Source organism: Bifidobacterium margollesii, from assembly GCF_002860355.1.
GTDB classification, from domain to species: Bacteria; Actinomycetota; Actinomycetes; order Actinomycetales; family Bifidobacteriaceae; genus Galliscardovia; species Galliscardovia margollesii.
Window position 1 is genome coordinate 1 of the sequence record NZ_NMWU01000007.1, and the last position, 57,671, is coordinate 57,671.

General features: G+C 60.6%; 52 protein-coding genes and 1 pseudogene. 28 read left to right on the plus strand and 25 right to left on the minus strand.

Going from position 1 to position 57,671, the window contains the following annotated elements; genetic code table 11:
* Nucleotides 1–466 (minus strand): helix-turn-helix domain-containing protein (locus tag Uis1B_RS02335; RefSeq protein WP_133124805.1); only part of this gene is annotated, 466 nt, incomplete at its 3' end.
* 164 nt (nucleotides 467–630) lie between these two features.
* Between Uis1B_RS02335 and Uis1B_RS02340 the strand changes: the two genes are divergently transcribed.
* The 5 genes from Uis1B_RS02340 (at nucleotide 631) to Uis1B_RS02360 (ending at nucleotide 6,584) form a co-directional block, all read left to right on the plus strand.
* Complete coding sequence (locus tag Uis1B_RS02340) at nucleotides 631–1,620, plus strand: hypothetical protein (RefSeq protein ID WP_133124806.1); 990 nt, start codon at nucleotides 631–633, stop codon at nucleotides 1,618–1,620.
* Nucleotides 1,621–1,822: 202 nt separating this feature from the next.
* The gene (locus Uis1B_RS02345) at nucleotides 1,823–2,914 is read left to right on the plus strand and encodes a glycosyltransferase (RefSeq protein ID WP_279324925.1); all 1,092 of its coding nucleotides are present in this window, start codon (nucleotides 1,823–1,825) and stop codon (nucleotides 2,912–2,914) included.
* Nucleotides 2,915–2,959: 45 nt separating this feature from the next.
* On the plus strand, nucleotides 2,960–4,396 hold the full coding sequence (locus Uis1B_RS02350; protein WP_101615204.1) for a lipopolysaccharide biosynthesis protein: 1,437 nt from the start codon (nucleotides 2,960–2,962) through the stop codon (nucleotides 4,394–4,396).
* 107 nt (nucleotides 4,397–4,503) lie between these two features.
* Complete coding sequence (locus Uis1B_RS02355) at nucleotides 4,504–5,415, plus strand: NAD-dependent epimerase/dehydratase family protein (RefSeq protein WP_279324926.1); 912 nt, start codon at nucleotides 4,504–4,506, stop codon at nucleotides 5,413–5,415.
* Complete coding sequence (locus Uis1B_RS02360) at nucleotides 5,412–6,584, plus strand: glycosyltransferase (RefSeq protein ID WP_101615208.1); 1,173 nt, start codon at nucleotides 5,412–5,414, stop codon at nucleotides 6,582–6,584. The genes Uis1B_RS02355 and Uis1B_RS02360 overlap by 4 nt, the downstream gene beginning before the upstream one ends.
* 50 nt (nucleotides 6,585–6,634) lie before the next feature.
* Here Uis1B_RS02360 and Uis1B_RS02365 read toward each other — a convergent pair whose 3' ends face one another.
* Complete coding sequence (locus Uis1B_RS02365; protein ID WP_101615210.1) at nucleotides 6,635–7,663, minus strand: glycosyltransferase family 2 protein; 1,029 nt, start codon at nucleotides 7,661–7,663, stop codon at nucleotides 6,635–6,637.
* Between the two features lie 102 nt (nucleotides 7,664–7,765).
* On the opposite strand from Uis1B_RS02365, the gene rfbA reads away from it, so the two are divergent.
* The 4 genes from rfbA to Uis1B_RS02385 all read left to right on the plus strand — a co-directional run bounded on the left by rfbA (nucleotide 7,766) and on the right by Uis1B_RS02385 (nucleotide 15,039).
* Nucleotides 7,766–8,674, plus strand: coding sequence for a glucose-1-phosphate thymidylyltransferase RfbA (rfbA, locus tag Uis1B_RS02370; protein ID WP_101615212.1), 909 nt, complete (start codon nucleotides 7,766–7,768; stop codon nucleotides 8,672–8,674).
* Nucleotides 8,675–8,759: 85 nt separating this feature from the next.
* Nucleotides 8,760–9,587: an ABC transporter permease gene (locus tag Uis1B_RS02375; RefSeq protein WP_101615214.1), complete on the plus strand. Its 828-nt coding sequence runs from the start codon at nucleotides 8,760–8,762 to the stop codon at nucleotides 9,585–9,587.
* Between the two features lie 6 nt (nucleotides 9,588–9,593).
* Nucleotides 9,594–10,844: an ABC transporter ATP-binding protein gene (locus Uis1B_RS02380; RefSeq protein WP_423734850.1), complete on the plus strand. Its 1,251-nt coding sequence runs from the start codon at nucleotides 9,594–9,596 to the stop codon at nucleotides 10,842–10,844.
* A gap of 97 nt (nucleotides 10,845–10,941) precedes the next feature.
* Nucleotides 10,942–15,039, plus strand: coding sequence for a glycosyltransferase (locus Uis1B_RS02385; RefSeq protein ID WP_101615216.1), 4,098 nt, complete (start codon nucleotides 10,942–10,944; stop codon nucleotides 15,037–15,039).
* A gap of 249 nt (nucleotides 15,040–15,288) precedes the next feature.
* Here Uis1B_RS02385 and Uis1B_RS02390 read toward each other — a convergent pair whose 3' ends face one another.
* Nucleotides 15,289–16,539, minus strand: a complete 1,251-nt coding sequence (locus Uis1B_RS02390) for a carboxylate--amine ligase (RefSeq protein WP_101615218.1) — start codon at nucleotides 16,537–16,539, stop codon at nucleotides 15,289–15,291.
* A 209-nt stretch (nucleotides 16,540–16,748) separates the two neighbouring features.
* On the opposite strand from Uis1B_RS02390, the gene Uis1B_RS02395 reads away from it, so the two are divergent.
* Complete coding sequence (locus Uis1B_RS02395; RefSeq protein ID WP_101615220.1) at nucleotides 16,749–17,954, plus strand: DegT/DnrJ/EryC1/StrS family aminotransferase; 1,206 nt, start codon at nucleotides 16,749–16,751, stop codon at nucleotides 17,952–17,954.
* Between the two features lie 35 nt (nucleotides 17,955–17,989).
* On the opposite strand, the gene Uis1B_RS02400 is transcribed toward Uis1B_RS02395, so the two are convergent.
* The 3 genes from Uis1B_RS02400 to Uis1B_RS02410 all read right to left on the minus strand — a co-directional run bounded on the left by Uis1B_RS02400 (nucleotide 17,990) and on the right by Uis1B_RS02410 (nucleotide 21,580).
* Nucleotides 17,990–18,988 (minus strand): lipid II:glycine glycyltransferase FemX, encoded by a 999-nt coding sequence (locus Uis1B_RS02400; protein ID WP_101615223.1) that lies wholly within the window; start codon nucleotides 18,986–18,988, stop codon nucleotides 17,990–17,992.
* An 80-nt stretch (nucleotides 18,989–19,068) separates the two neighbouring features.
* Nucleotides 19,069–20,655, minus strand: coding sequence for a UDP-N-acetylmuramoyl-L-alanyl-D-glutamate--2,6-diaminopimelate ligase (locus Uis1B_RS02405; RefSeq protein ID WP_101615225.1), 1,587 nt, complete (start codon nucleotides 20,653–20,655; stop codon nucleotides 19,069–19,071).
* 172 nt (nucleotides 20,656–20,827) lie between these two features.
* Nucleotides 20,828–21,580, minus strand: coding sequence for an exonuclease domain-containing protein (locus Uis1B_RS02410; protein ID WP_101615227.1), 753 nt, complete (start codon nucleotides 21,578–21,580; stop codon nucleotides 20,828–20,830).
* A gap of 208 nt (nucleotides 21,581–21,788) precedes the next feature.
* Here Uis1B_RS02410 and Uis1B_RS02415 point away from each other — a divergent pair, with 208 nt between their 5' ends.
* The 3 genes from Uis1B_RS02415 (at nucleotide 21,789) to Uis1B_RS02425 (ending at nucleotide 24,556) form a co-directional block, all read left to right on the plus strand.
* Nucleotides 21,789–22,457: a sigma-70 family RNA polymerase sigma factor gene (locus Uis1B_RS02415; RefSeq protein ID WP_243390227.1), complete on the plus strand. Its 669-nt coding sequence runs from the start codon at nucleotides 21,789–21,791 to the stop codon at nucleotides 22,455–22,457.
* On the plus strand, nucleotides 22,454–22,834 hold the full coding sequence (locus Uis1B_RS02420) for a hypothetical protein (protein WP_101615231.1): 381 nt from the start codon (nucleotides 22,454–22,456) through the stop codon (nucleotides 22,832–22,834). The genes Uis1B_RS02415 and Uis1B_RS02420 overlap by 4 nt, the downstream gene beginning before the upstream one ends.
* Nucleotides 22,835–23,293: 459 nt before the next feature.
* Nucleotides 23,294–24,556 carry an MFS transporter gene (locus tag Uis1B_RS02425; RefSeq protein ID WP_101615233.1) on the plus strand — a complete coding sequence of 421 codons (1,263 nt, stop codon included), beginning with the start codon at nucleotides 23,294–23,296 and terminating at the stop codon, nucleotides 24,554–24,556.
* Between the two features lie 6 nt (nucleotides 24,557–24,562).
* Here the strand turns inward: Uis1B_RS02425 and Uis1B_RS02430 are convergent, their stop codons facing one another.
* Complete coding sequence (locus tag Uis1B_RS02430) at nucleotides 24,563–25,657, minus strand: LacI family DNA-binding transcriptional regulator (RefSeq protein WP_101615235.1); 1,095 nt, start codon at nucleotides 25,655–25,657, stop codon at nucleotides 24,563–24,565.
* 313 nt (nucleotides 25,658–25,970) lie between these two features.
* Here Uis1B_RS02430 and Uis1B_RS02435 point away from each other — a divergent pair, with 313 nt between their 5' ends.
* The 7 genes from Uis1B_RS02435 to Uis1B_RS02465 all read left to right on the plus strand — a co-directional run bounded on the left by Uis1B_RS02435 (nucleotide 25,971) and on the right by Uis1B_RS02465 (nucleotide 32,697).
* Nucleotides 25,971–27,350, plus strand: coding sequence for a glycoside hydrolase family 28 protein (locus Uis1B_RS02435; protein ID WP_101615237.1), 1,380 nt, complete (start codon nucleotides 25,971–25,973; stop codon nucleotides 27,348–27,350).
* A gap of 53 nt (nucleotides 27,351–27,403) precedes the next feature.
* Nucleotides 27,404–29,536, plus strand: coding sequence for a glycoside hydrolase family 36 protein (locus tag Uis1B_RS02440; RefSeq protein ID WP_165782690.1), 2,133 nt, complete (start codon nucleotides 27,404–27,406; stop codon nucleotides 29,534–29,536).
* A gap of 20 nt (nucleotides 29,537–29,556) precedes the next feature.
* Complete coding sequence (locus Uis1B_RS02445) at nucleotides 29,557–31,371, plus strand: glycoside hydrolase family 43 protein (protein WP_165782691.1); 1,815 nt, start codon at nucleotides 29,557–29,559, stop codon at nucleotides 31,369–31,371.
* 182 nt (nucleotides 31,372–31,553) lie between these two features.
* Nucleotides 31,554–31,787: a type I restriction-modification system subunit M N-terminal domain-containing protein gene (locus Uis1B_RS02450; protein ID WP_207763363.1), complete on the plus strand. Its 234-nt coding sequence runs from the start codon at nucleotides 31,554–31,556 to the stop codon at nucleotides 31,785–31,787.
* 26 nt (nucleotides 31,788–31,813) lie between these two features.
* Complete coding sequence (locus tag Uis1B_RS02455; protein ID WP_101615241.1) at nucleotides 31,814–32,092, plus strand: restriction endonuclease subunit S domain-containing protein; 279 nt, start codon at nucleotides 31,814–31,816, stop codon at nucleotides 32,090–32,092.
* 86 nt (nucleotides 32,093–32,178) lie between these two features.
* Complete coding sequence (locus tag Uis1B_RS02460; protein WP_101615243.1) at nucleotides 32,179–32,436, plus strand: DUF4160 domain-containing protein; 258 nt, start codon at nucleotides 32,179–32,181, stop codon at nucleotides 32,434–32,436.
* A gap of 9 nt (nucleotides 32,437–32,445) precedes the next feature.
* A complete protein-coding gene (locus Uis1B_RS02465; RefSeq protein ID WP_101615245.1) occupies nucleotides 32,446–32,697 on the plus strand; it encodes a DUF2442 domain-containing protein in 252 nt (83 codons plus the stop codon).
* Between the two features lie 279 nt (nucleotides 32,698–32,976).
* Here Uis1B_RS02465 and Uis1B_RS12285 read toward each other — a convergent pair.
* Together Uis1B_RS12285 and Uis1B_RS02475 are read right to left on the minus strand one after the other, a co-directional pair.
* Nucleotides 32,977–33,274 (minus strand): annotated as a pseudogene (locus tag Uis1B_RS12285) (IS30 family transposase); the annotation flags it as partial.
* Between the two features lie 50 nt (nucleotides 33,275–33,324).
* A complete protein-coding gene (locus Uis1B_RS02475) occupies nucleotides 33,325–33,846 on the minus strand; it encodes a hypothetical protein (RefSeq protein WP_133124808.1) in 522 nt (173 codons plus the stop codon).
* A gap of 199 nt (nucleotides 33,847–34,045) precedes the next feature.
* Between Uis1B_RS02475 and Uis1B_RS02480 the strand changes: the two genes are divergently transcribed.
* Nucleotides 34,046–35,005 carry a deoxyribonuclease IV gene (locus Uis1B_RS02480; protein ID WP_101615249.1) on the plus strand — a complete coding sequence of 320 codons (960 nt, stop codon included), beginning with the start codon at nucleotides 34,046–34,048 and terminating at the stop codon, nucleotides 35,003–35,005.
* Between the two features lie 131 nt (nucleotides 35,006–35,136).
* On the opposite strand, the gene Uis1B_RS02485 is transcribed toward Uis1B_RS02480, so the two are convergent.
* From Uis1B_RS02485 to rpmB, 9 genes are all read right to left on the minus strand, one after another.
* Entirely contained in the window at nucleotides 35,137–36,798 is a 1,662-nt protein-coding gene (locus Uis1B_RS02485; protein WP_101615251.1) for a metal ABC transporter substrate-binding protein, read from the minus strand.
* Nucleotides 36,799–37,068: 270 nt separating this feature from the next.
* Entirely contained in the window at nucleotides 37,069–37,401 is a 333-nt protein-coding gene (locus Uis1B_RS02490) for a lectin-C (protein ID WP_165782692.1), read from the minus strand.
* Between the two features lie 131 nt (nucleotides 37,402–37,532).
* Nucleotides 37,533–37,934, minus strand: coding sequence for a Fur family transcriptional regulator (locus tag Uis1B_RS02495; RefSeq protein WP_243390225.1), 402 nt, complete (start codon nucleotides 37,932–37,934; stop codon nucleotides 37,533–37,535).
* 233 nt (nucleotides 37,935–38,167) lie between these two features.
* Nucleotides 38,168–38,335, minus strand: a complete 168-nt coding sequence (gene rpmF / locus Uis1B_RS02500; protein ID WP_101615253.1) for a 50S ribosomal protein L32 — start codon at nucleotides 38,333–38,335, stop codon at nucleotides 38,168–38,170.
* Nucleotides 38,335–38,457, minus strand: coding sequence for a ribosomal protein bL36 (locus Uis1B_RS02505; protein ID WP_094661937.1), 123 nt, complete (start codon nucleotides 38,455–38,457; stop codon nucleotides 38,335–38,337). Before Uis1B_RS02505 ends, rpmF begins: the two co-directional genes overlap by 1 nt.
* Entirely contained in the window at nucleotides 38,454–38,729 is a 276-nt protein-coding gene (locus tag Uis1B_RS02510; protein WP_101615255.1) for a type B 50S ribosomal protein L31, read from the minus strand. Before Uis1B_RS02510 ends, Uis1B_RS02505 begins: the two co-directional genes overlap by 4 nt.
* Nucleotides 38,730–38,827: 98 nt before the next feature.
* Complete coding sequence (rpsN, locus tag Uis1B_RS02515) at nucleotides 38,828–39,133, minus strand: 30S ribosomal protein S14 (RefSeq protein WP_101615257.1); 306 nt, start codon at nucleotides 39,131–39,133, stop codon at nucleotides 38,828–38,830.
* Between the two features lie 24 nt (nucleotides 39,134–39,157).
* On the minus strand, nucleotides 39,158–39,328 hold the full coding sequence (rpmG, locus tag Uis1B_RS02520; RefSeq protein ID WP_101615259.1) for a 50S ribosomal protein L33: 171 nt from the start codon (nucleotides 39,326–39,328) through the stop codon (nucleotides 39,158–39,160).
* 272 nt (nucleotides 39,329–39,600) lie between these two features.
* Nucleotides 39,601–39,840: a 50S ribosomal protein L28 gene (rpmB, locus tag Uis1B_RS02525; protein ID WP_101615320.1), complete on the minus strand. Its 240-nt coding sequence runs from the start codon at nucleotides 39,838–39,840 to the stop codon at nucleotides 39,601–39,603.
* A gap of 170 nt (nucleotides 39,841–40,010) precedes the next feature.
* Here rpmB and Uis1B_RS02530 point away from each other — a divergent pair, with 170 nt between their 5' ends.
* Nucleotides 40,011–41,282: a hypothetical protein gene (locus tag Uis1B_RS02530; RefSeq protein WP_101615261.1), complete on the plus strand. Its 1,272-nt coding sequence runs from the start codon at nucleotides 40,011–40,013 to the stop codon at nucleotides 41,280–41,282.
* Between the two features lie 133 nt (nucleotides 41,283–41,415).
* Entirely contained in the window at nucleotides 41,416–42,336 is a 921-nt protein-coding gene (locus tag Uis1B_RS02535; protein ID WP_101615264.1) for a metal ABC transporter solute-binding protein, Zn/Mn family, read from the plus strand.
* A gap of 194 nt (nucleotides 42,337–42,530) precedes the next feature.
* Here Uis1B_RS02535 and Uis1B_RS12510 read toward each other — a convergent pair whose 3' ends face one another.
* Both Uis1B_RS12510 and Uis1B_RS02540 read right to left on the minus strand, forming a co-directional pair.
* Nucleotides 42,531–42,605 carry a 50S ribosomal protein bL37 gene (locus Uis1B_RS12510; protein ID WP_369299097.1) on the minus strand — a complete coding sequence of 25 codons (75 nt, stop codon included), beginning with the start codon at nucleotides 42,603–42,605 and terminating at the stop codon, nucleotides 42,531–42,533.
* A 103-nt stretch (nucleotides 42,606–42,708) separates the two neighbouring features.
* Nucleotides 42,709–43,659, minus strand: a complete 951-nt coding sequence (locus Uis1B_RS02540) for an aldose 1-epimerase family protein (protein ID WP_101615266.1) — start codon at nucleotides 43,657–43,659, stop codon at nucleotides 42,709–42,711.
* 252 nt (nucleotides 43,660–43,911) lie between these two features.
* Here Uis1B_RS02540 and Uis1B_RS02545 point away from each other — a divergent pair, with 252 nt between their 5' ends.
* Nucleotides 43,912–44,943, plus strand: a complete 1,032-nt coding sequence (locus tag Uis1B_RS02545; RefSeq protein WP_101615268.1) for a 4-hydroxy-3-methylbut-2-enyl diphosphate reductase — start codon at nucleotides 43,912–43,914, stop codon at nucleotides 44,941–44,943.
* 51 nt (nucleotides 44,944–44,994) lie between these two features.
* Here the strand turns inward: Uis1B_RS02545 and ybaK are convergent, their stop codons facing one another.
* The 3 genes from ybaK to Uis1B_RS02560 form a co-directional block, all read right to left on the minus strand.
* Entirely contained in the window at nucleotides 44,995–45,498 is a 504-nt protein-coding gene (gene ybaK / locus Uis1B_RS02550; RefSeq protein ID WP_101615270.1) for a Cys-tRNA(Pro) deacylase, read from the minus strand.
* Nucleotides 45,499–45,600: 102 nt separating this feature from the next.
* Nucleotides 45,601–48,252, minus strand: coding sequence for a bifunctional lysylphosphatidylglycerol flippase/synthetase MprF (locus Uis1B_RS02555; protein ID WP_243390226.1), 2,652 nt, complete (start codon nucleotides 48,250–48,252; stop codon nucleotides 45,601–45,603).
* Nucleotide 48,253: 1 nt separating this feature from the next.
* Nucleotides 48,254–49,708: an alpha/beta hydrolase gene (locus Uis1B_RS02560; protein ID WP_101615274.1), complete on the minus strand. Its 1,455-nt coding sequence runs from the start codon at nucleotides 49,706–49,708 to the stop codon at nucleotides 48,254–48,256.
* 254 nt (nucleotides 49,709–49,962) lie between these two features.
* On the opposite strand from Uis1B_RS02560, the gene Uis1B_RS02565 reads away from it, so the two are divergent.
* Nucleotides 49,963–50,751 carry a thiamine diphosphokinase gene (locus tag Uis1B_RS02565; protein ID WP_101615324.1) on the plus strand — a complete coding sequence of 263 codons (789 nt, stop codon included), beginning with the start codon at nucleotides 49,963–49,965 and terminating at the stop codon, nucleotides 50,749–50,751.
* Nucleotides 50,752–50,919: 168 nt separating this feature from the next.
* Nucleotides 50,920–51,975, plus strand: a complete 1,056-nt coding sequence (gene gap, locus Uis1B_RS02570) for a type I glyceraldehyde-3-phosphate dehydrogenase (RefSeq protein ID WP_101615277.1) — start codon at nucleotides 50,920–50,922, stop codon at nucleotides 51,973–51,975.
* A 158-nt stretch (nucleotides 51,976–52,133) separates the two neighbouring features.
* On the opposite strand, the gene Uis1B_RS02575 is transcribed toward gap, so the two are convergent.
* Nucleotides 52,134–53,471 (minus strand): NAD(P)/FAD-dependent oxidoreductase, encoded by a 1,338-nt coding sequence (locus Uis1B_RS02575; protein WP_101615279.1) that lies wholly within the window; start codon nucleotides 53,469–53,471, stop codon nucleotides 52,134–52,136.
* Between the two features lie 189 nt (nucleotides 53,472–53,660).
* On the opposite strand from Uis1B_RS02575, the gene Uis1B_RS02580 reads away from it, so the two are divergent.
* A complete protein-coding gene (locus tag Uis1B_RS02580; protein WP_101615281.1) occupies nucleotides 53,661–55,730 on the plus strand; it encodes an elongation factor G in 2,070 nt (689 codons plus the stop codon).
* A 236-nt stretch (nucleotides 55,731–55,966) separates the two neighbouring features.
* Nucleotides 55,967–56,761 (plus strand): pyrroline-5-carboxylate reductase, encoded by a 795-nt coding sequence (proC, locus tag Uis1B_RS02585; RefSeq protein ID WP_101615283.1) that lies wholly within the window; start codon nucleotides 55,967–55,969, stop codon nucleotides 56,759–56,761.
* 18 nt (nucleotides 56,762–56,779) lie between these two features.
* Here the strand turns inward: proC and Uis1B_RS02590 are convergent, their stop codons facing one another.
* Nucleotides 56,780–57,427, minus strand: coding sequence for an alpha/beta hydrolase (locus Uis1B_RS02590; RefSeq protein WP_101615326.1), 648 nt, complete (start codon nucleotides 57,425–57,427; stop codon nucleotides 56,780–56,782).
* Nucleotides 57,428–57,671: the final 244 nt, after the last annotated feature.

Genomic DNA, 57,671 nt, shown 5'->3' on the forward strand with positions numbered 1-57,671 from the left:
CGTCGAACGGCGAGGGCATGGTCTCCTTGAGCCGTCCGGCGACCCTATGGGCGATCCGGCCCGCGGTGCGCCATGCGACGCGCAGGAACCCGCTCACCGTCTTCTGGTTCGCCACGGTCATCAGCCACGCGCACTCCGCCTCGAAATCACGCGTGAACCGGCTGCCGGGCTCGGCCCACGGCATGGCGGCGACGACCACGCCGCACCCGGGGCAGTCCACGCGCGGCATCATGGCGACCAGCTCCACCCGCCAGCAGCCGAAGTCCTGGTGACGCCAACGGCGCACGCCGCCGCCCCGGTCATAGCCCGGACACCGCCGACCGCAGCGGGAGCATCTGAGCATGCCGGCATGCGGGCGCACGCGCACCTCGAGCACGGGCTCGGGACGCAGCGGCGAGTCCGCGACCCGCACGTCCTCGACGACCATGCCTTTGACGTTGAGAAGACGTTTGAATAAGCTGTTCATCAGGCGTTCTCCGTGGTTCATTTCTTTGGTCGGAAAACAGAATACACGGGAACGCCCCTCACGCTTACGAAATCAACGGCTCAACGACGAACCCACACCCACGAAAACAGCAATAGCGCCATAACTTTTTTCATCCTCCTCTGTATTATTTCATTACGGGCTATTTGGCTAAGGCCATAACAGCTATAACGCCTGGATTCTCTTTCGAGCATGCGGCACGAGCCATTTCCATTCTCTGGATGATTGCCGGATTGATTGCCCTGTATTATGCTTTGCGTGCTTGGGACATCGATAGGACGTATTGCTGGGCTACCTGTGGTTTAGTTCCGTTCATTCCGGTTTTTCTTAATCCTGCCACGGCCGTAACGAACGATGCACCAGGTCTATTGGTGGGTGCTGGAGTCGTATGGGTAGCGAAGAGATTCTTCATCGATGAGCATTATGGAATGCTCGTTCCAAGTGTTATTATTTTGCTTTCCTGCTGCATTAAAGGCACTTTCGCTTTCCCGTTTCTTGCATTATTAATTGTCGTGGGTCTCCGTAGCCTCGTCGATTTCATCAAGAAGAAAGATATACAAAGTTTTCGTAATATTCTTTCCGTTATCGGAATGGGCATAGTTTCTCTGATTGGTGTCTTTGGCTGGAGCATAATTCAGTCTCATCGTGGGGATCCGTCATATGTTTCCGCTATTACCGGGGTCAGTACTAGGCCTGTGCGAGGGCTTCCGATTGGAGAATTCCTGAAGACCATTATGTCAACGTTCGATTTCTCCCAAATTCCAGGAACGTTGCGTCGGACGAATGATTCCGTAGGGTATGTATTCTGGCTATCCATACTGCAGATAGTATTGCTGGGAGCGGTGTTCTTCCTTTATTTCCAAAACGACAAAAAGAAATCTCAAACCTACCTTATATATTCCACGGTTCTTTCCATGCTGTTGGTGCCTGGTCTCATCCAAATCAGGGAATACCTGAGCAATGGATCTATGCTAATCGGGGTCTCTGACCGATATGCAATAGCGGTGGTTCCGTTGGTTCTTTGCTGCTGGGCATTAACCCTGCAAAACAGCAAGAAACCCATTGTAGGGTGGGGGGTTCCTGTGATAGGGTGCTTTATCTGCTTTAGTGCAGTGCTTGGATTGATGCCAGCCTAGTCCAGGGTGTGTTTGCGCTTGTTGTGTTGTTGAGGTGAGGATGGATGTTTTTGGATTGGTCGCTTGACCGTCTGAAAACCTTCATCCTCGTCTCCCCAACCACCTCTTACACGCCAAAATGCCAAGAGCTAACATGGTGCTTGTATTGGATAATGCCTGCTAACACTGCTTTATTGGGGAATGGTCGATTACAATGAGGGCCATGCCTACATATGTGCCTGCAGCAGATAACACTGTAAAGACGGAAAATATTCTTGTCAGTTTCCTTATCCCTGTGTATAACGCGGAGGATAGGCTGCCTGCAACGCTGGACAGCATCGTCGCCCAGGATGACGGCACCATCGAGATCATCTGCGTCGACGACGGTTCCAAGGACGGCAGCGGCAAGGTGCTGGAGGAGTATGCGCAGCGGTATCCGTTCATCCATGTGATCACACAGGAGAATCAGGGCATCACCTGCGCCCGCAATACGGCCCTTGCACAGGCCACGGGGGAGTGGCTATGCTTCGTGGATAATGACGACATCGTCGCTGAGGATGCAGTGAAGGTGTTCCATCAGACCGCCGAACCCGATCTGGATATCGTGTACTACGATTATGAGAAATTCACCACGGATCTGCCCAATCAGGTAGGAAACCATGTGGGGGATTCCTCCATCATCGAAGGCGATGCGCTGATCAAGCTGCAGAGCGATTGCATCAATCGATTCCGCAGCAATACGCCCCTGATCTCCCATAAGACCATGCCGACTCCGTGGGCCAAGATCTATCGTCGGGCGTTTTTGACCGAGCGTGGTCTGAAGTTCCGCCCCGAAGTGAAGCACGAAGAGGACGTGGTCTTCAATTTCGAGGTGCTTTCCTACTGTCGGAAAGCCAAGAAGGTGGATTATGTCTCCTATTACTATCGTTGGTCGGTGAAATCCGAAAGCCACCGATACCGGCCGGATCTGGCGGATGATGCCGAGAAGACCCTCGCCGCATACCGGGACATCATCGCTCGCCGATATCCCAATCGTGCGGACATGCGCATGCTCTATGATTACCGCGTTCTTTGGGAATTGCTGTACTGCACGGTGTTGGGGCCGATTCATCCGATGAATCCTGAATCGTATGCCGCCCGTAGGGCACAGTTCAATGCATTGCTGAGCAGACCGATGTTTGCCGCCGTGCTGGCTAATCGCCATGTCAGGACCACCCTGTTTGAGATGAGACAGTCCGTGCTGGCCACGCTGATCAGATTGCGTTGTTTCTGGATTCTGAATCAGATGGGCAAGATCGTCGGCAAGGCACGGTAACGCCATGAATCTGCAAGTTCGATAACGAGTATGTGAAAGGGCGATATGCGTCGCGGACTGATTTTCAGCCTTTCCAGCAATGTGGTGTTCTTCCTGAGCGGATATCTTCTGCATTTCTTCCTGGGCAACAGCATGCCGGCCGCCAGCTATGGCATTGTCGGCACGATCATCACCGTTCTGGATTTCGAATACATGTTCCTCAGCAATGGAGCACGCCAGTCTTTGGCGAAAGAGATATCGATGAAGCGGTTCGATATCGTCGATATCGTCAAGAAGACCATCTCCTTCCAGCTGATCATCATTGCGTTCTTCTTCGCGGTGAATTTCTTCGGTGCTCCGGTCTTCGGCATCGTACTCAACGATGCGTCGCTGGACTTCTATTTCCGTGTTGCCGCGTTTTTGATTCCCGCCAATGGTCTGTTCGTCATCCTTCTGGGCATCAATGACGGTCTGCAGCAGTTCGGCATCAGTGCCTTACTGGGTACGCTGTATCCGATCGCCAAGCTGTCGGTTATCCCACTAATTTTGTTCGTTTTCAAGAATGATCCGGTCGTAGGTCTTGAAGCGGGGTTTCTGCTGGCGCTGCTTGTCTCCATTGCTCTCGGATGCATTCTGCTGGTGCCGTGTCGGCACAAGCTGGCAGAGCGGCGTTCCACTAAGAGGATACAATTTGCCGAAGTGGCGTCTCATACGCTGAGCTTCTCATTCTTCTTCATTGTGGTATCGCTGGTGTTGAGCGTCGACACCTTGGTTGTCAAGGCCGTTGTGGAGCCCGCATCGATGGCCGGCTACTATACCGGTGCGGTCAATTTCGGCAAACTCGCCTACTATCTCATGTCTGCATTCGTAACGGTCATCCTGCCGGTCGTTTCGAGATTCGTGGGTGAAGGCAAACTTGACCAGGCCATGCAGAAAGCCCGTGAGATGGTCGTTATCGCCTTCGTGTTCATACTGCCCATGGCGGTGATCATCTCCGCCTCCAGTGAATCGTTGCTTGCAGCGTTCTACGGTTCCGATTTTCGGATTGCCGGCTCCGCTTTGACGTTCCTTTCGCTATCCAATTTCTGTATGGGTATGACGGTGATGCTGAATATGGTCCTGACATCTCATAGAAGCACGCATTTTTCCGATCTGCTTTCTATCGGATCATTGGTGATCGTTATTCCCGTGTTTGTTCTCGCGGCGAAGTTCTTCGGCATCAGCGGCATTGCTCTGGCCAGTTTGGTCAGTACCTTTACGTTGATGACGATATCGTGGCTTAGGATGCGTCACGATATCGGCGATGTCATGACTCGTCGTTCGTGGATGCTGCTGGTCGGTGCCGCGATCCTGTGGCTTGTCGCAGACGTTGGATTCTCCAGAATCCATGTTGAGAATATCTTCGTGTTGGCCGGCATATACGTCATAGCGTATGCCATCTATGTCGGCGCATTGGTCGCGTTCCGAATCGTGCCTTTGTCGGGTCTACGCAAAATCGTTTGATGTCGTTATTCTGCGGAGGCGTACTTGCAAGCTGTTACACTGAGTTCGTTTATGTGGAGCGCAGTCGTTGGAGAAAGTGACTGTCAGGAGGTCGTGCGTTGCGGATAGTGGTTTTAGGTGGAATGGGCTTTTTGGGCAGGGGACTGGTGAAGCGTCTTACGGAATCCGGAAAGCATGAAATCACCGTATTCGACCGTGTGGTGCCTCAGACGGATGATGCTCGGTTGTCCAAGGTCGAATATGTGCAGGGCTCATTCGAATCCGGATACGACTTCGCCACGCTGGTCGACGGTGCAGATCTGGTCATTCATCTTGTTAGTACTTCCGTACCTGGCAATGAGAGGGACACCCTTGACGAGATCCAGGGCAATGTGATCCCCTCGGTCGAACTGTTCAACGCCTGCGTGACGAAGAAGGTCGGCAGGGTCGTGTTCATGTCGAGTGGAGGCACCGTCTACGGTGCCTCATCGCGACCGAACCGGGAGACCGACCTTCCCGACCCCATCAACACCTATGGCCTGCAGAAAGTGATGATAGAACAGGCGTTGCGCTATGCATCGAGAAGCTCCGGTCTCCAGTATCAGGTCATTCGTCTGTCCAATCCGTATGGTCCGGGGCAGAATCCCCGCGGCACGCTCGGCCTCATCACCAAACTCGTCTATCAGGCGCTGAATCACGAGACCATCAGCATTTTCGGCGATGGCTCCGTGGTACGTGATTTCATCTTCATCGAAGATGCCATTCAAGCCATTCTGGATGTTATCGACAACGGCGAGCCGAATGCCACCTACAACGTCGGTCGAGGCATCGGGACGTCGGTCGCCGACGTGGTCAACGCCATCGCCTTGACCCTGCCCGAGGAGATTCGACTTGAGCACAAACCCGGTCGCAGGGTGGATGTGCCGTATTCCGTGCTGAACATCGAAAAATACAGAAGTATCGCGTCCATCGACGATTTCGTATCATTGGATGCGGGCATCATGAAAACATACGAATTCTTTAAGGAACACCGTCAATGAAAAAGAAACTGCTGGTCACGGCATCTACGTTTCCCCGCTGGATGAACGACACCGAGCCGAAGTTCATCTACGACCTGTGCATGCAATTGAAGAAATACTATGACGTCACGGCGTTGGTTCCTGCCGCCCCCAAGGCGAAATCCGTGGAGAACATGGAAGGCATCACCGTCAAGCGGTTCCGATACTTCCCCGTCGAACGACTGCAGACATTGGCCTATCCCGGGGCCATCGTTCCCCGAATCAAGGAGAAGAAGGCGCGCGGACTCCTCGTTCCGTTCTTCTTCATCGCCCAGTATTTCGCCACCCGTCGTGAGATGAAGCATTGCGACGCAGTGCTGGTGAACTGGTTCGTGCCGCAGGGCGTCACCCAGTCGTTCCTTCGCCGAAAAAAGCCCTATATCGTCTCCGGCCTGGGAGGAGACGTCACATCGCTCAACGGGTTCCCCCTCAGTCGAATCAAGCAGGGCATCATTGATGACGCGGGAGCGGTCACCGTGGTCTCCGACGATCTGAAGAAGGTGCTGCAGGCGAAGTACAGGAACACCGATGACATTCGCGTGATTCCGATGGGTGTGGATCTGACGTTCTTCGGTCCGGAGCATCGGGACGAGACCCTACGCGCCAAATACGGCAAGCCGATCGTGCTGTTCGTAGCGCGGCTGGTGGAAAAGAAGGGTGCTCGATATCTGTTTGAGGCGATGAAGGACATCGACGCCAAGCTGCTGGTGGTCGGTAACGGGCCGGAGATGGATATGTTGCAAGGTAAGGCGAGGGAGCTGGAGCTCGACTGTGATTTTCTCGGTCCGAAGAACAAGGACGAGTTGAAATCCATCTATGCATCATGCGACGTATTCGTCGCACCTTCCGTGATCGCCGCAAATGGGGACAAGGATGGTTTGCCGGTCGCGATTCTGGAAGCCATGGCATCCGGAGCCCCCATCGTTGCCTCCGATATCGCGGGAATCGCCGAGGCTGTGGTCGACGGTGAAAACGGATACCTTACCGAACCGAAGAACGTGGCTTCTCTTCGCAAGTCGATCCAGAGGATTCTGGACGATGAGGAGTCGCGAAAGGAGTTTTCGACGAACTCGGTCAAGCTGGCCAAGAGGTTTGATTTTGCCAGCATCGGTGAGGAATATCACCAGCTGATTGAACGAATGCTGCAATGATGTGAACAGGCTCTGAATCCATATGGATTCAGAGCCTGTTCACATGCCTGTTATTCTACGTCGGGTTTGCCCGGCAGGCCGGTGGGCTTGCCGGTGTAGCCGCCGAACTCGTCCTGCTCGGCCCAGATCCTCTGATAGGGGAGCGAATATTGGATCTCCTTGGTACGCTCCAGCTCGTCCTCCACCAGACGACGCTGGATGCGCTGCACTTCGGAGATGATCTGCAGGGCGAAGCACAGAGCGCCGAGCATCAGCAGCGCCACGCCCAGCATCAGCGACTGCAGATGCCCGTCGGTCATGCCCATGGCGGCGAGCACGAGGAATCGGATGATCGGGATCAGACCGGCCACGCCGAAGACGATGCCCGACCATTTGAAGATCACGTTCGACTTGAACATCAGGAAGCTGCGGATGATCGCTCCGCCCGACTTCGCCATATGCTCGAAGATGTTCGAGAACAGGCGAGATTCGCGGGTCTTCGGATTCGTGGTGATCGCATACGAGGTGATGGCGATGCGCTTGTTGCCCGCCTGGATGATCGTCTCCATGCAGTAGCTGAACTCGGTGACGATGTTCAGCTTGATGAGCGCTGACTTCGAATAGGCGCGGAAGCCGCTGGCGGCGTCCGGGATATGCGTGCCGGCCGCCTTGTTCACCACCCAGGATCCGAAGTGCTGCATGCGCTTCTTGAACCAGCTGAACTCTTTGATCTTCGAGGTCTGGCGATCACCGACCACGATATCGGCCTCGTGACGCACGATCGGCTGCACCAGATCGGCGATCGAGGCACTTGGATACTGATTGTCTCCGTCGGTGTTCACCACGATGTCGGCACCATGCTTCAGCGCATAGTCCACGCCATCGCGGAACGCGCGAGCCAGCCCCATCGGCTTGGCGTGATGCACCACATGCTGCACGCCAAGGGATCGGGCCACCTCCACGGTCTTGTCGGTGCAGCCGTCGTCGATGATGAGTAGCTGGATGTCGTCGATGCCGGGAATTGCCTTCGGCATGTCCTTCAGAACAAGGGGGAGGGTCTTTTCCTCGTTCAAGCATGGAATTTGTATGAAGAGACGCATCGTGAAGTCGCTCCCTATTAAGCTCTTATCTAGGATGAATTTCGGTAACTAAGGATATCGTAGTAGGTACCGCATACGGCTAGACGAAACGAGGTAAAACGTATGAAGGGCATTATTCTTGCGGGTGGTTCGGGAACGAGACTGTATCCGCTCACCACGGTGACGTCGAAGCAGCTGCTTCCCGTCTACGACAAGCCGATGATCTACTACCCGCTGTCGGTGCTGATGATGGCCGGTATCCGCGACATCCTGATCATCTCCACCCCGAAGGATCTGCCGAACTTCGAACGTCTGCTGGGCGACGGAAGCCACTACGGCGTGAATCTGAGCTACAAGGTCCAGCCTTCCCCCGACGGTCTCGCCCAGGCGTTCCTGCTCGGTGAGGAGTTCATCGGCGGCGAGCCGTGCGCGCTGGTGCTCGGCGACAACATCTTCTACGGCAACGGTCTGGGCCGTACGCTGCGCGGCGCCGTGAGCACCGCCGAAAACGGCGGCGGGGCCACCGTGTTCGGCTACTACGTCGACGATCCCGAGCGCTACGGCGTGGTGGAATTCGACGAGAACCGCAAGGCCGTCTCCATCGAAGAGAAGCCGGCCCACCCGGCCAGCAACTACGCCGTCACCGGACTGTACTTCTACGACGAACGCGTGGTGGACTTCGCCAAGCAGGTCAAGCCCTCCGCCCGTGGCGAATTGGAGATCACCGACCTGAACAAGATGTATCTGGAGGATGGCACGCTCAACGTGCGCACCCTCGGCCGTGGATACGCCTGGCTTGACACCGGCACCATGGATTCCCTGTATGAGGCGGGAGAGTTCGTGCGTACGATCCAGCGTGCCCAGGGACTGCCGATCGCCGTGGTGGAGGAGATCGCCTACCAGAACGGCTGGATCACCGAGGAGACTTTAATGGATTCCGCCACCAAGTACGGCAAGAGTCCTTACGGTCAGCACCTCAAGGACGTGGCCGAAGGCCGCATCGCCGTGAAGAAAACCGAATACGAAGACTGATTCCCAGTGCTGCAATCCTACTGCCGATACGGCTTTCCGTATCCGGTAGTAGGATTGTCCTGTTTTCAGGCATAGGAGTTGTTCATTGCAAATCTTAGAGATATTTTCCAAGAAGAACTGGGTGCTGCTCAAGGCGATGGTGGCCACCGACTTCAAGCTGCGCTACCAGCAGTCCTTCCTGGGCTACATCTGGTCGGTGCTCAAGCCCCTGATGCTGTTCACCGTCATGTACATGGTGTTCGTTCGGTTCCTGAAGTTCGGCGACACCGTGCCGCACTTTTCGGTTGGTCTGCTGCTCGGCATCACCATGTGGAACTGCTTCGTGGAAGCCAGCTCCGGCGCCATGATCTCCGTGGTGAATCATGGCGATCTGATGCGCAAGATCAACTTCTCCAAGTTCGTCGTGGTGATCTCCGCCATGATGAGCGCACTGATCAACTTCGGCATCAACTTCGTGGTCGTGATCATCTTCGCCCTGATCAACGGCGTCGAACTGCACGTTTCCGCCCTGATGATCCTGCCGCTGACCCTCGAGCTCATCGTGTTCTCCCTCGGCGTGGGCTTCTTCCTCGGCGCCCTGTATGTGAACTTCCGTGACCTCAATCCGATCTGGGAGGTCGTGATCCAGGCGGGCTTCTACGCCACACCCATCATCTACCCGCTGTCGCTGGTGGTCACCAACCTCGGTCCGCACTGGGGCCCGCTGATCAGCAAGCTGATGCTGCTCAATCCGATGGCCCAGATCATTCAGGATGCGCGGCATTTCATCATCTCCGATCAGAATCCGATCATCTGGGGGTCGTTCAATCATTCGGTGATCGACTTCATCCCGTTGACGCTGTCGGTGGTGCTGCTGTTCGGCGGCATCTCCTACTTCACGAAGAAATCCACGACGTTTGCGGAAATGGTGTGATGCGCAATGGCGGAAATCAACGATATGAACGAATCGACGGCGATGAACGAATCGACGACGGCGGACAACGCCGTGGCGGCCTCCGATGATCTCGCGCTGCGCGTGCGGGACGTCTCCAAAAGCTTCCGACTGCCCACTGAGAAGACCAACAGTCTCAAGGGCGCGCTGTTCAACCTGCTGCGAGGCGTTCGCGGCTATCGTATTCAGCAGGTGCTCAAGGACATCTCCTTCGACGTGCATAAGGGCGAGTTCTTCGGCATCGTCGGCAAGAACGGTTCCGGCAAGTCGACGCTGCTCAAGATCATCTCGCAGATCTACGGCACCGACAGCGGCAGTGTGGAGGTGTTCGGCAAGCTCGTGCCGTTCATCGAACTCGGCGTGGGCTTCAACCCGGAGCTCACCGGTCGCGAGAACATCTACCTCAACGGCGCCATGCTCGGCTTCTCCAAGGAGGAGGTCGACGCGATGTACGACGACATCGTCGACTTCGCCGAACTGCGCGACTTCATGGAGCAGAAGCTCAAGAACTATTCCTCCGGCATGCAGGTTCGTCTGGCGTTCTCCGTGGCGATCAAGTCCCAGGGCGACATCCTCGTGCTCGACGAGGTGCTGGCTGTGGGCGACGAGGCGTTCCAGAAGAAGTGCCAGGACTACTTCTTCGAGGCCAAGCGTCGCAAGAAGACCATCATTCTCGTCACGCACTCCATGGGCGACGTGCGTCGGTACTGCGATCGCGCGATGTTCATCCAGGATGGTGTGATCGCACAGATCGGCGATCCGGACACCATCGCCGACGCCTATTCGAATTCGTTCCTCGGCACCACGGCCAATGCGGAGGGCGTGACCGACACCAAGCAGCGCGGCGTGGATCTCAAGTCCGTGCGCATGCTGGTCAACGGTGAGGAGCAGAAGTATCTGGACAAGTACGAGGACTTCGAGATCGAACTGGCCTTCGACTGCGATGCGCCGGTCTCTAGCCAGTCGGTGCGCGTCGACGTGGTCGACGGACGCGGATGGCTCGTCTTCTCACTGCCCGATCCGGACGACGGCGCGAAGGTGCTGGAGGCCGGAAGCCATACGATCCGATACCGGGTGCGCAACGAGCTGGCCTTCGGCGACTACCATCTGGACTTCGCCTTCGACGACGGTTCCAAGCGCTACCTGATCAAACCCAACTGCTATCAGTTCCACATGAAGGGGTACGCCACTTCGGCCATGCCGGTGACGGCCCCCCATGTGACCTGCGAGATCGACTGACGGGCCGACTGGCCGCACAGAAAAACCGCACAGCCGAAAACCGCACGGACCAACCGAGCAGACAACCGCACAGCCATTCGAGAGCGAGAGGATATCGATGCTGCAGTTAATCGAAAACCGCAACTATCACGCGGTCATAGATTCTGTAGAGACCAAAACCGTCGACGGCGTCACCACCACGACCATCAAGGGATGGGCGGTGGACGCCGTTCGCAGTGACACGTTGAAGGTCTCCATCAGGGAGAAGGGGACGGTCGTCCGTATTCCACGCGCCGATCTGAAGACCATCCATTCCCTGAAGGACGGGGTGAACGCCGGATTCCAGATCACGTTGCCCGGCGATGTGAACGTGGTGCACATCGACTTCGATTCCCCCGGGGACCGTGTGACGAAAACCATCAACATCCGCAACACGGAACTGAAGCTACTGCTCACATACCGCTACCTGCAGTTCAGGCATCTGCTGCATTACCTCACCCATGCGTGGACGCCCAAGGGCATGAAGGCACTGATCAAGGCCGTGAAACGGCGGTTCACGAAGCAGCAGTCGTTCTACGAGGCGTGGATCCGCAACCACGAGACCATGACCCGGGAGCAGGCGCTCGACATCGCGTCGGGATTCTCCTCGAAGCCGCTGATCTCCATCGTCACCCCCGTGTACAACGTGGAGGAGCGTTGGCTGCTGGCCTTCGTGAAATCCGTGCAGAACCAGTGGTACGACAACTGGGAGCTGTGTCTGGCCGACGATCATTCCCCGGCGCCGCATATTCGTCCGCTGCTGGAAAAGCTCGCCGCCGAGGACAAGCGCATCAAGGTCGTGTTCCGCGAGGAGAACGGGCAGATCTCCCGGGCCACGAATTCCGCGATCGAGCTGGCTACGGGCGATTACGTCGGTTTCATGGACAACGATGACGAGCTCGCGCCCCAAGCGTTGTTCGAGGTCGTGCGCACGCTCAACGAGCAGCCGGACACCGACTTCATCTACACCGACGAAGACAAGGTCACCGAGGACGGCGTTCGGTTCGACCCGTTCTTCAAACCGGGATGGTCGCCGAACCTGCTGCTTGGCCACAACTACATCACGCATTTCGTCGTGGTCTCGCGCGAACTGCTCGACAAGGTCGGACCGCTGCGCAGCGACTACGACGGCAGTCAGGATTACGACTTCGTCCTGCGTGCCACCGAGCAGGCGCATGTGGTGAGGCACATTCCGCAGATGCTGTACCACTGGCGCACCCTCGCCAGTTCGGTGGCGGGCGATCCCCGCAGCAAGATGTACGCCTACGAGGCCGGACAGAAGGCCATCGAGGCGGCTCTGCAGCGCAGGGGAGTGGGCGCCGAGGTCACCATGCTCGACAATCTCGGCACCTACAAGGTGGATTACCGCAGCGAGGATCCATCCGTCACCGTGATCGCCTCCTCGTACACGGACGAACAGTTCAATCGTCTGCGGGATATGACGACCTATCCCGCGGTGGAATTCGTACGGGTCGAGGGCGACGGCATCCATCAGGCCGCCGACCAGGCGGCAGGAGACTACCTCGTTTTCCTCGATGCCGTGATGCCGCAGTCCGACGCCTGGCTGAGCGAGATGGTCAACTACACGCACGGGCCGAACGTCGGCATCGTGGGCGGCAAGATCTTCGACCACCACAAGCGCGTGGTCAACGTGGGCGTGACGCTTCGTGCCCTGAAGAGCGGTGATCCGTTCGAGATGCGCGGCGAGTGGGACGAGGGCATCGGCTACTACTTCCGTGATCTGCTGCCGCGCGAGATGTTCGCCGTCACCGAGGAATGCCTGCTCATCGCGCACAAGGACTACGAACTGCTCAAGGGCTTCAACACCGGACTCAAGCCCGGTCTGCGCGGCATCGACCTGAGCATGCGCCTCACCCGTCAGAACGGTAAGGCCGTGCTCTGGCAGCCATACTCGGTGTTCACCGATCTGAAGAAGACCCCGTTGACGATTGCGCCGGCCGACGTGAACGCCTACCTGAAGAACCGCCAGCAGCTGACCGACCGATTCGCTTCGGCATGCTTCCCCGAATCCGGCTCGAAGCAGGACGGCATCGTCTACTCCATCGACACGGTGGAATGGGTGTCCAATGGCCGTCAGATCAAGATCACCGGCTGGGCCACCGACCTGCATGACAGCGAAGACGTGGAGATATCCCTCGGCAGCTGCCCGGGGGTGCACCTCGACGAATGCACCCGCTCGCTGCGCGCCGACGTGAACCTGTCCCTGCCGGTGCCGGCCAATTCGTTGCTGGGCTTCACGCTACTCGTGGGCGTGCCGGGAGGACGCCAGTCGATGCGCACGAACTCCGTGCCGATGGTGCTCAACACGTCCACCGACCAGCGGATCGTCAAGATTCCCGTGGAGCGCTCCAGATTCCGAGAGAACGTCAAGAAGTTCATCCGCAAGGTCAAGCTGCTACGTCATCCGCGCAGCACCGGCAAGCGATTGATCGAGAAATACTGGGCTCCCCGCTGGCAGAAGCAGGCCTATCAGCGGCTCATCGCCAAGACCGAACGGTATGATCCCACGCAGGTGCATGCCGAGATCGCCGGGTTCAGGTACCGTCCGCTGATCTCCATTGTCACCCCCGTGTACAACGTGGACGAGCAGTGGCTGCGCAAGTGCGTGCAGTCGATCCGTGACCAGTACTACGACAATTGGGAGCTGTGCCTGGCCGACGACCACTCCAGCAAGCCGCACGTGCGTCCGCTGTTGGAGCGGCTCGCCGCTGAGGACAAGCGCATCAAGGTCGTGTTCCGTGAGGCGAACGGCCACATCTCGCGCGCCACGAACTCAGCGCTGGAGGTCGCCACCGGCGAATTCGTCGGTTTGATGGACAACGACGACGAGCTGCCGCCGCAGGCGCTGTACGAGGTGGTCCGCGCGCTGAACGACGACCCCGATCTGGATCTGATCTACACCGACGAGGACAAGATCGACGAGGATGGCAATCGTTCCGATCCGCATTTCAAGCCGGACTACGCGCCCGATCTGCTGATGAGCACCAACTACATCAGCCATTTCAGCGTGTACCGTCGTTCGATCATCAACGAGATCGGCGGTCTGCGCGTCGGATACGAGGGCTCGCAGGATTACGATCTGACCCTGCGGTTCGTGGAGAAGACCACGCCGGAGCGGATCCGCCACATTCCCAAGGTGCTGTACCACTGGCGTACGCTGGCCACGTCCACCGCGTCGAGCGGCTCGGCCAAGAGCTACACCTCCGAGGCCGGTCTGCGCGCGCTGCAATCCGCGATCGAACGTCGCGGCCTCGATGCGACCGTTGCCTCCGCCGGCCCGAACGGCATCTACAACGTGCACTACGCCATCGAAGGCCAGCCGTTGGTGTCGGTGGTGATCCCCACGAAGAACGGCTACGACAACGTGGAACGCTGCGTCAGCTCGATCATCAAGAAGACCACTTACCCGAACTACGAGATCGTGCTCGCCGACAACGGCAGCACCAACCCGCACATGTTCGAGCTGTACAAGCGGTTCGAGGAGGAACTGGGCGACCGGTTCCGCGTCGAGGAGATCGACATCCCGTTTAACTTCTCGCGGATCAACAACCTTGCCGCCAAGACGGCGAAGGGGGAGTACCTGCTGTTCCTCAACGACGACACCGAGGTGATCGCACCGGACTGGATGACGCGCATGCTCTCGTTCGCCCAGCTCGATCGCATCGGCGTGGTGGGCGCGAAGCTGTACTACCCGACGGAGACCATTCAGCATGCCGGCATCGTGCTCGGTCTGGGAGGCGCCGCCGGACACATTCAGGTGGGCTTCCCCCGCGGATACCTCGGCTACTTCGGCCGACTGATCGAGAACGTGAACTACTATGCGGTGACCGCAGCCTGCTGCATGGTGAAGGCCTCCGACTTCTGGGCCGTGGACGGGTTCGACGAGCAGCTGGCCGTGGCGTACAACGATGTGGATCTGTGCATTCGCATCCACGATCGACTCGGCCGCGACAACGTCTGGGCCCATGAGGCGGAGCTGTACCACTACGAGTCGGTGACCCGCGGCTACGACGTCAAGAGCCGGGAGAAGAAGGCCCGTCTGGATCGCGAGTCCGACAAGTTCCGGGAGAAATACGAGACGATCGTGGAGAACGATCCGTATTACAATCCGAACCTCTCGCGCACTTCCGGCAATTTCTGGGTGCGCAAGGTGTGAGCCGAAGCGGATCGAGAGCGGTTGGTCGAAGCGAGACGGCTTTGGCCAACCGCTCTTGTTTTTGCGTGGCCACACGGTTTTCTGACCACTCTGGTTTTCTGGCCACACGGTTTTCTGACCACCCCGGTTTTCTGACCACTCCGGTTTTTCTGACCACCCTGGTTTTCTGACCACCCTGGTTTTCTGACCACCCTGGTTTTCTGACCACCCCCACCCGGCGTTCGCCGGGAGCCCCCGCCGGCGGGGGCGTTAGAACCCGGTGTCGGTGGGATGCGGATAGTATCTGCCGAACTTGCGGTACTGGTTGAGTTCGGATTCCATGAGATACAGCCAGCGCTTGGGGCCGGCGTCCTTCGGGTTGCGCTGAGGGCTGATGCGACCGGCCTTCTGCAGCCGTCGTACCTGGGCCTTGAGCTTCGGATCCACCACGTAGCGCAGCAGCAGCCGGTTCGGGATGATGGAGTACAGCACTTCGCGGCTGGCCACACGGGCCGGCTGGAGGTTGCCGTCGATCACGTCGGAGACGAGCACCTCCATCGGGTTGATGCCGGCGCCATACACGTAGAAACTGTTGCGGCCGATGCGGGGATTCACCTCAAGGAAGTAGAACGTGCCGGTATGCGGGTCGCGTTTGACGTCGAAGTTCGCGAACCCGTGATAGTCGATCGCCTCCAGGAACCGGCGTGCCGGTTCGAGAATATCGTCGATCGGTTCGGTGACCATCGCGCACGGGTTGCCCAGCGTGGCGGGATGATGCTCTTCGAGCAGCACATGGGCCGAGCACAGCAGCGACACCCTGCCTGTGGAATCCACATACGCGGTGACCGAATACATGCCGGTATCGTCACCTTCCACCAGCTCCTGGGCCACGAACGTGTCGCGGAATCCCGCCTTGGCCAGCGTCCGCCAAAGATTGTCAAGCTGTTCGGGGGTGTCGATGCGGTAGACCTTCTGCCGGCCTTCGAAGATGAGGTTCTCGTACTGGGAGCTGTCCGCGGGCTTGGCGACCACGGGGAACCGCAGATCGTCGGGAACCGGCTGGGGAGTCCAATCGGGCCTGCCGGCCTCGGTGAAATCCTCGTAGAACGACTTCGGCACCGGCATGCCATGAGCGGTGGCCAGCCGTTCGAACTCCTGCTTGTCGCTCACCTGCTCGATCACCTCCAGTGAGGGGATCGGCAGCACGTAGTAGCGTTCCAACTCCTCGCGGTGCAAAGCCAGCACATGGATGCGCCAGTCGGTGTTGGCGAGCAGCAGCAACGCGCGCTTCGGATTACGGGCCTTGAGATCCGCGCCGATGCGCAGCAGCTCCTCGACGAGCGGCAGCTCCTCGTTGGCACGGGAGAACTCATGCCGGGTGAGGATCCTCGAATCCCTGATGGCGCTCGGATTGTAGGCGGTCACCAGAATCGGCTTGACGCCGTAGGCGTCGTTCAGTTCGCGGGCCAGCGCATACGCGCCCAGATCGCCGCCAAGAATCACCGGCTGGAAAGATGCCATCTGTCAATCCCTCACTCACATGCTCGTATCGGTATTCGGCCGGGACGCGCGGGTTCCCCGCACGTCCGAACGTCTGCAATTCTACATTCCGTCGTGTGCCCATCGCGTGAAACCTCGACGATGCGGTATGCCTGAAGATCGGCTCGGCGGCGGCGATGAGATAGATTGAAAGACGGCATCCCATTCTGCGGACGAAGGAAAGAACAACGATGAGCATCAACGGCACCACCAGCACGCGAACCGACTCCGAATCCTGCCGGGCACTGGCCGACCGTACCGGTACGAACGCCCGGGACTGGTATCCGGTGTTCAAAGCCCGGTACGGCATGTCAGTGGTCTTCGAAACGGTCAGGGACCAGCGGTCGAAAGGGTCGGTCGTCACCCAGCTGTTCACCTGCTGCACGGCCGTCGATCCCATCGTGTCCGCCGGACTTGATCCTGTGTATGCCGACATCGACCGCCATACGATCTCCATCGATGCGGATCGTCTTGATCTCGATGCTGTGCCCGCCCCCCGAGCGGTGATGCTTCAGCATACTTTCGGTCTTATCGATACGGCGTCGTCCACAACACTGGCGGCCAAGGCTCACGATGCCGGCGCGCTGGTGATGGAGGATTGCGCCCACTGCGTGGGACGGATGGCCCGGGATGAACGCGGCTTGCCGCTGGCCGACGTGTCGATCCATTCGTTCGGCGTGGAGAAGATGCTGCCCACCCGTTTCGGCGGAGCGGTATGGATCAATCCTCGTCTGGCGGCCACGGACCCGGCATTGGACCGTGAGATTCGCAGCAGGCTCGCCGCATTGCCGGTTCCCGGCCGGAGATTGGATCTGGTGACGAAGCTGTACGTCAATGAGAACCGTGTCTTCTCACGGTTGGGAGGGCTTGGCGGCTCACTGCGCAATGCCTTCACCGGATTCGGCTGGTATGAGCCTCCGATCGCGCAGGTCGAGCGTCAGGGGCGTCTCGCCTACCCGCCGTTCGCCCCCACCGTCTGGATTGACGCCAAGGCCGCGTCGGCATTGCGGAGGCTTGACGAGAACGAGGAGTCTCGCCGGCGCATCGTAGACGTCTATCGTCGACGGCTTGCCGACGTCCCCTCCTTGGAGATTCCCTCGGCTGCGGTGGCGGAGCCGAACCAGCCGCTGCTGCGGTTCCCGCTGTTCGCGGTGGACACCGCAACCGCGGATCGTCTGATCGACGTGGTGAGGGCTGCGGGAGGATATGCGGAACGCTGGTATCGACCCGAACTGTTCCCCGGAGTCACCGACGAGCGGGCCTACGGTCTTGACCGGCTGGACCGGACGACCGTCACCGTGTCGGACGAGTTGGTGGATCGGGCGCTCTGCCTGCCCACCGAGCTCGACGAACGACGCGCCGAGTCGATCTGCGACGCACTGCTGGCTGCGGTGTGATCCGATGTCGATCCGTTGACGCTATTTGCGCAGCGCTACTTACGCAGCTTGCGACGTAGCGACTGCAGCAGGGTCAACGCTTTGTAGAAGCACTTCTTGATCGGAATGTCGCGGCCGGGAGCCACGGGGGTGATCTCCTCGGTGAACTTGGTCTTGAACTCGTTGAGTCCCTTGAGGCTCGGCGCGAAGTCGCTGCCGATGCCCATCAGATCGTATTCGGTGATGCCCTGCGCGCCCAGAATGCAGCATTCGTTGTAGAGCAGCTTGTCGGTCACATGCATGCGCATCACTTCGCTGCGCATGCCGGCGTAATAGCGTACGGCATGGGTGCCGTTCACCGTCACGATCGACCATGCCACCACACGATTGTCGATGCGGGCCGCGAACACACGGCAGTGGTCGGCGCCGAGCGCCGTGATCATGTCGGAATAGTCGGTGATCGGCGCCGGGGTGAATCCGTCGCGTTTCCCGGTCTCCACCATCACGTCGTAGTACTCCGAAAAGTCCTTGATCGCCTGCGCGGTTTCATCGGCCGTTTCGGCCGGGCATTCGCGCAACGCCTTACGGACGTCACGGCGTCCGCGACGCTTCATGCGCTTGAGGATCTCCTCGTCGCCGCCGGTGACGTCGATCACCACCGTCTGATCGTACGGCACGGTGGACAGCACCGGCACCGTGCCAGCCTCGAACCAGGTGTCGAGACGCAGGAACACCTGACGTTTGTCGCGGTTCCTCACCATGTCCGCGATGGCGGCGATCGTCTCCTGCTCCGTGGCCTCGTCGGGCTTGTCGATCCACGTCGGACCGTGCATCGAACGCAGATAATGGTAACCGTGGGTTTCCATGTCGATCAGTGACAGGAAGGCGATCGTTGCCCCGTCACGCTTGATCAGGAACGCGCCGCACGGCGTGCGACCGGGAATATCGGCCTGAAAGTCCGCCCAGATCCCGGTCTGCTCGATCGGCAGCGTCACGCCGGCCTGCTCGGCCGCCGCCTCCATCGTCCTGAAATCGGTTTTCTCTACACTGATCATGCGTTCCTCCACGTCTTTCCGGGGCCTACGACTCCTGAACCGTCAATGAGTGTACCAACGAATGGCGGCGTTTCAGTCGTTCACCTGCTTTCGTCACCGAGTTTGAACACTCGTTCCACAACACGGTTGTCGCCTTCGTAGGGCACATGCCGTCCATGGTCCTTCACCCACTGCTCCTCGCCTTTGCCGATCACCAGAATCACGTTGAGCCGTCCGTCGTCGGCGTGCCCGCGTGCTTCGGCTATGCCGGTTTCGATGGCTTCGGTGCGGTCGAGGATGATGCTTGTCTCGAGGTTCGGGTCGGTGACGTATCCGAGCATCTGACGGCAGATGTCGATCACCGGTTCCGTATCGGTATCCTCGAAGGTGAGGATCAGCCGGTCGATTCGATGCTGGCTGGCCTGAACGATCTCCTTACGCCTGTCCATGGCCTTGTCTCCCGCCGAACCGGTGACTAGGGTGATCCGGGGGTGTTCGTCGCCGTATCGTTCCTCGACGAAGTCCAGCAGTGCGTTGACCGAGGCGAAGTTGTGCGCGTAGTCGACGATGGCGAGCGTGTTCGATTCGGTGTCGCGGAACTGCTCCATGCGACCGGCGATGTGCACGGATTCCATGGCGTGCAGGGCTTCGAGCGCCTTGGGATCATGCGTGTCGAAGCCTGCCGCCTGGACCAGCGCCACGGCGGCCGCGGCGTTGAGATAGTTGAAGTCGCCGTCGAGACTGAGACGGAACGATCCGAGGTCGAGGCCGTTCGCGGCGATCTCGTAGGCGTCATGCGCATCGTCGAGTGGCCACGCGATCACATCGGCCGGCGTGCCGTGGTTCCGTCCGCCGTTGTGCAGGGCGAACGTGGAGACCGGTACGCCCGCGGCCGCGGCGTCCTCCCGGATCAGATCGGCGTGGGCGCAGTCGGCTCCCAGCACCAGACGCCTGGCATTGACTACGATGCGTCGTTTGCAGTGGAAATAGTCCTCGAACGTGGGGTGCTCGATGGGGCTGATGTGGTCAGGGGAGATGTTGAGGAACGCGGCGACGTCGAAGGTGAGTCCGTAGACGCGGTTCACCTTGTACGCCTGTGAGGAGACCTCCATCACCAGATGGGTCATGCCGTTGTCGACCGCCTGCCTCATCATGCGGAACGCATCCAGCGACTCGGGGGTCGTCAGGTCGGACTCCACGTAGGTGTGGCCGTCCACGCAGTTGTCCACGGAGGAGAACAGGGCGGTTCTGCCGCCGTTGAACGCGTTGAGCACGGCCTGGGTGAAGTAGTTGGTGGTGGTTTTGCCTTTCGTGCCGGTGATGCCGATCACAGTGAGATGATCCTGAGGCCGACCGTAGAATTCCGCCGACAGCAGGCTCATCGCCTTCTGCACGTCGTCGACGATCAGTCCCGCGGCGTGCGTGGCGGATGACAGATCGGTCTGCGACACGTAGGCCGCGAGTCCCTTGTCGTCGATGCCGTCGAGGTATTCGGAGCGGAACCGTCCCTTGCAGAACAGCAGCGATCCCGGTTTCACCGTACGGGTGTCGTAGGTCACGTCTTCGAACGGGGTGTCGGCGTCGTCGAACCGATGGGGGTCGAGCGACCAATGGTCGTTCTGAATGATCTCGCGGAGCAGATGATGCTGTTCGAGCAGTCGGGCCGCCGAGGCCAGAGTGAGTGCCATGCTGCGATGTCCTTTCGTATGTCGGTTCCGATTCTACAAACGAACGTGTGTGATGCTGGTTACCTGATGTGATGCTGATTGCATTGCGTGATGCTGATTACGTTGCGTGATGCTGATTGTGCTGTGCACGCTGGTTGCATATGGTGCCGGCTGTCCGGTGGCGTCGGGCTGCCTATAGCCAGCCGTCGGCGGAGGTGCGGCCCCTGCTGACGGTACGGCGATTGAACGTTTCGCGCCACCGTTGGTACGCCTCGCGCTGCCAGTCCATTACCTCACCGAGTCTGAGGCCTCCGACCTGCGGATGCAGTCGGGCGATCGGCGCGATCAGATCCACCGTGGCCACCGTGTCGGCCGTGGCGTCATGGAAATTGCCGTGGGGCTGAACACCGTAGTAGAACGTGGTGTCGGTGAGCGTGCGGTGACCTTTGCGGGTGGAGACGGCTCGGTCGATCAGCAGGGGATCGATCACCAGAAGTTCCTCACGGTTCGTTCGTTCGATCAGGGGCCTGAGATCCCAGCGTTCGAGATCGCCTTCGATCATATGCACGTCGAACGGAGCGTTGTAGGCGACGAGCGGGATGCCGACGTTCTGGGCCGCGGCGATCACGGTGGCGATGGCGTCGATCGCCTCGGTGGGCTCCTTGCCATGCGTCTGAAGGAAATCGTCGGTGAATCCGTTGACCCTGCTGGCTGCCGGGGGGATCGGCCGATGGGGATTCACCACCCATTCGCCGATCACGTCGCCCGGATATCCGAGACGCTGATCTCGGAGCACCAGTGTGGCCGAGCAGATCGCATCCCTTCCGGGACGGATGCCGGTGGTTTCGGTGTCGAAACCGAGCAGCAGCGCGTCGGCGAGCGTGGTGTCGGGGGATTGCGCATCCATATGCGAGATGGCGTCAAGCAGTTCGTTCATATCGGCCATTGTGCGTTCGCCATCCGACAATGGTCCCGTCGATATTTGAAGGTCGGCCGTTATCGAAGATGCCGGACGTTCCCGCTGTTCGCGGTTGCCCTGTGGCACAATGGGAATCGTGGTTGATGCGCTGGATGGTAAGCGGGACAGGGATGAACGGGACGACCGCGAACGGGACGACCGTGGCGAACGACGGGCCCGGTTCGAGAAACTCGCCATGCCCGTGGTCGATGACCTGTACCGTCATGCGATGAAGCTGACCAATAATCCCGAGGATGCGCAGGATCTGGTGCAGGATACCTTCGAACGTGGCTTCAAGAACTTCGATTCGTTTTCGCCGGGCACCAATTTCGCGGCGTGGATGACCACCATCGAGCGCAATCTGTATTTCAATCAGTATCAGAAGGCCAAGCGTCGTCCCAAGCGGGCCAATGACGGTACCGGCGAATACGACGATTGGGACATCTATTCCGCTGCCGAGCACAGTTCCGAAGGGCTCAGATCCGCCGAGGACATCTATCAGGATGCGTTCGCGCCGGAGGAGATCATGGCGGCGCTTGACAAGCTCAGTCCCGAACGGCGACAGGTGTTCATCGACGCGGCGATCGACGGCAAGTCGTATCAGCAGGTGGCCGATGAGCAGGGTGTGAAGATCGGGACGGTGATGAGCCGGCTCAACCGGGCGCGCACTCAGTTGAAGCAGGAACTGGAAGCCTATGCGCGGGAACGGGGGTATGTGTCCGGAAACCGCCGTGGTCGTGCCGATCGTTCCGGTCGTCGTGCTGGAAAGTCGTCGGTTTCACCGACCGCGAACCACGGGAGACGTGCGACGGGTGATAATGGCAGTAGTCAGGTATCCGACCATCAGGGAAAGGAGCGATCATGAACGGGCATATCGAACGGCATGTGAGCATTGCCGCGGATCGCGACGGTACCGTGGTGGCCAAGGTGACGAAAACCATCGTGACGGTGGGGCATGTGGAGCCGGCCGGGGGAGTGATATCGACCGGCGATGGTTCCGGGAACGGGGGATCGTCGGAGGCCTCCGCCTCTCGGAAGGGACGGTCGGCGGATTCGGGATCCTATGCCAGTGACTGTTTCGACGTCGATGCGTTGTGCGATGCCCGGGAGAAGGCCGTGATCGAAGTGCTGCGGGCCTATCTGAGGCCGCAGACCGCACCCGCGTGTCTGATCGATCGGCTGCACCATTGTCTGGGCGATGATATGCCCCCGACCGGGGTCGAGCGTCGTTCCTCGCGCTAGTTTCACGTTGGGGTTTCATCGAGGTTCGCGTTATTGCAACGCGGGACGGTCGACGTTGACGTCACGCGGTCCGGGTGCCGTCACGGGTGCCGTTCGGCCCGTGTGACGGTGTGACGTAGGTGTTCCGCGCGTCTGAGCTCCCATGTGTTTTGCAAACGGTTTCACATTGTTTTGTTATCAATACTTTATTTTTCAGAAAAACTAAGTTGTGCAACTAGTTGTATCGTTGAAAAACTTTGAAATTCAGCCATTTTTCATTATGATTTCAGCACGATTTCGCTTGACGAAGTTGTGTTGCAAATTGACGAGAAATCGATTTCATAATATGGTGAGGTCAAGTTGCTTGACGAAGGCGGTTCGGTATGTGGTGTGCCGGGCTTCGTCGGGGCGACCGATGAAGGAGTATACGTCTGCGTCGGTCCACGGCTCAGATGCATAGGAACATGAAGGAGTGTTCGCATGACCAATGAAGTGGCTGGTGCATCGCCGCACCGGGGAATCATCGATGAGGAGCAGCCGAAGTTTCCGTGGAAGCCCGGTCTCGGCCTACTGTTCGGCGGAGCCGGATGGTATTGGGCGGGACAGGCGGTCAATGCCGTGTTGCTGCCGGCGAAAATCGGACAGATCGATCCGGATGGCAAAGTGGCGATGGTGGCCATCGTCTCCACGGTGACCATGATCATTTCGATCATCGCCGGTATCGTCGGCGGTGCGTTGTCCGATATGACGCGATCCCGTTTCGGATCGAGGACCCCGTGGATCGTGGGCGGTGTGATCGTCGGCAGCATCGCCCTGCTCTGCTTCGCCTTCACCGGCAACGTGGCCGTGGTGCTCGTTTCCTGGTGGGTCTATGCGGCCGTGTACAACGCGATGCTGGCCGCGGGATGCGCATGGCAGCCGGATCAAGTGGCGCCCCGTTGGCGTGGCACCGCATCCTCGATGTACGGCGTCGGTCATCAGGCCGCTTTGCAGGGCGCCCAGGTGGTGGCCGCGCTGTTCGTCACGAACATTCCGACCGGCGTGATCATCTCCCTGGTCATAGGCGACGTGCTTTCGCTGATCTCCGTCGCGGTGTGCCGCGAACCTTCGAACAAGGACATGCCGCGTGAGAAGTTCACCGTCGGCTCTGCGCTGAGCAACTTCCTGCCTCCCAAGGATGGTGGACGCGATTATTGGCTCGCCGCCATGGCGCGCTTCCTGTGGATGGTGCCCGGCGGCATCGGCACCTACCGTCTTTACACGCTCACTGATTACATGGGGCAATCCGAGGCCGACGCCGGCAAGTGGATGAGCTTCATGGCATTGCTCGCCGTCATCGCGGCCGTGTCCTGCGGCGTGATCGCCGGTCCGATCTCCGATAAGTTCCGTAGCGTGAAGATCCCGCTGGCCATCGCCATCTTCACCGTCGGTCTGCCGTGCTGGCTGCCGTTCTTCGTGCCGACCCCGGTGATGTACACCATCTACGTGGCCATCTCCTCGTTGGGTTCCGGCGTGTTCAGCTCGCTGGACCAGGCCATCATGACCACCGTGCTGCCCAACCCGAAGACCGCCGCGAAGGATCTGGCCTTCCTGAACTCCTGTGGCGTGGTCGGAAACCTCACCGCCCCGCTGCTCGCCGGCTGGGTGATCCATACCTTCGGTTACGCGGGCCTGTTCCCGATGGGCTTCATCGTGCTCAGCTCCGCCGCCATCTGCGTGTTCTTCATCAGGAAGGTGCGGTAACGGTTTTCAATCCGCCTGCGGGTACGGTGCGGCAATCGATCCGCGGGCGGTGAACCGTACGGGAAACACCGGATGATCGCCGTGCTCCACCGGCAGTCCGAGCACCAGCCGCGCCGCATACCGGCCGACGGCTTCGAACGGCACCGCAACACTGCTGAGAGCCGGAGCGAGCACGTCGTTCGAAGACAAATCGTCGAAACCGGTGATGGACAGATCCTGCGGCAGATGCAGGCCGAGCTGTTGGGCCACGCGGTATACGCACAGCGCTGCATGATCGGTTATGCACACCATGGCCGTGGGTCGACGGCTCGCATCCTGATCGAGGATCCGTCTGATGGCGGGCATGATCTGACTGCTGACGTTGCCGACGGTGATCACCAGAGGATTGCTGAGGTCGACGGGGATTCCCGCCGACCTCATGGCCTGCTGGTATCCGGCGAAACGTTCCATCGCCGTGGTCCGCTGAGCATAGCCGAGGAAGGCGATGCGGCGATGTCCCGCGTTGAGCAGGGTGATGGTGGCGTTGCGTGTCCCGCCGCACTGGTCGTATGCCACGGTGGGGATGTCGTCGAGTTCGGGAATGGCCGAGGCCCCGCAGAGCACGAGTCTGGCTCCGACTCCTTGAAGAATGGCGTGGTACCGGGCGATATCACCGCGATGCGCGGTGGTGTCGTTCTGCGTGCCGACCAGAATCACGCCTGAGGTCCGTTGCTGGGCAAACAGTTCGATAAGCGCCTGGCGTCTTTCGGGTGCATGATGCGTGGCGTTGAGCAGAAGCAGTGCGTCATGCCGGCACATGACCTCGTCGACGCCACGGGCGATGCGGGCGAACGGCTCCGCGAGAAAGGCGTCGGTGACGAAGGCCACGGTACGCCGACCGGTACCGATCATCGACTGCGCCAGACCGTTGACGACATAGTTGAGTTCTCTGGCGACGCTCTGCACGTGTCGTCTCGTCTCTTTGCTGACGCGTGGATTGTTCGCCAAGGCCCGCGATGCTGTGGAGATGGATACGCCCGAGGCCTGTGCGACGTCCTTCAGGGTCACGCCGCCTCTGGCGGAAGGTCCAGGAGATGGGATGTCCGCCGTTGCTTCTGTCATTGTGATATCGCTTTCTCAATGTTTGGTTGTTGACTGTACTTCATCTGTTCTCATGAGAAAGGTGTTATACAACTGGCCCTATTTTATTACGAGAAATGCCGTGACGTTCGGCGGATGGAAGACCGGGATGGAGTCGGGAAATTGACAAGAAACCGATTTCATATTATCGTGTGGGATATCAAACGGCGATGAGGCCATGGGTCTTGTCGGCTCGGAATGGGTCCGGGCGGCTCAGCATGGTTCGGCCGGTAGCCCGGGAAGCGGATTCCGGCGATATGAAGGCGATCGCAACGATGGAAAAAAGGAGTCGTCGATGATCATCGATCCCAGAACGTACGGTGCCAAGGCCGATGGCATGGCGAACGATGCCGCCGCCATTCAACAGGCCATCGACGCATGCTCGTCGATGGGTGGAGGCACGGTGCGTCTGGCGGACGGCACGTTTCTCTCCGGTTCCCTGAGGCTGAAATCCAACGTGTATTTGGAGATCGACGCCTCTGCGAGACTGCTCGCCAGCCCGGACATCGCCGACTATTCGCCGGACGTGCATCACAACCGCTATCGCAACGAGCATGACATCGACCGATGCTTCATCTACGCCGAGGATGCCCACGACTTCGGACTGATCGGCCGCGGCGTGATCGAAGGCAACGCCGAATCGTTCCCGAATGCTGGTTCGATCTACCGGCCGATGATGATCCGCATGCTGCGCTGCTCCAACGTGCATCTGGAGAACCTGCGTCTTTACGACGCCGCTGCATGGACCACCGCATTCCTCGACAGCGAATACATCTGGGTTCGTGGCGTGGACATCAAGAACGACAAGCGCTACAACGGTGACGGACTGGATTTCGACGGCTGCGCCCACGTCTTCATCTCCGACTGCTACGTGCGCGGCACCGACGACAACCTCTGCCTGCAGGCAAGCAGCCGAGAGAGGCCGGTGCACGACATCCACGTCACCAACTGCGAATTCACCGGCGTGTGCGCGGGCATCCGCATCGGACTCAAATCCATCGGCGACATCTACAACGTCGTGATCGCCAATTGCACGATGAATCGCGTGTGGCGTGAAGGCATCAAGATCGAGAGCACCGAAGGCGGCGCGATCAGTGAGATCGCCGTCAGCAACATCGTGATGCGCAATGTGACCCGTCCGATCTTCGTGATCCTCAACAACCGGTTCGAGCCGGACGACTACGGCACGTCCATCGAACTCGATCACATACCCGCCATCGGCCGGCTTGGCAACATCGACATCACGCATCTGACGGCCGTGGACGACGAGGAGATGGCGAAGACGCACATGCGGTTCACCGACGACGTGATGGGCGAGCCGAAATTCGCCGGCATTCGCTTCGACGCGGCCGACGGGCATCCGATCGAAGGCGTGACGCTGAGCGACATCCGCTACACCTTCATCGGCGGCGTGAACAAGAGCGACATCCCCGCCGACTGCGAGTACCCGAAGGTGCTCGACCGCCTGAAGGAGCCTGAAGGCCGATCCAGCGAGAACTACTATCCCGACTGGTCCCGTACCGCGTTCATGGATCTGCGCAACATCGACGATCTGCGGCTGAAGGGGATTCGTCTGCGTACGCTGCACGACGATGAGCGTCCGGCCATTCTCACCGAAGGATGCGACGACATGATCGTCGACGACATTCGCGTCAACGGCGTCGACTGGCGGTAACGGACCGACGGTCCACGGCATCCATGCTCGGCAAGCGACGTACGAGGAGTACCATGCGAACGATTCTTTTGCGGGCCACCGTAGACGAGACGACGGCCATCTACCGACGTGACGACAGAACCGGCATCGTCGAACTGCTGCTCGTACCGTCCAACGTCACCGGCGATGAGAACGAGTCCGCCACGGTACTGCGTGACGACTGCGAGGCGGAACCGCTCGTCCAGGCCAAGGTCATAGGAGACGACTACCCATTCGGCTTCTCTCAGGGACGTACCATACGTAATTCGCAGACCGTGACGCGCATGCGGTTCGGCGACCCGCGGGTCATGCCCTCTTCGGATGGCTCGGTGACGGTTCATACGCGCATCGACGATCCGCGAGGATGGCATTACGAGCATGATCTGATCATGACCGCAGCCCGCCGGGCCGTGGAGATCCACACGTCGGTGATCAACGATTCAGCCAAGGCGGTCACGTTCGAGATGCTGTCCAGCTTCACGCTCGGCTCGCTGTCACCATTCTCATCCGGACTCGCTCCGGAGACGCTTACCCTGCATCGCATGCGCAGCACATGGAGCGCCGAGGGTCGCCTGCTGTCCCAGCCGGTCGAGGAGCTTGAGCTTGAGCCCAGTTGGCAGCGGTATTCCGCCAACTCCGTTCGGTTCGGCTCGGTCGGGAGCTTTCCGGTGCGTGAATGGGTGCCGTTCGTGGGACTTACCGATCGGGTATCCGGCGTGACGTGGGCTGCGGCCACCACGCATGCATCCAGCTGGCAGATCGAAGTGTACCGTCGCGACGAGGGATTGAGCCTGTCCGGCGGTATCGCCGACCGCGAATTCGGCCAATGGACGCATACGGTGAGGACGGGCGAACGCTTCGACGCGCCCAAGGCCGTGCTGGCCGTTGTGCGGGGCGGGGTGGATGATGCGGCTCAGGCAGTCGCCGGCAATGTACGTCGATATCTTCGCGTGCCGGACAGCGAACGTCATCTGCCGATCATCTTCAACGAATTCTGCTCCACATGGGGCATGCCCACCGAAAAGAGCGTGCTCGAACAGCTTGACGCGGTCAAGGAGCTTGGCGTTGAGTATTTCGTCATCGACGCCGGATGGTTCGACGACAGCGCCTTCGAGGCATCCAGCCGCTTCGGCAAATGGAACGTCAGCGCAAAGGCGTTCCCTCACGGAATGAAGCCCGTTGTCGATGCGATCCACGACGCCGGGCTCAAAGCCGGCATATGGTTCGAATTCGAAATCGCCGGACGCCAGGAGCCTGACTGCTTCAACAGGACGGAATGGCTGCTCAAACGCGATGGTCTGCCCATCACCTCCGGCAACCGTCGTTGGTGGGATATGCGCAACCCGGATGTTCGGGACTACCTTGCGCATAAGGTCATCGACATGCTGCGTGACAACGGATTCGACTACATGAAGGTCGACTACAACGAGACCATTGGCGTCGGATGCGAAACGCCCGGCGATTCGAGCGCCTCGCTCGGAGACGGCCTGTACGGCCAGATTCAGGCGTCGCAGGACTTCTTCCGACGCATCCGTCATGAGCTGCCTGATCTGATGATCGAGATCTGTGCGTCCGGCGGGCATCGGCTTGTGCAGTCATTCATGGAGATCGGTGCGATGGCCAGTTTCTCCGACGCGCACGAATGCGATGAGATTCCGGTGATCGCAGCGAACATGCATCGCATGATCCTGCCGCGTCAGTCGCAGATCTGGGCGGTGATCCGCGACGAGGATCCGGCGGAGAAACTCTACTATCAGATCTGTTCCGGCCTGCTTGGGCGCCTATGCTTCTCCGGTGACGCCAATGCGTTCTCCGGTGAGAAGAACGCTGTGATCCGCGACGGCGTGGCATTCTACCGGGCCGCGGCGCCGATCATCGATCATGGCGTGAGCACATGGCATGGACCGTCCCTTGGCAGTTATCGGCATCCAAGCGGATGGCAGGCGATCGTGCGTCACGGCGATCGCGGTGCCGAAAGTGAGGGTCGTACGCTCGTGGTGGTTCATTCGTTCCATGATTCGCCCGACGTCATCACCATTCCCGTAGGCGATGCGACTTCGACGATCGATCGTGAATTCCACCGCGATGGCATCGAAGTCACGTTTGCCGATGCAACGCTGAACGTGAAAGGTCTGCGTGATTTCGACGGCGTTGCCGTACTACTGTAATCCGCGACAAAGGAGTTCACATGACCACGATGATCCATAACCCGATCCTTCCGGGATTCCATCCCGATTCCAGTGCCCTGCGCGTCGGCGGCGACTACTACATCGCCACCAGCACCTTCGAATGGTGGCCCGGCATCGACATCTACCATTCCAAGGACCTCGTCAACTGGGAGTGGATCGCTGCTCCGGTGAACCGGGAATCCCAGGTGAACCTGCTCGGCAACTACAACTCCGGATCGCTGTGGGCCCCGCACCTGAGCTATGCCGACGGCAGGTTCTGGCTCGTCTACACCGACGTGAAAAGCTATGCGCCGTTCAAGGACACGCTCAACTACGTGATCACCGCACCCGACATCCGCGGGCCGTGGAGCGAACCGTATTTCCTGACCGCCTCCGGCTTCGACCCGGCCATCTTCCATGACGACGACGGACGCAAATGGTTCCTCAACATGCTCTACGACTATCGTCCGGGGCACGCGAAGTTCGCCGGCACGGTGATTCAGGAATTCGACCCCGACACCATGAAGCTCGTGGGGGAGCGCAAGCACTTCTACAAAGGCACCAAGCTCGGCGTGTGCGAAGGGCCGCAGATCCTCAAGCGCAACGGATACTACTATCTGCTGTGCGCGGCCGGCGGCACCGGATACATGCACGCCGCCACCGTGGCCCGTGCGCGTACCCTCGAAGGTCCGTTCGAGGATTCGCCGTATACGCCGCTGCTCACCACTCGTGACGAGCCGACCAATCCGCTGCAGAAGTCGGGCCACTGCTGCTTCCTCGAAATCGGCGACGAATGGTACGTGACCCAGATCTGCGGTCGGCCGCTCACCGAACGCGGCAACTGCACGCTGGGCCGAGAAACCGGCATCCAGAAGATCTACTGGACCGAGGACGGCTGGCCACGACTGGAGAACAACACCATCAGCCCCGACCTCGACGTACCCGCACCGAAGATCGCCCAGGGCGTCGTGCAGAACCTCGATCACTCCGAACGCATCAACTTCGCATCTTCCTCCTCTGACCTTCCCCTCGAAGGAAAGTCCCTTCCCTCTTGCCTTCCCCTCGAAGGAAAGTCCCTTCCCTCCTGCCTTCCCCTCGGGGGGAAGGTGTCGGCGCAGCCGACGGATGAGGGGACGGACGATCTGACGGATGAGGGGGCCGAATCCCCGCGGATCCAACCCCCGACCCCGCTCACCTCCGTCACCGATCCCGCCATTCCTCCGAGCCTCAAGACGCTGCGCACGGCGCTCACGGCCGAACGGGACTACAGTCTCACCGCACGTCCCGGTTGGCTGCGCCTCTACGGCGGGCAGTCGTTGCGCTCGCAGCACAAGCAGAGCCTGTTCGCCCGACGCTGGGAGCACTTCGACTTCGACGCGGAAACCGTGATCGACTTCGATCCGAGGAACTTCCAGCAGATGGCCGGTCTGATCCTCTACTACGATACCGAAAACTGGATCTATGCGTGCATCACCTTCGATACCGAAGGCACCGATACCCGCGTGCTGCAGATCCTGCGCTGCGACCACGAGGAACTGACCTACGGCTGCGGGCAGGTGGAGCTCCCGGGAAACGACCCGGTGAAGCTGCACGTCGAGGTTCGCGGCGCCGAGGCGCGGTTCTCCTACGCGCTGGTCGACGAGACCGGTGCCGCCGGCGAGCTCAGGCCGCTCGGCGACGTTCAGCCCGCCGATCATATCAGCGACGACTATGTGGAGCGGTCGATCAAGGGCTGCGCGTTCACCGGCGCGATGCTGGGCATCTGTGCGCAGGATATGGACGCCCACGGCTCCCACGCCGACTTCGCATACCTCGACTACGAGGAGCGGCACTGAGCGGTACCGAGCGGTACCGACTGTCTGTCGGTCCGTGTCCGGGCTGTGCCTTCGACCATTCGGGCTGTGCCTTCGACCATTCGGGTGTGCTCCTAACTATCCGGGCTGTGTCCTTGATCTCCCGTTCCATACGGTCTGCGATGATGTCGTAGGCTGTATGGAACGTGGAGGAAAGGACGGCGATGATCACTGGGGCGGTCAAGAACAAGGTCGATGACATCTGGCAGCGCATGTGGGAGGGAGGTGTCACCAATCCGATCGAGGTGATCAGCCAGCTCACCTACCTCATGTTCATGAAGTCGCTGGATGACAAGGAGCTCGAAGCCGAGAACATGGCCGAGTTCACCGGACAGCCGCTAACCGACCCGATCTTTCCGCAGACCCCGGAGGGCCAGGCCTTCCGGTCGCCGTGCTGAAGGTTCCGGCCAGCATTAATCAGGATATGAAAGCACTGCTGCCCAAGAAGGAATGCAATGCCGTCTTTCTTGCCTCCGCATTGCGGAATCGGGAAGCGCTGTTGCTGGCCGAAACCGGAAGCTCCGCACACGGGACGAAAAAACTCGATACCACCGTACTGGGGAATGTTCCCATTCCGGTGGCATCCGTCGAAGAACAGAACGAGTTCGTCACGCAGGTGGAGGCGTTGAAGTCCACCGTCATTACTGAGTACGACCGTCTCAACACCCTCTACAACAGTCTCGCCCAGCGCTATTTCGCCTAGCTTCACGAGCCCGTTCGGTCTGTTGCTGGCATTGTAGGATGGTTGATGTATCGGAATCATGTTTCGCTTGCCGGAAGGAAGTTGCCATGCCGATTGTGAGTATGTTCTTCGGCATCATCGTGCGAATGTATGCGGATGATCATAATTCACCGCATATGCACGTGGAATATCAGGGTTCAAAAGCGGTGTATTCGTTGGACGGTGAGCTTCTTTCCGGTGAGTTGCCACGCAAACAACACCGATTGGTGCAGGCTTGGGCCGCAATCCACGAAGAAGAGCTGCAGGCTTCCTGGGAAGTTTGCCATGAAGGCGAACAGCCCATGCGGATTGAACCGTTGCGATAGGAGCATGTCATGTCATTCCTTGATTATCTGTGCGAAGTTACCGAAGTGAAACCGTTGGACGATTACAAACTCCGTGTGACATGTTCGGACGGGGCTACGGGAATCTTCGATATGGAGAAATATCTTGACCATGGCGAATTCCGGGCATTGCGTGAGCCCGGCATGTTCAAAAGTGTGCGGATCGTCGCCGGCGCCCCGACCTGGTCGAACGGCATGGATATAGCCCCCGAAAGAGTTCGATCGGATATGGTGGTCGCGTAATACGGGCCTTCAGGGATTATGGCATCCCCATGCGATACGTGATGCACTTCGTTCGTCAGGGGCTCGCCGCACACGGCGCAACCGGGTGTGTTCATCCACCCAATTTGCCGCTCCAACGCGAAAGCTGTCCAGTTGTTGTCCCGCAAGGCCTTACGGCCTGTTACGGACACACATTCCGGCCGACCCCGAGTTCCCCGCCCATGCAACACGAACAAGGGAAACGCTCACTGCCGCATAGGAAAACAAGCCAAAGTGCGCAAAAAATCGGGCCTTATCGGATTTGCCGTTGCGGTTCTTGTTCGTGCCCCTCTGGTAAGGGGAGTACGGGTCCGCGAAATACGTCAGCATGCCGAGCTCCTCGTCCACGAGCAAGTGGTAGAAGGATTCCGCACCGTTGCCCCATGTGCGATTGATGCGCGCCGGGCGGGGATCCGGCTGTGTAGATGTCGTATTCGGCGCGCGGTCGCTAGGGCGCTCTTGTCGGGGATAAGCCGGGCGAGCAGGCGTCGACCTGCGTGCCGATGCACCGTCTCGACGGGGATGCGTCGGTCACGGTGTCGGATTCGAAGTGGCCGAACGTGATCGTCTCAACACCCTCTACGACAGCTTCGCCCAGCGCTATTTCGCCTAGATTCGCGAACCCGCGGATTCGCTCACCGTTTCCGCCGTGCACGGCCGACCATCATCGCCATGCCTCCGCGGAATCGGTGAGGACCGGTGCTCTGAGTTTTCGGATGGCTGTTGCTTTAGCAGTTGCTGTGCTGCGGCCGTATCGTTGAGGAATCCGATGGATATGTTGAGGTTCGTGAACAGTAGGGGATCCTTGCGCGTCTCGGGGTGGCTGAGGTATGCGTCTTGTATGGCGTGTATGAGTTCCGCATTTTGAGAGTATTCCGCCAGCTCGTCAGTGACTTCGCTGACGCGTTCGAGTTCTTCCGGGGTTGCTTCCGAGCGAAGATAATGGATGGTTCCGTCCACGTCTTCCAGTAGGGCGTCCGAGAGGTCCTTCCAGTATCGGTCGAGCAGATACGAGTCCTCCGGATGGATGTGAGGGTACCGCGCCATGATCGCACGCACCTTGTCCACGTCAAACATGATTGCTGTTCCTTTCTCTATCGACGTTTGTTCCTGCTTTTTCTCTTTTTCCATAGGTAGGCGGGTTGTGTTTCCGCGGGAAACACGGTGCTGGCCTGTCCTTGTCTTTTGATGACGCCGACCCGGACGTTCTTCCAGATACCCCAGATAATATGTCCGTCCGGGGCGTCGCACCTTTGACCGTTCGCTCCATACGGTCTGCGATGATGTCGTAGGCTGTATGGAACGTGGAGGAAAGGACCGTGATCGGCATATGGGGAATAGTTCGGCGGAACTGTATATCGGATCGCATCTGTCCACATCGGGCGGCTGGAGCAAACTGATCGAACGGTCTCATGAGGAGGGCGGCACGACGTTCGCGTTCTTTCCGCGCTCGCCGTACGGCAGACGGTCGAAGGCGCTGGACGAGGCTGGCGCCGCGGGGTTCGCCGGGCGTCTGACGGCCGAACAGTATGGTCCGCTGGTCGTGCATGCGCCGTACGTATACAATTTTGCGGCCAAGGACTCCGCCAAGCGTGAGTTCGCCGTCAACGCGATGATCGAGGATATGCGGCTGCTGTCGGCGATTCGCCATGCCGGGCAGTCGCTGTATCTCAACGTGCATCCCGGCGCGCATGTGGGGCAGGGGAGTGAGGTCGGATGCCGGCTGATCGCCGAAAGTCTCAGCCGTGTGCTGATCGCGCTTTCGACCGGGGCGGGAGCGTACGGCTCCGATGGCGAAATCTCCGTCGTACCGATTCTGCTGGAGACCATGGCCGGCAAGGGCACCGAATGCGGGCGAACCTTCGAGGAGATCGCCGCGATCATAGACGGCATCGAGCAACGTTGCGAAGACGCCGGCGTGCCTTGCACCATACCGGATGCGACCGGGACGGGATCCGAGCCGCTCGTCGGCGTCACCCTCGACACCTGTCATGTGCTCGATGCCGGATACGATCTGGTGAACGACTTCGACGGCGTGATCGGGGAGTTCGATCACGTCATCGGCCTTAGCCGGCTCAAAGCCATCCATGCGAACGATTCCATCAATGGCCTGAACTCGCATAAGGATCGTCACGCGAACATCGGTGACGGTGCGCTCGGTCTGCCGTTCTTCGAACGCATGGTGAACGATCCGCGGCTTTGCGGTCTGCCGATGATTCTCGAGACCAAGGAACTGACGCCGACCACCCACCGCGACGAAATTGCGTTGCTGAAAGGCCTGTGTCATTAGGGGGTCTGTGTCGTTAAAGGGGATCTGCACAGAACGATTGATGCTTCACGACGGGTTGCCATACGGGTGACGTGATGGGCGGCAGCGCTTTCGTGTTCCGCCCATCACGTCACCGGATACTGGCTACGGGATCAGTGCGCCAGCATCTCCGTGGCGACCTCCTTCGCGCTTAACGAGGCCGGATAGTAGGTGGGCCAGTTGTCCATCTCCTTGAGCGTCTCCTCCTGGGAGCCGTCGCCCATGAAGATGTGGAAGTGGGCTGACTTGCCCGGCTTGATGCCGTGGTCGGAGAACTGCACGACCTTCGGAGCGCCGTCCGGCACGTCGCCGGTGGCGGTGAACAGGTAGCGCACGCCGCGATTGCCCTTGGCGTAGTCGAGAATCCTGAATCCGTCGTACTTGTAGGTGGCGGTCGTGGTCTTGCCGCCGCGGGTGAAGCTCATCTCATTGCCCTTGATGATGATTTTCTCCACGTCGGTCTTGTAGCCGGTGTCGTAGTACTCCTTGTATTCCTCGGCGGTCATGTCGCCCTTCTTGGCCTTCGCCTCCATGACGGAATCCAGCGTGCCGTCTTTGAGATACGGGTATACGGACTGCCATTCGCCCTCGTAGTCGGCGAGCGTACGGTCCTTCACATCCTGCGTGAGGAAGTAGCCGTTCGTGACGTCGGTGGCCAGGGCCTGGTTGGTGATGGAGGTCAGCCATTCAAGCAGGGTCTTCTTGTTTTCGGGCAGCTGTTCGGTCACCGAGATGATCGTCTTGTTGTGGCTCTTCGCCGCGGCGTCCAGCTTCTTGGCGAACTCGCCCATTTCCTGCGGGTTGACGACGAGGATGTCCACGTCCTTGCCTTCGATCACGCCGATGGCGTTCTTCAGATCGGATGCCGAAGGCTCCGCTTCGCTGTTCATGGCGTTGGTGTAGGTGGCGGGCGTCTTGTCCACGGCGCCGATGTAGTCGAGCAGATAATTCGCCACGGATTCCGTCGCTGCATAATGCCGTTCGACGCCTGCGGTGCGGCCCTTGTTCACCAGTGCCACGAACTGTGCGTAGTCGCCGTTCCATGCGTTGGAATGGCGTTGCACCGTGGCTTCGGTTGCGCCGCCGTCGGGGGCCGCGTCGGCGTATGCCTTCGTGATGGCCTGCGATGCCTTGAGCACGGCGTCGGGGCTGAACCACAGGTGCGGATTCGTGGAACCGTGATGGTGATGGTGGTGCCCTTCCTCGCCTTCGGCGCTTTCTTCGTGCTCGTGCGAGTGCTCCTCGGTGGCGGTGATGCCCATGAGGTCGCCGACGTTCACGATCCTCTGTTTGGAGGGGTCGAGCTGCGCCTTTTCCGCCCATCCGTCGTATCCGGCGCCGTTGAGCACCACGATCTGGGCTTTCGAGAGCTTCGCGAGATCCTGCGGCGTGGCCTCGTAGTCGTGCGGGTCGGCGGAGGTGGAGTTGATGAGCGAGGTCACCTTCACGCATTTCCCGCCGAGCTCCTCGGCCAGTGAACCCCACTGGTTCACCGATGCGACCACGTCGAGCGTGACGTCGCAGGAATCGGCGACGTCCGAAGCGTTCGACGTGTCGGCGGCAGCAGCGGCGTTCACGCCGTTCAGCGGATGTCCCGCGCGATAGGCGCTTCCTGCGGCGAACGAGCCGATGATCAGGGCGGCTGCAAGGGCTCCGCCGCCGATGGCGTACAGGATGCCGCGCCGCCTGCGGGGTGAGGCGGCGTTCTCCGCGGAACCGTTGGGGTTGTTGGAATTGCCGGCGGTGGGGGAATCATATGTTGTTTCGTCGGTCATGAGTGTCTTTCTACCAAGGTGTATTTGCCTTCGCCATCATCATATCTAATGATAATCATTATCGCAAATGAACGAGCGTGGACTGATTGTTTCCCTCGTCGCGCGCTATGGTCGAACACGATGCAGACGAAGGCGTCAAAGGAGTCAAGGACGTTAGGTGGGACGTCGTCTTCAACTCGCTGATCGTGATGCATACGCAAAGAGCGGGGGAGGGAAATGATTCCCTCCCCCGCTCTTCGTTGAAGTCGATCGCGAACTTTTCCTTGGAGATCAGGCGGCGAGCTCGGCCTTCAGCTCCTTGAGATCGGCAAGGATCTCCTCGTGGCACTTCTCGTTGGTGTCGAAAGCGAGGTGGCAGAAGGCGCACTCATGGCCTTCGCGGTTTTCGTGGCAGGCGTGCGCGCAGTGCTTGCCTTCGCAGTGCTTGCAGTCGGCGTCGTTGCAGCAGTCGCCGGTGAAGCAGCAACCGCAGCAGCCGCAGGCGGCCACGCCGTGCTCGTGCTTGGTTGCGTCGAACTTGGCCAGATCGTCCTTGCAGACCGCGAAGGTGCCCTCTTCGGTAACGATCTCGTAAGCGTGCTCGTCGTAGTTCCTGATGGTCATGATATGAATCTCTTTCCGTATGATGCCACGCCCGCTGTCGATTGCTCCGGCATGTCGTCGTGGCGTTCCCTTGTGACGCATGTCAATATACGCACGAAGCCATGCGGGAGAAAAAATAGTGAAAGCGATTATCAGTCAGATAGATCATTGCCGTGCGAATGCGTTTTCGCACAATGCTCGCACAGTCCGAATATTTCAAGATCGTGACTGATCTCGGTGAAGTGCACCTTTTGGGCCGTCTGCTTGACCCACTGCTCCAATCCGGGGATTTCGATTTCGATGGTGAGGCCGCATTCCCGGCATACGATGTGATGATGATGGCTGTGGTCGGAGCATTCGCGGTAGAGCGTCTCGCCGTGGAGATGCAGGGTATCGAGTTCCCCCGCCGAGGCCATGAGCTGAAGGTTGCGGTATACGGTGGCCGTGCCGATGCCAGTGCCTTGTTCGCGCAGTATGCCCGCGATCTCCTGGGCGGTGGCGAACCGAGCGAGGCCGGCCATGGTGCGGGAGAGCAATATACGCGGCCGTGTCACACGTTTCGTTGGCATCTTGCGCGGTTCGTCGTTCATGAGGCCCTCGATCAACTCCGTATACTAAACGAAAATCGTTATCATAATTATATGGGTGATGGACATTGAGGCTGGAGCCGTTTGGGGAATGTGCGTATGCGCGGTAAGTCCTCCTACGCCGCTGCGGGGAGAGAGGGTGACACCCGTGGCAGCATAGGAGGCCTTACCGGCGCGGCGCGAGGCTGCGTTCCCTGTGTTCAGACCTCGATATACCCTTTGCGCGCGGCGGCCGCCAAATGTTGTGGCACTTGAACCGTGCGACCGTCCGGCGTGGTCACCGTGGCAAGGCTTACCGGCTTCGCTTTCCAATTGGCGCGACGTGAATGCGTGTTCGCGCGGGATGTCCTGACTTTCGGATTTGCCATCAGCCCTGCCTCGCCTTCCATCGCGGGTTTTTCTTGTTGATCACATAGGTGTGGCCGCGTCTATGCACAACCACGGATCCTGGTTTGTTCGCCATGGATCGTATCGACGCCTTGACTTTCATGCCTGTTCCTTTCGCGCGTTACGTCCGTATCGGGCGTTGAACTTCTGCACCTGACCGGCGGTGTCGAGCACCACGTTTTTGCCGGTGTAGAAGGGGTGGCTGTACGAAGTGATCTCCGTGACGACGAGAGGGTAGGTGCGGCCGTCCTCCCATTCGATGGTCGGTAGCGTTTGCGCATTGCCGGCAAGGGTGGAACGGGTGAGGAACGTTTTGCCGCAGGAGTTGTCGCGGATCACAACCGGTCCGTAGACGGGATGAATGTCGTGTTTCATGAGCTTTCTTTTCGTGTTGGTTCTTTGTGGGTTTCCTGACGAATCTCTCTATGAGTGATTGAGGAATCGAGTCATGGTCAAATGCTGCGTGTTGCAGGTCACCAGCTGGATTTGACGACGCCCGGCAGGTTTCCGGCGTGGGCCAGTTCTCGCATGCGGACGCGTGATACGCCGAATTTGCGAAGGTAGCCGCGCGGTCGACCGTCGATGGAATCCCGATTGCGCAGCCTGGTGGGACTGGCGTCGCGGGGGAGCGCGTGCAGAGCTTGCATCGCGGCCTCGCGTTCTTCGATGCTGACGTGCGGGTTCACGCTGGTCTTCTTCAGTTCGGCGCGACGTGCGGCGTATTTCGCCACTGTTCGTTCACGACGTTGCTGTTTGGCGATACTGCTGTTTTTGGCCATTGATGTAATCCTTTGGGAAGTTGCTTACCGGGTTTCGCGGAATGTGACTTTGCGTTTGACGATCGGATCGTATTTCAACAATTCCAGTCGGTCCGGCGTATTGCGTCGGTTCTTGCGCGTGGTATAGGTGAATCCGGTGCCTGCGGTGGATCGCAGGGTGATCACCGGACGGATCTCTGATGATTTTCCGGCCATGGTGCGGCTTTCTTGGTGATGATGGATGACATGAACGGCGACGTGTGACGTGAACGATGGTTCGGTGTGCGATGACGCGGCTGCGAGACGCGCCGATTCCGTAGGTCCTTACGGGGGATCGATTCAGCGTCGCCGAAAGAGGGTTGCCGGCCGATGAAGATGGGAAGAACGACCGGCAAGTCTGTGATGTTGTTCCGGATCCGGAGCTCTCTGCTGAGCATGACGGCACTCAGTGCGTATAACCATGCTCAGCAGAAAGGAGCGCGATGCGGTCAGGGCCTGATTTCACCGATTTGGATGAGTTCGGCGATCACGGAGTCGATGCCGCGACGGTCGATGGTTTTGATGCCGCGTGCGGACACCGTGAGGGTAACGCGACGACCGAGCGATGGTATCCAATAGGTCTTGCGCTGCAGATTCACATTGAATCGTCTGCGTGTTTTTCGATGTGAGTGGGAGACGCTGTTGCCGACGCCGGCGCGGCTCCCCGTGACTTGACAATGTTTGCTCATGGCTGTCATCATAGCTAATGAAAATCATTATCACAAATGGGTGATCGGAAAACCGATGGCCGGACAATATTGACAGCGTCTGGCGGGGGATGCGCTTCGGCGTGTCGCAATAGATGTCGGTCTGGATATCGTTTCGGCGATAATCCGATCGTGCCGTGGAAAAGGACAATATGAACAACAATGATGTCGATCGTGAAGCGTGGCGGAAAACATCGCTGCCTGATCGCGTGATTCTGCTGACCGGGATGGAACGGCTGCCGCGGGATCTTGTGGCGTTCTGTGCCGAAAACGAAAAGGACGTGTGTGTTATTCATTACTGCGTGGAGCGATTTGAGGACGCGAACGATGTGGGGAGCGGTATCTGCCTCGTGCGGTCGGTGCAGGGCTGTGGCTTGGTGCCGCATGGCAGGGAGCGTTTGCCGATGCGTGAATGCTGCGTTACCTGCGCCATCAAATCCGATGCCGAGCGCATGGTGGCCGGGTTGGGCAGAGCCGTTCGTCGGTGCGGCATCCGGTCGGGCATCACGTTTGTTGTGGTGCTGCCGGTCGGCTTGCAGGCGTTCCCGATCGCTCGGTACATGGAGGACTGCTTCGCGTTCGCCGACGACATCGGTGATCATGGTGAAATGGTGCCGACGCCGCGCGTGTCTTCCGTTGTCTCCGTAGTGGATGGGGAGAGACTGCGGGCCTGTCTGTTCGATGATGAGCCATTCTCCGGTGGAGGCGACGGCGAGGGGGATGCGGCTGCGCCGGTCGATGACGACCGAAGCGTCGGGGAGATTCAGGCGACGCTGCTTCGTGAGGCGGATCGACTGCTTGTTATCTCCGACGGTTCGGGGGAATCTCCTGCGGATTGCGGGCTCGCGTGGATGGGAGAGCTGGTTGTCCAGATTCATGGAGGCGAGGCCGTGGACATCGAGCGTGCCTGCGACGCTGATTGGGGCGCCATTGCCGGCGGCCGGTATGACGCCGGCGCCGCGCATCGGCGTCTTGATGCGCTGACGTTGCATACGGAATGTGGCGAGGCGAGCCGGGTGCATGAGCCGGTGCGATTGATCTGCATGTCGGATGGATTCGAGTCGACGATGGTTCATTCGGTCCGGCCCGTTCATCCGGGGCGACTGTCCGCCTTGCTCGGAGGATTGGAGGAGAACGGATCGGCGTCCCGCGTGCATATTCGTGGTCATTTCACCGTGCCCACGCGTCCGTTCTCGGTGTTCGTATGGGATGGTGGTCCGGGTGGAGTTTCCATCGAGGAACTGGATAACTCCGGTGGCGATCTGCCGTGCATGACCGTATTGCAGGTGGTGTCCGAGGGGCATACGGATATTCCGTTGCGATTGGAGTGGCTGTTGCTGACCGACGAGGAGATGCATGTGCCGGCTACGTCCTGGTTTGATCAGACCGATGAATTCACGTTGTGGAGCGTATCGGGAATCTGATCGACGACACGCTGATGATAATAAATCTCATTAACTGGGTATACTGTTCGGCGGAACTGTTGATAACGGATATCAATAGCGATATGAATAATACTGCAATGGGATCGGCTCCGAGTGAGCGGAGGAGAGTGCAATGAACATGACGAGTATGACCAAGCGTGCGGTGGCCGCGGCGGCGGCGCTGGTGATGGCTGCGGGTCTCGCGGCCTGTGGGGGAAGCTCATCGGATTCGGCGTCGGAGTCTGCCGGCAATGGGGGAGACGCCAAGATCACCGTGGTGGCCAGCATCAACCAGTGGGGTTCCGTGGCCGCGGATCTTGGCGGTGACAAGGTTGACGTCCAGTCGATCATGAAGGCCACGAACGTCGAGGCGCATGACTACGAACCGACCTCCGCCGACGTGGCTTCATTCAACAAGGCGCAGATCGCCGTGGTCAACGGCGCTGACTACGACCCGTGGGCCTCCAAGGCCGCCGGGGGTACGAAGGCCACCGTGGTGAACGCCGCCGAAACCGACGGCATCAAGGAAGGCGACAATCCGCACGTCTGGTTCTCCAAGGACGTGCGAGAGAAGACGGCCGATGCCATCACGGCGGCTTATGAGAAGGCTTTGCCCGACCAGAAGGACTACTTCGAACAGCGGCACAAGGCGTGGGAAGAGCGCGAAAGCAAGGTCGAGGACAAGATCGAGGCCGCCAAGGCGAAGACCGAAGGCGTGCCGTACGCCGCCAGCGAATCAGTGGCCTGGTACCTCGCCGACGATCTCGGTATGACCGACGCCACCACCAGTGGATACAAGAACGCTTCGGCCAACGAAAGCGAGCCGTCCCCCGCGGACATCAAGCAGTTCTCCGACGCGCTGAAGGCCGGAAAGATGAAGGTGTTCGTGCTCAACACGCAGGAGGCCAACGACACCACCAAACAGCTGGAGACGGCTGCCGCCGAGGGTAAGGTTCCGGTGGTGAAGCTCACCGAGCAGATGCCGCAGGAGTACACGGATCTCACCGATTGGATGAGCGCGCTGGTCGATGACTTCACCGCTGCGGTGAAGTAGCCGTCGATTTCCGGGAATGCCGGATTCGTGAGGAATCCCGTGGATGGCCTTGGGTTGTCTGCGGGATCCTTGCTGTTTGATATATGGGGCCATGCTGCACGGTGATCGAATTACGAGGTATGGGCGATGACCACGAAAAAGGGGCTGTGGAAGTTCGATGACTTCCACAGCCCCTTGCCGTATAACAACACGACTCAGGCGTTCGGCCTCTTGCCGTGGTTTGCAGCCTTCTTGCGACGATCGCGACGCAGACGTCCGCGCTTGCCCATAATGGACTCCTTTACTGGAAATGAAAATAAGCCTTGTGGATTATCTCACATCCATCCGGAATTCACAAATTGGCAATGCGGCGTTTTCCGGAAGGACTGCCGGTCAGGCCTGTTCGGCGCGCAGGAACAGCTTGGTGGTGCTGGTCTCGCCGGGCTTGATGACGATCAGGTCCTTGCCGGTGTTGAAGGCGTTGGCGTAGGCAGTCTGCGGCTCCACGGCCACGCCGGACGCGTGCTGGAACGCCGGGAACTTCGTGCCGGTGCACATCTGGAAGGAGGTGACGGTCTCGTCGCCGCCGATGGTGATGGTCATGCCGTCCGGGCGCTCGAACTTCGCGGCCACGGTGCCGTCGGCCTCGTGATGCACGTCGGTCCACGCATCGTCATACGGCTGCTGGTCGAGCAGCATCGGCTTGCGGAAATCATACTTGGTGCCGTCCACGGGCTCGGTGCCGGTGGGGATCAGGTTCTCGTCCACGGTCACATGGGTGTCGGCGGGAATGGTGATCTTGCACTGGGCGTTCTGACCGTCGATCTCGTCGCCGTAGCCGTTGAAGCCGTTGGCCAGCCACGGATGGATGGCAAGGGCCCACGGAGCGTTCGTATCGCCGTTGTTGTAGGCGCTGACGGTGACGTGCAGGCCGTCGGCATCCAGTTCATGCGTGGCGGTCACCAGCAGGTCGAAGGGGTATCCCAGCATGTTCGGTACGCGCCACGTTTCGGTGACGGAGCTTTCGGTCAGGGCTTCCAGCTTCCAGTTGGAGCGGTATCCGTAGCCGTGGATGGCGGTGTTGCGGTCATGCTCGTCGATCGGCAGCGTGTAGGTCTTGCCTTCGAAGGTGTAGACGCCGCCCTCGATGCGGTTGGGGAACGGCACCAGAATCTGGCCGTGGCAGCAGGTCACCGGGCTGTCGGCGGACAGCGGGACGATCACATCCTTGCCCTGGTAGGTGAGCTTGCGCAGCGTCGCGCCGACCTCGGTGACGACGGCCTTGTAGTCGCCGTACTGGATGCTGTACTGCTGTCCGGAACGCGGAGGGAGAATCTTAGCCATAATGTGAATCACTCCTACGTGAATGTCATGACGATAATTGCCTCGGCAACTGTTGTTACCGTTAACAGTCAGTCTAGCGCCCAAATATCGAAAGCGTCGGTCCGGTCGGCAATGTTATCGATTTGATGTCGTCGGTTCAACGGCGATACGGACCGCATGCCAACCGCTTCGTTACCGGACGCTACCGCTAGACTGGGGGAAGTCGATCGAAACCGTACTGTGAGCGGCATCGTACCGGAAAGGCGTGAGTGAATGGGCAAGAGCATCGTACTGGCGGATCCGAGGGGTTTCTGCGCCGGCGTGGACCGTGCCATCCAGACGGTCGAGACGATTCTCAGAACGGCGCGCGGTCGAAGCGCGGAGGACGGCTTGACCGGTGTCGCCGACGAGACGGCGGTGCCGCCGGTGTACGTTCGCCGGCAGATCGTGCACAACCGGCATGTCGTCGGCGATCTGGCAGCCCAGGGCGCGGTGTTCGTGGAGGAGCTGGACGAGATCCCCGAATCCGCGGTGAAGGCCGGCGTGCCTGTGGTGTTCTCGGCGCACGGCGTATCCCCGGCTGTGCAGGAGGAGGCCCGCCGGCGCGGCATGCATGTGGTGGACGCCACCTGCCCGCTGGTGAGCAAGGTCCATCGCGAGGTGCTGCGCTACGTGAAGGAGGGCTATGAGATCGTCTACATCGGCCATCGCGGTCACGACGAGGCGGTGGGCGTGGTGGGGGAGGCCCCCGACCACGTTCATCTGATCGAGCATGTGGACGACGTCTCCTCACTGGACTTCACCGAAGACGACAGGCTGGTCTATCTTTCCCAGACCACGCTGTCCATCGACGAGACGAGGGATGTGATCGAGGCGCTCAAGACACGGTTCCCGTGGATCATCGAGCCGCCGAGCTCCGACATCTGCTATGCCACGCAGAACCGGCAGACCGCGGTGAAGTCGGTGGCCGAGAAGTCGGACTGCGTGGTGGTGGTGGGCTCGGCCAACTCCTCGAACTCCGTGCGGCTCATGGAGGTGGCCGAGCAGGCGCTCGACGGACGCGGACATGCGCACCGGGTGGACGATGCGACCGAACTGGATCCACGCTGGTTCGACGGGGTCGAGGCCGTGGGCGTCACCTCGGGCGCATCGGTGCCCGAGGATCTTGTCTCCGGCGTGGTGAAGGCGCTGGAAGCGCTCGGATACGATGACGTTTCGTATGTGACGACCACGAAGGAGAAGATGCATTTCGTACTGCCGGCCGAACTGCGCTCCGCGGCGCGGAAACAGGATCGCCATCGATAGCAGGCGGTGACTTCGGCGTTCGCCTTCGGAGAGGCGAGACTACGGCGGGGGCTACCAGGTGGCGATCGGCGCGGTAATGGCGTCGAGCACCGCGATCAGGTCTTTCGGTGCCACGCCGATGCTGAATCCGCGCTTGCCTCCGGAAACGAGGATCTCGTCGAACCGCAACGCGCCTTCGTCGATCACCGTCCGATGGCGTGTCTTCTGCCCGAGCGGCGAAATGCCGCCCACCACATAGCCGGTCTGCCTCATGGCCTTCTTCGGATCGGCCATCGCGGCCTTCTTCGCGCCCACTGCGGAAGCCAGCGCCTTCATATCCAGATGCCCGCTCACCGGCACCACGCCGGTCACCAGCTCCTCGCCGGTGTCGGCCAGCAGCGTCTTGTACACCTGATGCTGGTCGAACCCCAGCTTCGTGGCGGCCTCCACGCCATAGCCGTCGTCCATATGATCGTTCGAATGCTCGTACTCGTAGATATGGAAATCGACCCCGGCACGCTCCAGCTGCAGCGTGGCCGGAGTCGATCCCTTGCCTTTCGCGTTCTTCTTGCTCATACGCACAGTTCTACCAACCAGCCGGAATCGGCGTCGAGTCCGATGCACAGGGCTGTCGCATCACTGACCCGTCGCATCATTGATGCATCACCGGCCGGCGCATCACTGGCCCAGCGCACGGACGAACCGTGCGACGTCGGCGGGCTTCATGTCCGGCAGATAGCTCTGCACCACGGCCAGCGCTATCTGCGGCAGCTTCGCGGCATCCGGATAGGCGATATACACGCCCTGCTCCTCGGGCTGGAACTTCCTCTTGAACCGGAACAGGGAATGGAACCCGTATACCGGTTCGATGATGTCGGCCACGGACATCAGCACATGCTGCAGGAACACGGTTCCCGAATCCGGCACGGCGGAGCGTCCGCCATCCGCATCGCCGTTTTCGCCGTCAACGCCGTCCATCACGCTGATGCCCGCCAGAGGAGCCGCGGAAAGACTCATGAACTCGGCGCCCTCGTCGCGCAGACGCTCCGCCATGCGGGCGATGAGAAACTCCATCACGCCGTTCGGGCTTTCCGGCCGGTGCCGCATGAAATCCAGCGTCCAGCCCACGATCACGCCACCGCGCCACGTCGGCAGCCAGCTGGTGACCGCCTGCACGATGCCGTCGCCGTCCAGCGCATACAGCAACCGCACCCGTGGATCGATCAGCTCGTCCACCCCGCCGAGCGTGAACTTCATCTCAGGCAGCGACTTCTCCTCGGCCCACTGCTCCGAGATGTCGATGATCTGCGACTGCACACCCAGCGGAGCCTCGTCGAACGAGCACATCACATCGACGATGCCCTCGCGTTTCGCCTTGTTGATCGCGGTGCGCACGTCCTGCCACTTCCTGCCGCGCGTCTGCCACTGCTCCGGACGGACCACCATCTCGGTGCCCACGTCAAGCGAGGTGAATCCCATGGCGGAGAGCTCGTCGCGCTGCGCCTCATGCACGCTGTAGAACACCGGGGTCCACGAGTGTTCGGCGCAGAACGCGGCGAAGTCCTTCAGATCCCGAGACCATTCCCCGCGGTCGCCGAACGGTCCGGTCACCGTCAATGCGATGCCATACACCACCCGATAGGCGATCACCGACCGTCCGGATTCGGAGAACCAGTACCGATTGCCGCTCCACGTCCCCATGAACGACATGGACTCGCCATCGACCTCGACCAGCTGCGAGGCCTGATGCCGCTCCCGTTCCCCCTGCATCGAGGAATCGAGGAAGCACCACAGCGTAACCATCAGCGCAACGATCCAGAACACCGGACCAATGCCCTGATACACCGCGGAGGTGAACGCCGAAGCGGGCAGAAACAGTGGTGCAAGACCATTGAGGAACCCGATCGGCACGAAGCGTTGCGGCAAATCGGCCAGCAGCATGGCCAGCGAGGGCGCGGTGCTGAATTCCGCCGGTCGGGCGAGTCCGGTACCGACGTAGACGATGCAGAGCATCACGAACACGGCGACGACGATCGAAAGCGCGACGACCAGCCGTTCCCAGCGGATGGCGAGCGGGAAGCTGCGCAGGGTCAGGGCCACGATCACGATGCAGGCCAAGGGCAGCGTGGCCGTGGAGAACGCCGTCCTGACCGCACCGTGCATGATCAGCGACCGGATGCCGTCCGGCGACTGCACGATGGGGAAGATGAAGCAATACAACAGCGCCATGACCACCGTGCAGGCGTTGAGCATGATGCTCAGCCATGCTGCGAGCCGGCGGCCACGATACAGGCCATACGCCACGACGAGCATCATCAGCAACGGCAGCACCGACACGATCACCCCTCCGGGCATGGAGACCCGCTGGACGCGGTATTGCAGGAAACAGTCGGCCGTGCCGGCGCCGGCAAGGCATTCATGCAGGCGCGTGTAGTCGAATCGGTTCGGCCCCATGAGCAGACCGAGCGTGGACAACGGGCCGCGATGCACCGGCGACATCAGCGCCGCCAGCGGGCCGAGCGCGCAGACCGCGGTCAGCACGCCGGTCATCTTGCGGGCCTCAATCCGGGTGATGCGCATCCGCGTCTGCGTGGCCTGCTCCTCGCCGGATGCCGAGGGGGACATCAGATAGCCGAGCAGATGGCCGAACGCCGCGGCGAACATGATGCAGTAGTCACCCGGCTCGCCCCGGTACAGCACCAGCGCGGCCGCAACGGCGTAGACGACGACGCGCACGCGACGACGCCACATCAGCGAACTGAACGCGCTCGCAGCCATGACCGGGCCCACCGCCAGCGTGAGCGGTCCGAGCACGTAGCCGAATCGCATCATGGAATGCCATATGGGCAGGTGACCGTTGACCATCACGCTCACGCCCATGCCTGCGGCCAGGCCGCCGATCGAGCAGATCAGCGAGATCCAGATCGTCTTCGCCGCGCCGAATCGGGATTCCGCCACGGATCCCGCGGCCATCAGGGCCGGCACGTCGAGCAGGAGACGCAGCGGATGGCCCACCAGCATCAGTGCAAGCGGCACGGCATAGAACATGCCGTGCGCCAGACGGCGGTAGCTGATGCGGCCGAACAACGGCGGATACGCCGAACCCGTCGCCATGCACCACAGCGCGAATCCGATGTTGATCGCCAACGTCATGGCGGCGAAGATCACGGTCAGCGGATGGCGGCGCATCCAATCGACGGCATCCTGCGCCAACGGGCCGAGTTCGATCCGGCGGGTCGGAGGCTTGACGTCTCCCCGCCGCGCATTGGTGATGTTCGTCGTCTGCGTCTTCTGCGTTGTCGTCTGCTCCGTCATGTCATCCGTCGTCATGTCATCTGCTCCTTGCTTCGTCGTCTTCCGTGGCGATGTCCATCACCAGTACCTGGGCGGAACCGCGTATCATCCCGTGGACATCGTCGGACAATCCCATCCGCACTCCGATGGCATCAAGGCTCGTCTTCAACGCCTGCTGCACGGCATGCCAGTCATGCCCCGCGTTCACGACAGTCAGACCGGTGGCGTCCATGCCGATGGACCGCGCGACCGGGACGATGCGCTCGATGTTGTCGGTCGATTTGTCGTCCAGCTGCCCGGCCGCCATCACCAGCATCTGATCGGAATGCCTCCGCGACCGCATGATGTCGATCGGTACATGGCGCCGGTAGCGTTCCTCGCTGCCGCCGAAGAATTCACGGACCATCGTTTGCTCGTCGCCGTCATGGGGGCCGAGCTCCGCGCCGACCGTGAACATCGCGCCGTAGAGGTCCGGGTGACTCGGGCCGAGCTGTATCGCGCAGGTGCCGCCCTGCGAGAACCCTCCGATCGCCCACTGCCTCGGATCGTGCGAGACCGGCAGGTTCGCGGTGATCCAGTCCGTCACGTCCCGGGTCAGATAGGTTTCGGCGTTGCCGTACTTCGGCGAATCCACACACAGCGTGTTGTGAAACGCATTGCCGAGCTGATCGGCCGAGACCACGACGGGCGCCAGACCATGATGCCGGGAGGCGTACTCGTCGAAGATTGCCGTGAGATCGCCCGCCAGGAACGCACGATCCGGGCTTCCTGGCTGACCGGAAAGCATGATGAACACCGGAAGCCTCGGCGGCGTCTTCGACAGGGCGGCAGGTGGCAGATACGCCACCGCCTCACGGGCCCTGAATCCCGATTCTGTGGCCGGGATGATCACCGAGCCGGTCCTGCCGTGTGCTGGCATGTCGGGCGCGTTCCCCGATTCGGCCAGCGTGCGCCACCGGCCGACCGGCATTCTCGCGTCGTGCAGGTCGGCGTAATCGAGCCGCGCGAACGACGACACACCCAACACGCTGCCGAGCGTGGGGTATTCGCCGTAGACGGCGTTGATGTTCACCGCGCAGGACAGCACGCTCACCGGAATCATCACGGCGGCCGCCACGCGGGTCGGACCACGGCCGGTCGCCGTCTGCGCGACCATCATGCCGAACAGCGCGACTCCGATCGCCGCGGCCCACACCACCTTGATGCCCAGCATCACGCCGAACACCAGGAAATGATCGAGCAGCCACGTCACCGAAAAGCCGATGGCGAATCCCAGAACCGCCCCCGCGGCGAGGGGTGCGGCGCGATGACATCGGCGGACGATGCCGGTCGATATGCCGGCCGGTTCATGGGTCGACGCGCGGTTCGACGGGAGCAGTGATCGTGCGAACAATATCGTCGCTGTGGTGATCACGACGGCGAACAGCATCGTCGGGATCCACCCGGAATCGATGTTCAGCCCCAGCAGACCGCGTATCCAAGGCGCACGCATGCATTCAACCCTTCCATTGGTGATTGTCGAAGACCGGACGCGATACGGAGCCGATCAATACACGGAATGCGATCAACGGCCCGGCGTCCGCGACTCAATCAGGGTAGTTTCGGGAAATCCGTCTTTATATCGTTCTAAAGAATGAATCGTCGCGGTTGCGACATGCTTTCATCCGCTTCGAGGGCAAAACCGATCGGTTCGGGGATATGCGATCCCGACCGCAGCCTCATGACGCTACGATGTGGAGCATGGATATGAACGAGGAACGGGAAGACGGCGTCTGCGTGATCTTCGGCGCCGGCGGATACTACGACGAACATCCGGAGATTCCGGACGGGACGTTCGTGATCGCGGCAGACGGAGGTCTTGACCACGTAGGGGAGCTGGGCGTCGAAGCCGACGTGGTGGTCGGGGACTTCGATTCCCTGGGGCGAGACTTCGATTCCTATGCGCAGCTGCACGGCATCACCCGTCTGCCCAGCGAGAAGGACGACACCGACATGTTCGCCGCGGTCAAGCTCGGATGGGCGCACGGGGCGCGCGTATTCCACATCTACGGCGGACTGGGCGGACGGGTGGACCATACGCTGGCCAACATCCAGACGCTGGCGCGCATCGCCGAACATGGGGGAGTGGGGTTCCTGCACGGCGACGGTCAGATCATCACCGTGATCCGCGACGGCACGCTTGCATTCGAGGCATGGGATGCGGCGGACAGGCCTCTGATCTCGGTGTTCGCCTACGGCGGTACGGCCCGGCATGTCACGATCAACGGGTTGAAATACGAGGTGTCCGACGTGACGCTGCGCGACACGAGGCCGATCGGCACGAGCAACGAGTTCCTTCCGGGCGTGCACGGCTGGATAGGGGTGGGCGACGGCGCGCTCGTCGTCGTGTTCCCGGCCGACGCACCGAAACCCGTATGGCATACCGAACGAGGGCGTGAGGGGAACGACGCCCTCGGCGTCATCGATACGCACGTCTCCCGGCTGCTTTCCCGTCGTGCGTTGAGATCGTCTGAACGACGGACGAACGACTGCTGAACCATTCTCGCGTTCAGCGGAAGTTCAGCATGTTGCGAGGCGAAAACCTACAAAAAGTACAGGTGACACAGTAGGATGAGACGCGTTGGCAATAGCTGGCAGAATCGTGTGAACGCTCTCTCGATGGTGTCGCACGACTGATGCCACGTCCACTCAGGAGATAAATAAATGACAGTAAAGATTGGTATCAACGGCTTTGGCCGCATTGGTCGTCTCGCCTTCCGTCGCATCTTCGAGCTGCAGGCTCGCGGCGGTCAGGCCGGCGATATCGAAGTCGCCGCCATCAACGATCTGACCACTCCTTCCATGCTGGCCTACCTGCTGAAGTACGACAGCACCCACGGCACCTTCCGTCACGACGACGGCACTCCGGTCGAGGTCTCCTCCACCGACACCGCCATCGTTGTGGATGGCAAGGAATACACCGTGTACGCCGAGAAGGATGCTAACAACATCCCGTGGGTCAAGAACGACGGTGTCGAGTACGTGCTCGAGTGCACCGGCTTCTACACCTCCGCCGAGAAGTCCCAGGCCCACATCAACGCCGGCGCCAAGAAGGTCCTCATCTCCGCCCCGGCCAAGGACGACACCACTCCGACCGTCGTGTTCGGCGTGAACCACGAGATCCTCAAGCCCACCGACGTGATCGTGTCCGCCGGCTCCTGCACCACCAACTCCATGGCCGCCATGGTCAAGCTGCTGCAGGACAAGTGGGGCATCAAGGCTGGCTTCATGACCACCATCCACGCCTACACCGGCACCCAGATGATCCTCGACGGCCCCCGTGGCTCCAAGCCGCGCAACAACCGCGCCGCCGCCATCAACACCATCGAGCACTCCACCGGTGCCGCCAAGGCCATCGGCAAGGTCGTGCCGGAGGTCAACGGCAAGCTGCAGGGCCACGCCCAGCGCATCCAGGTTCCGGACGGATCCGTCACCGAGCTGACCTCCGTGCTGGACAAGCCGGCCACCGCCGATGAGATCAACGCCGCCTTCAAGGAGGCCTTCTCCAACACCGATTACTTCGGCTACAACGGCGACGGCATCGTCTCCTCCGACATCATCGGCGACACCCACGGTGGCGTCTTCGATCCGACCCAGACCGACGTCAACTCCGTTGACGGCGTGACCCTGGCTCGCACCGTCACCTTCTACGACAACGAGTACGGCTTCACCTCCAACATGATCCGCACCCTGCTGTACTTCGCCGAGATCTCCGAGTGAGCCTTACGGCATGAAGCCGAGATAGTCCGGTAGTCCACCGCGTCGCATCGGCATCATACGAAAGGGGTTCCGCTTCCATTACTGGAGCGGAACCCCTTTTTGCGTTGAAGATGGCCGGCGGAGCTGCTCTCACAGCCCGGGCCGACCGGTGTGCCTCGCTACGCCTCGGCGGCGGCCTTCATCGCCACGGCACCGACGTAATACACCGGCTTGTCGAAATTGGGCTGGAACAGGAAGTCCACATTCGCCAGATCATCCACGGTGAAATGGGACTGGATCGCCATCGACACCACGTTGGCGGCGCCGGAGATGTCGGCCCTGGCCATGAACTGGCCTCCCTTCACCTCTCGAGTGGCGGGATCCCACGTCAGCAGACTGGTCACCGGCGTGGTGGACAGCATGAAATCAGGGCGGTAGTCGTCCACCAGCTCGGTCATCCGCAGATCGAGCCCGCGACGCTCGGCGCCTCCCATCGTCAGACCCGAAGCGGCCAGCGACAGGTCGTACAGCTGCACGGCCGAAGTGGCCTGCGTACCCATGTAGGCGCGGGTCGGCGTCTCGATGTTGCGGCCGACCAGCAGTCCCTGACGGACCGCATTGGTGGCCAGCGGAATATAGTCATGTTTGCCGGTCGGATTGTAGAACACCGTGGCCGAATCGCCGGCGGCGTAGACGTCGGGCAGCGACGCCCGCATATACTCGTCCACCACGATCGCCCCGTTGGGCAGCATCTCCACCTGCCCCCTGAGCAGATCGGTGGCGGGGAGGAATCCGACCGCCAGTACGGCGAAATCGGCGGTGTACTCGCCCTTCTCCGTAACCACGGTGACCCCGTCGCCGGTGTCGACGAATTTCGTCACCTTCTGTCCCAACGCCAGTTCGACGTCATGCTCGGCGAACGCCTTCTCCACTTCGGTGGTGATCGGCTCGTCGAAATTGTTGGCCAGCACGCGATCCATCGCATCGACCAGCGTGGTCTTCACGCCGACGATGCTGAACTGTTCGGCCAGCTCCGCACCGATGTATCCGGAACCCACCACCACGGCGGATTTCGCGTTCCTCGCCCGCTCCTTGATGGCCAGGGCGTGATCCCAGTTCTTGCACAGCAGCACATGATCGGAATCAATGCCTTCGATCGGCGGGATCACCGGCTTCGATCCGGTGGTCACCACCAGCTTGTCGAAGGCGTACTCCCGCTCCTCGCCGGTTTCGAGATCCCGTGCCACCAGCGTCTTGCCGGTGGCGTCCACCGACAGCACGTCGGTGCGCATATGCATGATCGCGCCCGCTTCGGCCAATGCCTGCGGAGACGAGTAGAACATCTTCTTCGGGTCGGAGACGTGGTCGCCCACCCACAGCGCGATACCGCAGGAGAGGAACGACAGCGTTCCGTTGCGTTCGAAGACGTGCACCTGCCAATCAGGGTGCTCCTGCAGAATGGACTGGGTGGCGAACGTACCGGCGTGCGTGCAGCCGATGACGGCGACTGTGGTCATGAAAGGCTCCTTTGTCTGACGTGAACGATGTCACTGCACATCCTATCAATCGTTCGACGCCATGCCGGGTGATTCCCCGCGGATGTTATCGAGTCGATGCCGGAGCCCGGCGAATGTCTATGATGATGAGCGGACATGCGCGCAGTGCAGCAGATGACGACGCGACAATCGATCGATCGGAGGAAGTCAATGGCCGGAGCCGTTCACCGGACCGAGGGAAACACGAAACGGATCGTGGCGGGCATTCTGGCCCATGTGGACGCAGGAAAGACCACGCTTTCCGAGGCGATGCTCTACCGGTCCGGAGAGCTCCGACGGCTTGGACGGGTGGACCACGGCGACGCCTTCCTCGACACCGACGCGATGGAGAAGCGCCGTGGCATCACGATCTTCGCGCATCAGGCTTCGATGGAGCACGGGGATCTGCGGCTCACCCTGCTCGACACGCCGGGGCATGTCGATTTCGCGGCCGAAACCGAACGAACCCTGCAGGTGCTGGACTATGCGATTCTGGTCGTCTCCGGCTCCGACGGCGTGCAGGGGCATACCGAGACGCTGTGGCGGTTGCTGGACCGATATCGTGTACCGACGGTGATCTTCGTCAACAAGATGGATGCGCCCGGAGTCGATCGGGATGCCCTGCTCGACCGCATGCGCAGACGATTCTCTGACGGATGCGCGGACTTCACGGGACTGACGTCGCAATCCGCCGTATCCGCTGGCGGACGCGCCGATGAGCCTGCGGTGCCGGAAGCGGTGTGGGAGACCATGGCCATGCAGGACGAACGGGCGATGGACGAATTCCTGGACGACGGACGACTGACCGACGATCGGCTCCGCCAGCTGATCGCCGACCGCAAGGTCTTCCCCTGCTTCTTCGGCTCGGCGCTCAGACTCGACGGCGTCGACGCGCTGCTCGACGGGCTCGAACGGTTCACCCGCGAACCGGATCGCCCCGATGGATTCGGAGCGCGGATCTACAAGATCTCCCACGACGAGAAGCACAACCGGCTCACTTGGATGAAGATCACCGGTGGCGCTCTGAAGGCGAAGTCCCTGATCGGCGATCCGGGGGAGAAGGCCGATCAGGTGCGCGTGTACAACGGAGCGAAATACGCCACCGTCGACGAGGTTCCCGCCGGCACGGTATGCGCGGTGACCGGTCCGGCCGACACCTTCCCCGGCGAGGGGCTGGGCTTCGAACGGGATGCGGCGAGCCCGACGCTGCAGCCGGTGCTCACCTACACGCTGCTGCCCGGCGACAACGACATCCACCGTTGCCTCGACGCGCTGCGCGAACTGGAGGATGAGGATCCGCTGCTGCGGGTCTCATGGCAGAAGCGGCTGGAGGAGATTCATCTGCAGCTCATGGGATCGGTGCAGTTGGAGATCATCCAGCAGATGCTCCACGATCGGTTCGGCCTCGACGTGACGTTCGGACCGGGGTCGATCCTGTACAAGGAGACCATTACCGAGCCGATCGAAGGCGTCGGACATTTCGAACCGCTGCGCCATTATGCGGAAGTGCATCTGCGGCTGGAACCCACCGGGCCGAACACGGGATTGAGCTTCGGCACGTCATGCAGCCTCGACGTGCTCGATCGCAACTGGCAACGGCTGATCATGACCCATATGAGGGAGAAGGAGCATCTCGGCGTGCTGACCGGATCACCCATCACCGACATGCGCATCACCCTGCTGACCGGTCGGGCGCACCTCAAACACACCGAAGGCGGCGACTTCCGGCAGGCCACCTATCGGGCCATACGACAGGGACTGATGATGGCGGGCATCGGCATCGCCGGACATCCACAGGGCGACGTGCCCGCCGAGCCGGAACCGGACGCGGTCCGGCGGGGCAACTGCCGTCTGCTGGAGCCTTGGTACCGGTTCCGTCTGGAAGTGCCCGACGCCTTGGTCGGCCGGGCGATGAGCGACATCCAGCGAATGAGCGGGGAGTTCGATCCACCCGCCGTGGATAATGGATACGCGATGATCGAAGGCCGTGCGCCGGTGAGCGAGATGCGCGACTACGCGATGACGGTGAACGCCTATACGCATGGCACCGGTCGGCTCGCCTGCACCTTCGCCGGATACGAGCCGTGTCACGACGCCGACGCGGTGATCGAACGAATCGGATACGACGCTGCGGACGATGCGGAGAACACCCCCGATTCGGTGTTCTGCTCCCACGGAGCCGGGTATACGGTCAAGTGGAACGAAGTGCCGTCGCACATGCATCTCGACTATACCGACTGACGGTCCGACGGTCTGAGTCTGACCAGGAGGCTTCCGATTGTCGCGCGGCAACGAGACCGCAATGCAATCGACGTTTCACACGCCGGTTATATTCCGAAACTAGACTGCGTTCCAGCCGCGGAAGGTCGGGGCGATCCGCCGGAAATCGGTGAGACACGACAATACCGGTGCCGCGGTGCATATACGGGGACCGCGGTACAGGCGGATGCCGAAGAACTTTCGGGAAAGGAAGAGCAATGGCAGCAACACGCATCGGCGTAATCGGATTCGGCAACATGGGAGGGGCGATCGTCTCCGGGGCCATCGAGCACAACGTGGTGTCGCCCGCCGACGTGACCATCTACGATCCGAACGCACCCGCCATCGAACGGGTGAAGGCGTTGGGCGCCAACCCGGCCTCCAATGAACGCGAGGTGGTCGAAGCCAGCGATGTGGTGCTGCTGGCCGTCAAGCCCCAGATGTTCGCCGCCGCGGCCGCGAATTGCGGATCGTTCGACGGCAAGGCGATCCTCTCGATCATGGCCGGCGTCACCGCCGAACGCATCCGCGCCACCGTGGAGGGCACACCCCGCGTGATGCGGCTCATGCCGAACACGCCGGCATTGGTGGGCGCCGGCGCCTTCGCACTGGACGCCGACAGCGACTTCACCGACGAGGAGAAGACCTTCGCCCGGGAACTGTTCGAAGCCCTCGGCATCGTGGAGTTCGTGCCCGAGCATCTTCTCGACGCGGTGACCGGCCTTTCCGGCTCCGCGCCGGCGTTCGTGGCCGTGTTCATCGAAGCGCTCGCCGACGGCGGGCTGCTCGAAGGACTGCCGCGCGCCACCGCCTACCGTCTGGCGGCGCAGACCTGCCTGGGCGAGGCCAAGCTGATCCTCGACAAGGGCATGACCCCGGCGGCGGCCAAGGATATGGTCACCTCGCCCGCCGGCACCACGATCGCCGGATATTCGGTGCTTGAGGAGGCCGGCTTCCGCGGTACGGTGATGAAGGCCGTCTCCGCGGCGGCGAAGCGTTCCCGCGAGCTGTGACCGTTTCGGACGATTCCCCTAGAAGAACTGGGGGCGTACCGCGCCTATGCCCTGCAGGAACGCGGCCACATCGCGCATCTCCGGCATGTTGATGCTGTGCGCCATGCCGGGATAGGTCTTCTCCGTCAGCGTGCCGTGCGTACGCCAGAATTCGGCCATCGCCGCGGTTTCGAAGGCGGGGAAGATCGTATCGGCCTCGCCATGCCCGTAGAAGATCGGCGGTCTGAGGCCAAGCAGCTCCTCATCCCCCTCGACCGGTCCGGGGGCCAGCCAGCCGGAGAAGGCCACAGCCGCCCGGTAGCGTTTCGGATTCACGCGGAGCATATGACCGGCGAGGAGCCCTCCCTGCGAGAATCCCATCACCACGATCTGCCGGTCGGCGGCGATGTTGTCACGCACCCAGCGTTCCACCGCCCGTGCGGCGGCCAGCGCCTGCCGGTCCAGTGAAAGGCCTTCCGGCACGCCTTCATGACTCCAGTCCCTGAACCAGGTGTATCCCATGCCGTAGGGAATCGGGGCACGCAGCGAAGCGTAGTCCGCGCCGGGTGCGCACAGCCTCATCAGATCAGGCAGATCGTATTCGTTGGATCCCCAGCCGTGCAGCAGCAGGAACACGGGCGTCTTCGCATCGCTGTGAATCGACGTCAGCGCCTTGCTGATCCTCAGCTCGCCATCGTTCGTGGTCTCACTCATCTTCCGTTCCTTTCACGTTCTTTTCACGCACGTCATCCGCGATGATGCGGATGGTTCCGTTGCCTCCTTTCGTATCGTATCCGTCTTCGGCCTAGCGGTGGGCATCGTCATGCCGATAACGGTTAATAGATTTCGACGATAGGGTTTCGGTGAAGTTATGGATGGCTATCAGTTCCAATCGTTGCAACGATCGCATCGTCCGAGACGTCGGAGCTTA

Coding starts and splice junctions, on each gene's coding strand:
- Uis1B_RS02345 (WP_279324925.1), top strand. CDS start 1,823: ATGCCTACATATGTGCCTGCAGCAGATAACACTGTAAAGACGGAAAAT.
- Uis1B_RS02350 (WP_101615204.1), top strand. CDS start 2,960: ATGCGTCGCGGACTGATTTTCAGCCTTTCCAGCAATGTGGTGTTCTTC.
- Uis1B_RS02360 (WP_101615208.1), top strand. CDS start 5,412: ATGAAAAAGAAACTGCTGGTCACGGCATCTACGTTTCCCCGCTGGATG.
- Uis1B_RS02365 (WP_101615210.1), bottom strand. CDS start 7,663: ATGCGTCTCTTCATACAAATTCCATGCTTGAACGAGGAAAAGACCCTC.
- rfbA (WP_101615212.1), top strand. CDS start 7,766: ATGAAGGGCATTATTCTTGCGGGTGGTTCGGGAACGAGACTGTATCCG.
- Uis1B_RS02380 (WP_423734850.1), top strand. CDS start 9,594: ATGGCGGAAATCAACGATATGAACGAATCGACGGCGATGAACGAATCG.
- Uis1B_RS02385 (WP_101615216.1), top strand. CDS start 10,942: ATGCTGCAGTTAATCGAAAACCGCAACTATCACGCGGTCATAGATTCT.
- Uis1B_RS02390 (WP_101615218.1), bottom strand. CDS start 16,539: ATGGCATCTTTCCAGCCGGTGATTCTTGGCGGCGATCTGGGCGCGTAT.
- Uis1B_RS02395 (WP_101615220.1), top strand. CDS start 16,749: ATGAGCATCAACGGCACCACCAGCACGCGAACCGACTCCGAATCCTGC.
- Uis1B_RS02400 (WP_101615223.1), bottom strand. CDS start 18,988: ATGATCAGTGTAGAGAAAACCGATTTCAGGACGATGGAGGCGGCGGCC.
- Uis1B_RS02405 (WP_101615225.1), bottom strand. CDS start 20,655: ATGGCACTCACTCTGGCCTCGGCGGCCCGACTGCTCGAACAGCATCAT.
- Uis1B_RS02410 (WP_101615227.1), bottom strand. CDS start 21,580: ATGGCCGATATGAACGAACTGCTTGACGCCATCTCGCATATGGATGCG.
- Uis1B_RS02415 (WP_243390227.1), top strand. CDS start 21,789: ATGCCCGTGGTCGATGACCTGTACCGTCATGCGATGAAGCTGACCAAT.
- Uis1B_RS02420 (WP_101615231.1), top strand. CDS start 22,454: ATGAACGGGCATATCGAACGGCATGTGAGCATTGCCGCGGATCGCGAC.
- Uis1B_RS02425 (WP_101615233.1), top strand. CDS start 23,294: ATGACCAATGAAGTGGCTGGTGCATCGCCGCACCGGGGAATCATCGAT.
- Uis1B_RS02430 (WP_101615235.1), bottom strand. CDS start 25,657: ATGACAGAAGCAACGGCGGACATCCCATCTCCTGGACCTTCCGCCAGA.
- Uis1B_RS02435 (WP_101615237.1), top strand. CDS start 25,971: ATGATCATCGATCCCAGAACGTACGGTGCCAAGGCCGATGGCATGGCG.
- Uis1B_RS02440 (WP_165782690.1), top strand. CDS start 27,404: ATGCGAACGATTCTTTTGCGGGCCACCGTAGACGAGACGACGGCCATC.
- Uis1B_RS02445 (WP_165782691.1), top strand. CDS start 29,557: ATGACCACGATGATCCATAACCCGATCCTTCCGGGATTCCATCCCGAT.
- Uis1B_RS02450 (WP_207763363.1), top strand. CDS start 31,554: ATGATCACTGGGGCGGTCAAGAACAAGGTCGATGACATCTGGCAGCGC.
- Uis1B_RS02455 (WP_101615241.1), top strand. CDS start 31,814: ATGAAAGCACTGCTGCCCAAGAAGGAATGCAATGCCGTCTTTCTTGCC.
- Uis1B_RS02460 (WP_101615243.1), top strand. CDS start 32,179: ATGCCGATTGTGAGTATGTTCTTCGGCATCATCGTGCGAATGTATGCG.
- Uis1B_RS02465 (WP_101615245.1), top strand. CDS start 32,446: ATGTCATTCCTTGATTATCTGTGCGAAGTTACCGAAGTGAAACCGTTG.
- Uis1B_RS02475 (WP_133124808.1), bottom strand. CDS start 33,846: ATGGAAAAAGAGAAAAAGCAGGAACAAACGTCGATAGAGAAAGGAACA.
- Uis1B_RS02480 (WP_101615249.1), top strand. CDS start 34,046: ATGGGGAATAGTTCGGCGGAACTGTATATCGGATCGCATCTGTCCACA.
- Uis1B_RS02485 (WP_101615251.1), bottom strand. CDS start 36,798: ATGACCGACGAAACAACATATGATTCCCCCACCGCCGGCAATTCCAAC.
- Uis1B_RS02490 (WP_165782692.1), bottom strand. CDS start 37,401: ATGACCATCAGGAACTACGACGAGCACGCTTACGAGATCGTTACCGAA.
- rpmF (WP_101615253.1), bottom strand. CDS start 38,335: ATGGCAAATCCGAAAGTCAGGACATCCCGCGCGAACACGCATTCACGT.
- Uis1B_RS02505 (WP_094661937.1), bottom strand. CDS start 38,457: ATGAAAGTCAAGGCGTCGATACGATCCATGGCGAACAAACCAGGATCC.
- Uis1B_RS02510 (WP_101615255.1), bottom strand. CDS start 38,729: ATGAAACACGACATTCATCCCGTCTACGGACCGGTTGTGATCCGCGAC.
- rpsN (WP_101615257.1), bottom strand. CDS start 39,133: ATGGCCAAAAACAGCAGTATCGCCAAACAGCAACGTCGTGAACGAACA.
- rpmG (WP_101615259.1), bottom strand. CDS start 39,328: ATGGCCGGAAAATCATCAGAGATCCGTCCGGTGATCACCCTGCGATCC.
- rpmB (WP_101615320.1), bottom strand. CDS start 39,840: ATGAGCAAACATTGTCAAGTCACGGGGAGCCGCGCCGGCGTCGGCAAC.
- Uis1B_RS02530 (WP_101615261.1), top strand. CDS start 40,011: ATGAACAACAATGATGTCGATCGTGAAGCGTGGCGGAAAACATCGCTG.
- Uis1B_RS02535 (WP_101615264.1), top strand. CDS start 41,416: ATGAACATGACGAGTATGACCAAGCGTGCGGTGGCCGCGGCGGCGGCG.
- Uis1B_RS02540 (WP_101615266.1), bottom strand. CDS start 43,659: ATGGCTAAGATTCTCCCTCCGCGTTCCGGACAGCAGTACAGCATCCAG.
- Uis1B_RS02545 (WP_101615268.1), top strand. CDS start 43,912: ATGGGCAAGAGCATCGTACTGGCGGATCCGAGGGGTTTCTGCGCCGGC.
- ybaK (WP_101615270.1), bottom strand. CDS start 45,498: ATGAGCAAGAAGAACGCGAAAGGCAAGGGATCGACTCCGGCCACGCTG.
- Uis1B_RS02555 (WP_243390226.1), bottom strand. CDS start 48,252: ATGACGACGGATGACATGACGGAGCAGACGACAACGCAGAAGACGCAG.
- Uis1B_RS02560 (WP_101615274.1), bottom strand. CDS start 49,708: ATGCGTGCGCCTTGGATACGCGGTCTGCTGGGGCTGAACATCGATTCC.
- Uis1B_RS02565 (WP_101615324.1), top strand. CDS start 49,963: ATGAACGAGGAACGGGAAGACGGCGTCTGCGTGATCTTCGGCGCCGGC.
- gap (WP_101615277.1), top strand. CDS start 50,920: ATGACAGTAAAGATTGGTATCAACGGCTTTGGCCGCATTGGTCGTCTC.
- Uis1B_RS02575 (WP_101615279.1), bottom strand. CDS start 53,471: ATGACCACAGTCGCCGTCATCGGCTGCACGCACGCCGGTACGTTCGCC.
- Uis1B_RS02580 (WP_101615281.1), top strand. CDS start 53,661: ATGGCCGGAGCCGTTCACCGGACCGAGGGAAACACGAAACGGATCGTG.
- proC (WP_101615283.1), top strand. CDS start 55,967: ATGGCAGCAACACGCATCGGCGTAATCGGATTCGGCAACATGGGAGGG.